At 38.8% G+C, this 57671-nt stretch carries 56 protein-coding genes (1 of these 56 running past the window's edge); 22 read left to right on the plus strand and 34 right to left on the minus strand.

Features of this window, described 5'->3' with window-relative positions; genetic code table 11:
• Window positions 1–275: hypothetical protein (locus IE867_RS01275; protein ID WP_192482974.1), on the minus strand; the 275-nt coding region annotated here is incomplete at its 3' end.
• Between the two features lie 717 nt (window positions 276–992).
• On the opposite strand from IE867_RS01275, the gene IE867_RS01280 reads away from it, so the two are divergent.
• From IE867_RS01280 to IE867_RS01295, 4 genes are read left to right on the plus strand one after another with little or no spacing between them, the layout of a single operon-like run.
• Window positions 993–2012, plus strand: coding sequence for a metal ABC transporter solute-binding protein, Zn/Mn family (locus IE867_RS01280; protein ID WP_192482975.1), 1020 nt, complete (start codon window positions 993–995; stop codon window positions 2010–2012).
• Window positions 2013–2028: 16 nt separating this feature from the next.
• Window positions 2029–2724: a metal ABC transporter ATP-binding protein gene (locus tag IE867_RS01285; RefSeq protein ID WP_192483206.1), complete on the plus strand. Its 696-nt coding sequence runs from the start codon at window positions 2029–2031 to the stop codon at window positions 2722–2724.
• A 4-nt stretch (window positions 2725–2728) separates the two neighbouring features.
• Window positions 2729–3505: a metal ABC transporter permease gene (locus IE867_RS01290; protein ID WP_192483205.1), complete on the plus strand. Its 777-nt coding sequence runs from the start codon at window positions 2729–2731 to the stop codon at window positions 3503–3505.
• Window positions 3506–3507: 2 nt separating this feature from the next.
• Window positions 3508–3987, plus strand: coding sequence for a Fur family transcriptional regulator (locus IE867_RS01295; protein ID WP_192482976.1), 480 nt, complete (start codon window positions 3508–3510; stop codon window positions 3985–3987).
• Here IE867_RS01295 and ald read toward each other — a convergent pair.
• From ald to IE867_RS01360, 13 genes are all read right to left on the minus strand, one after another.
• Entirely contained in the window at window positions 3955–5094 is a 1140-nt protein-coding gene (ald, locus tag IE867_RS01300; RefSeq protein WP_192482977.1) for an alanine dehydrogenase, read from the minus strand. The two genes, IE867_RS01295 and ald, sit on opposite strands and share 33 nt — an antisense overlap.
• 189 nt (window positions 5095–5283) lie before the next feature.
• Window positions 5284–6972 carry a peptidoglycan D,D-transpeptidase FtsI family protein gene (locus tag IE867_RS01305; RefSeq protein ID WP_225629916.1) on the minus strand — a complete coding sequence of 563 codons (1689 nt, stop codon included), beginning with the start codon at window positions 6970–6972 and terminating at the stop codon, window positions 5284–5286.
• Window positions 6965–7291, minus strand: a complete 327-nt coding sequence (gene ftsL, locus IE867_RS01310; protein ID WP_192482978.1) for a cell division protein FtsL — start codon at window positions 7289–7291, stop codon at window positions 6965–6967. The genes IE867_RS01305 and ftsL overlap by 8 nt, the downstream gene beginning before the upstream one ends.
• A 1-nt stretch (window position 7292) precedes the next feature.
• Window positions 7293–8219: a 16S rRNA (cytosine(1402)-N(4))-methyltransferase RsmH gene (gene rsmH / locus IE867_RS01315; protein WP_192482979.1), complete on the minus strand. Its 927-nt coding sequence runs from the start codon at window positions 8217–8219 to the stop codon at window positions 7293–7295.
• 14 nt (window positions 8220–8233) lie between these two features.
• Window positions 8234–8971, minus strand: coding sequence for an LPS export ABC transporter ATP-binding protein (lptB, locus tag IE867_RS01320; protein WP_192482980.1), 738 nt, complete (start codon window positions 8969–8971; stop codon window positions 8234–8236).
• A gap of 189 nt (window positions 8972–9160) precedes the next feature.
• Window positions 9161–10453 carry a glutamate-1-semialdehyde 2,1-aminomutase gene (hemL, locus tag IE867_RS01325; protein WP_192482981.1) on the minus strand — a complete coding sequence of 431 codons (1293 nt, stop codon included), beginning with the start codon at window positions 10451–10453 and terminating at the stop codon, window positions 9161–9163.
• A gap of 220 nt (window positions 10454–10673) precedes the next feature.
• A complete protein-coding gene (gene gshB, locus IE867_RS01330; protein ID WP_192482982.1) occupies window positions 10674–11630 on the minus strand; it encodes a glutathione synthase in 957 nt (318 codons plus the stop codon).
• Between the two features lie 201 nt (window positions 11631–11831).
• Window positions 11832–12305 carry a GNAT family N-acetyltransferase gene (locus IE867_RS01335; RefSeq protein ID WP_192482983.1) on the minus strand — a complete coding sequence of 158 codons (474 nt, stop codon included), beginning with the start codon at window positions 12303–12305 and terminating at the stop codon, window positions 11832–11834.
• A 423-nt stretch (window positions 12306–12728) separates the two neighbouring features.
• Window positions 12729–13073 (minus strand): iron-sulfur cluster insertion protein ErpA, encoded by a 345-nt coding sequence (gene erpA, locus IE867_RS01340; protein ID WP_192482984.1) that lies wholly within the window; start codon window positions 13071–13073, stop codon window positions 12729–12731.
• Window positions 13074–13303: 230 nt separating this feature from the next.
• Window positions 13304–15379 carry a polyribonucleotide nucleotidyltransferase gene (gene pnp / locus IE867_RS01345; RefSeq protein WP_192482985.1) on the minus strand — a complete coding sequence of 692 codons (2076 nt, stop codon included), beginning with the start codon at window positions 15377–15379 and terminating at the stop codon, window positions 13304–13306.
• Between the two features lie 47 nt (window positions 15380–15426).
• The gene (gene rpsO, locus IE867_RS01350) at window positions 15427–15693 is read right to left on the minus strand and encodes a 30S ribosomal protein S15 (protein WP_192482986.1); all 267 of its coding nucleotides are present in this window, start codon (window positions 15691–15693) and stop codon (window positions 15427–15429) included.
• Between the two features lie 141 nt (window positions 15694–15834).
• Window positions 15835–16488: an orotate phosphoribosyltransferase gene (gene pyrE / locus IE867_RS01355; protein WP_192482987.1), complete on the minus strand. Its 654-nt coding sequence runs from the start codon at window positions 16486–16488 to the stop codon at window positions 15835–15837.
• 403 nt (window positions 16489–16891) lie between these two features.
• Complete coding sequence (locus tag IE867_RS01360) at window positions 16892–18238, minus strand: dihydroorotase (protein ID WP_192482988.1); 1347 nt, start codon at window positions 18236–18238, stop codon at window positions 16892–16894.
• A gap of 264 nt (window positions 18239–18502) precedes the next feature.
• Here IE867_RS01360 and IE867_RS01365 point away from each other — a divergent pair, with 264 nt between their 5' ends.
• The 4 genes from IE867_RS01365 to alr are packed head-to-tail and all read left to right on the plus strand — an operon-like array spanning window position 18503 to window position 23565.
• Window positions 18503–19984 carry a class I adenylate-forming enzyme family protein gene (locus IE867_RS01365; protein ID WP_192482989.1) on the plus strand — a complete coding sequence of 494 codons (1482 nt, stop codon included), beginning with the start codon at window positions 18503–18505 and terminating at the stop codon, window positions 19982–19984.
• The gene (gene pabB, locus IE867_RS01370) at window positions 19977–21800 is read left to right on the plus strand and encodes an aminodeoxychorismate synthase component I (RefSeq protein ID WP_192482990.1); all 1824 of its coding nucleotides are present in this window, start codon (window positions 19977–19979) and stop codon (window positions 21798–21800) included. Before IE867_RS01365 ends, pabB begins: the two co-directional genes overlap by 8 nt.
• An 8-nt stretch (window positions 21801–21808) precedes the next feature.
• Window positions 21809–22408 carry an anthranilate synthase component II gene (locus tag IE867_RS01375; protein WP_192482991.1) on the plus strand — a complete coding sequence of 200 codons (600 nt, stop codon included), beginning with the start codon at window positions 21809–21811 and terminating at the stop codon, window positions 22406–22408.
• Between the two features lie 38 nt (window positions 22409–22446).
• Window positions 22447–23565: an alanine racemase gene (alr, locus tag IE867_RS01380; protein WP_192482992.1), complete on the plus strand. Its 1119-nt coding sequence runs from the start codon at window positions 22447–22449 to the stop codon at window positions 23563–23565.
• Here the strand turns inward: alr and elbB are convergent.
• Window positions 23532–24230 (minus strand): isoprenoid biosynthesis glyoxalase ElbB, encoded by a 699-nt coding sequence (gene elbB, locus IE867_RS01385; protein ID WP_225629917.1) that lies wholly within the window; start codon window positions 24228–24230, stop codon window positions 23532–23534. The two genes, alr and elbB, sit on opposite strands and share 34 nt — an antisense overlap.
• Before the next feature lie 138 nt (window positions 24231–24368).
• On the opposite strand from elbB, the gene IE867_RS01390 reads away from it, so the two are divergent.
• Window positions 24369–24746, plus strand: coding sequence for a YidH family protein (locus IE867_RS01390; protein ID WP_192482993.1), 378 nt, complete (start codon window positions 24369–24371; stop codon window positions 24744–24746).
• A 4-nt stretch (window positions 24747–24750) separates the two neighbouring features.
• On the opposite strand, the gene IE867_RS01395 is transcribed toward IE867_RS01390, so the two are convergent.
• The 10 genes from IE867_RS01395 to rlmD form a co-directional block, all read right to left on the minus strand.
• Window positions 24751–25074, minus strand: coding sequence for a hypothetical protein (locus tag IE867_RS01395; protein WP_192482994.1), 324 nt, complete (start codon window positions 25072–25074; stop codon window positions 24751–24753).
• Between the two features lie 95 nt (window positions 25075–25169).
• Window positions 25170–25445 (minus strand): HPr family phosphocarrier protein, encoded by a 276-nt coding sequence (locus IE867_RS01400; protein ID WP_192482995.1) that lies wholly within the window; start codon window positions 25443–25445, stop codon window positions 25170–25172.
• Window positions 25432–25857: a PTS sugar transporter subunit IIA gene (locus IE867_RS01405; RefSeq protein ID WP_192482996.1), complete on the minus strand. Its 426-nt coding sequence runs from the start codon at window positions 25855–25857 to the stop codon at window positions 25432–25434. Before IE867_RS01405 ends, IE867_RS01400 begins: the two co-directional genes overlap by 14 nt.
• Window positions 25854–26720, minus strand: coding sequence for an RNase adapter RapZ (gene rapZ, locus IE867_RS01410; RefSeq protein ID WP_192482997.1), 867 nt, complete (start codon window positions 26718–26720; stop codon window positions 25854–25856). Before rapZ ends, IE867_RS01405 begins: the two co-directional genes overlap by 4 nt.
• A gap of 57 nt (window positions 26721–26777) precedes the next feature.
• A complete protein-coding gene (locus tag IE867_RS01415) occupies window positions 26778–27191 on the minus strand; it encodes a phosphoenolpyruvate carboxykinase (ATP) (protein WP_192482998.1) in 414 nt (137 codons plus the stop codon).
• A gap of 29 nt (window positions 27192–27220) precedes the next feature.
• Window positions 27221–27664, minus strand: a complete 444-nt coding sequence (locus IE867_RS01420) for a PTS sugar transporter subunit IIA (protein WP_192482999.1) — start codon at window positions 27662–27664, stop codon at window positions 27221–27223.
• A gap of 52 nt (window positions 27665–27716) precedes the next feature.
• A complete protein-coding gene (hpf, locus tag IE867_RS01425; protein ID WP_117002939.1) occupies window positions 27717–28073 on the minus strand; it encodes a ribosome hibernation-promoting factor, HPF/YfiA family in 357 nt (118 codons plus the stop codon).
• 115 nt (window positions 28074–28188) lie between these two features.
• Window positions 28189–28692, minus strand: a complete 504-nt coding sequence (locus tag IE867_RS01430; RefSeq protein WP_192483000.1) for a hypothetical protein — start codon at window positions 28690–28692, stop codon at window positions 28189–28191.
• A 406-nt stretch (window positions 28693–29098) separates the two neighbouring features.
• Window positions 29099–30046, minus strand: a complete 948-nt coding sequence (gene trpD, locus IE867_RS01435; protein ID WP_192483001.1) for an anthranilate phosphoribosyltransferase — start codon at window positions 30044–30046, stop codon at window positions 29099–29101.
• 119 nt (window positions 30047–30165) lie between these two features.
• Window positions 30166–31512: a 23S rRNA (uracil(1939)-C(5))-methyltransferase RlmD gene (rlmD, locus tag IE867_RS01440; protein ID WP_192483002.1), complete on the minus strand. Its 1347-nt coding sequence runs from the start codon at window positions 31510–31512 to the stop codon at window positions 30166–30168.
• A 176-nt stretch (window positions 31513–31688) separates the two neighbouring features.
• Between rlmD and IE867_RS01445 the strand changes: the two genes are divergently transcribed.
• The 8 genes from IE867_RS01445 to glnE all read left to right on the plus strand — a co-directional run bounded on the left by IE867_RS01445 (window position 31689) and on the right by glnE (window position 41530).
• Entirely contained in the window at window positions 31689–32180 is a 492-nt protein-coding gene (locus tag IE867_RS01445; protein WP_192483003.1) for an FKBP-type peptidyl-prolyl cis-trans isomerase N-terminal domain-containing protein, read from the plus strand.
• Between the two features lie 161 nt (window positions 32181–32341).
• The gene (locus IE867_RS01450; RefSeq protein ID WP_192483004.1) at window positions 32342–33346 is read left to right on the plus strand and encodes a thioredoxin domain-containing protein; all 1005 of its coding nucleotides are present in this window, start codon (window positions 32342–32344) and stop codon (window positions 33344–33346) included.
• A 211-nt stretch (window positions 33347–33557) separates the two neighbouring features.
• Window positions 33558–34913: a tRNA (N6-isopentenyl adenosine(37)-C2)-methylthiotransferase MiaB gene (gene miaB / locus IE867_RS01455; protein ID WP_192483005.1), complete on the plus strand. Its 1356-nt coding sequence runs from the start codon at window positions 33558–33560 to the stop codon at window positions 34911–34913.
• Between the two features lie 4 nt (window positions 34914–34917).
• Entirely contained in the window at window positions 34918–35898 is a 981-nt protein-coding gene (locus IE867_RS01460) for a PhoH family protein (RefSeq protein ID WP_192483006.1), read from the plus strand.
• A complete protein-coding gene (gene ybeY / locus IE867_RS01465) occupies window positions 35898–36371 on the plus strand; it encodes an rRNA maturation RNase YbeY (protein WP_225629918.1) in 474 nt (157 codons plus the stop codon). The genes IE867_RS01460 and ybeY overlap by 1 nt, the downstream gene beginning before the upstream one ends.
• A 6-nt stretch (window positions 36372–36377) precedes the next feature.
• Window positions 36378–37226: an HlyC/CorC family transporter gene (locus tag IE867_RS01470; protein ID WP_192483007.1), complete on the plus strand. Its 849-nt coding sequence runs from the start codon at window positions 36378–36380 to the stop codon at window positions 37224–37226.
• 15 nt (window positions 37227–37241) lie between these two features.
• Window positions 37242–38729, plus strand: coding sequence for an apolipoprotein N-acyltransferase (lnt, locus tag IE867_RS01475; protein ID WP_192483008.1), 1488 nt, complete (start codon window positions 37242–37244; stop codon window positions 38727–38729).
• A gap of 74 nt (window positions 38730–38803) precedes the next feature.
• On the plus strand, window positions 38804–41530 hold the full coding sequence (glnE, locus tag IE867_RS01480; RefSeq protein ID WP_192483009.1) for a bifunctional [glutamate--ammonia ligase]-adenylyl-L-tyrosine phosphorylase/[glutamate--ammonia-ligase] adenylyltransferase: 2727 nt from the start codon (window positions 38804–38806) through the stop codon (window positions 41528–41530).
• Window positions 41531–41545: 15 nt separating this feature from the next.
• On the opposite strand, the gene IE867_RS01485 is transcribed toward glnE, so the two are convergent.
• The 3 genes from IE867_RS01485 to trmL all read right to left on the minus strand — a co-directional run bounded on the left by IE867_RS01485 (window position 41546) and on the right by trmL (window position 43939).
• Window positions 41546–41824, minus strand: coding sequence for a peptidylprolyl isomerase (locus tag IE867_RS01485; RefSeq protein ID WP_192483010.1), 279 nt, complete (start codon window positions 41822–41824; stop codon window positions 41546–41548).
• A gap of 259 nt (window positions 41825–42083) precedes the next feature.
• Entirely contained in the window at window positions 42084–43481 is a 1398-nt protein-coding gene (locus IE867_RS01490) for an MFS transporter (protein WP_192483011.1), read from the minus strand.
• Window positions 43478–43939, minus strand: a complete 462-nt coding sequence (gene trmL / locus IE867_RS01495; protein WP_192483012.1) for a tRNA (uridine(34)/cytosine(34)/5-carboxymethylaminomethyluridine(34)-2'-O)-methyltransferase TrmL — start codon at window positions 43937–43939, stop codon at window positions 43478–43480. The genes IE867_RS01490 and trmL overlap by 4 nt, the downstream gene beginning before the upstream one ends.
• Before the next feature lie 147 nt (window positions 43940–44086).
• On the opposite strand from trmL, the gene rbsK reads away from it, so the two are divergent.
• The 5 genes from rbsK to IE867_RS14595 all read left to right on the plus strand — a co-directional run bounded on the left by rbsK (window position 44087) and on the right by IE867_RS14595 (window position 49376).
• Window positions 44087–44998 (plus strand): ribokinase, encoded by a 912-nt coding sequence (rbsK, locus tag IE867_RS01500; protein WP_192483013.1) that lies wholly within the window; start codon window positions 44087–44089, stop codon window positions 44996–44998.
• Window positions 44995–45747 carry a Nif3-like dinuclear metal center hexameric protein gene (locus IE867_RS01505; RefSeq protein WP_225629919.1) on the plus strand — a complete coding sequence of 251 codons (753 nt, stop codon included), beginning with the start codon at window positions 44995–44997 and terminating at the stop codon, window positions 45745–45747. The genes rbsK and IE867_RS01505 overlap by 4 nt, the downstream gene beginning before the upstream one ends.
• 100 nt (window positions 45748–45847) lie before the next feature.
• Window positions 45848–47719: an APC family permease gene (locus IE867_RS01510; RefSeq protein ID WP_192483014.1), complete on the plus strand. Its 1872-nt coding sequence runs from the start codon at window positions 45848–45850 to the stop codon at window positions 47717–47719.
• Between the two features lie 88 nt (window positions 47720–47807).
• A complete protein-coding gene (locus tag IE867_RS15080; RefSeq protein WP_192483015.1) occupies window positions 47808–48404 on the plus strand; it encodes an AAA family ATPase in 597 nt (198 codons plus the stop codon).
• Window positions 48405–49061: 657 nt separating this feature from the next.
• Window positions 49062–49376, plus strand: coding sequence for a PD-(D/E)XK nuclease domain-containing protein (locus tag IE867_RS14595; protein ID WP_318779302.1), 315 nt, complete (start codon window positions 49062–49064; stop codon window positions 49374–49376).
• An 11-nt stretch (window positions 49377–49387) separates the two neighbouring features.
• On the opposite strand, the gene IE867_RS01530 is transcribed toward IE867_RS14595, so the two are convergent.
• The 6 genes from IE867_RS01530 to IE867_RS01555 form a co-directional block, all read right to left on the minus strand.
• Window positions 49388–50617 (minus strand): polymorphic toxin-type HINT domain-containing protein, encoded by a 1230-nt coding sequence (locus tag IE867_RS01530; protein WP_192483017.1) that lies wholly within the window; start codon window positions 50615–50617, stop codon window positions 49388–49390.
• Between the two features lie 48 nt (window positions 50618–50665).
• Window positions 50666–51115: a hypothetical protein gene (locus tag IE867_RS01535; protein WP_192483018.1), complete on the minus strand. Its 450-nt coding sequence runs from the start codon at window positions 51113–51115 to the stop codon at window positions 50666–50668.
• A 110-nt stretch (window positions 51116–51225) separates the two neighbouring features.
• Complete coding sequence (locus IE867_RS01540; protein WP_192483019.1) at window positions 51226–51432, minus strand: hypothetical protein; 207 nt, start codon at window positions 51430–51432, stop codon at window positions 51226–51228.
• 226 nt (window positions 51433–51658) lie between these two features.
• The gene (locus IE867_RS01545; protein WP_192483020.1) at window positions 51659–52903 is read right to left on the minus strand and encodes a polymorphic toxin-type HINT domain-containing protein; all 1245 of its coding nucleotides are present in this window, start codon (window positions 52901–52903) and stop codon (window positions 51659–51661) included.
• A 66-nt stretch (window positions 52904–52969) separates the two neighbouring features.
• Window positions 52970–54097 carry a polymorphic toxin-type HINT domain-containing protein gene (locus IE867_RS01550; RefSeq protein ID WP_192483021.1) on the minus strand — a complete coding sequence of 376 codons (1128 nt, stop codon included), beginning with the start codon at window positions 54095–54097 and terminating at the stop codon, window positions 52970–52972.
• Window positions 54097–57671 carry the 3' portion of an RHS repeat-associated core domain-containing protein gene (locus IE867_RS01555; protein ID WP_192483022.1) on the minus strand. The gene runs 1594 nt beyond the window's last position, so 3575 of the gene's 5169 nt are visible here — the last part of the coding sequence; its start codon lies off the right edge, out of view — the gene reads right to left on this strand; it ends in the stop codon at window positions 54097–54099. The genes IE867_RS01550 and IE867_RS01555 overlap by 1 nt, the downstream gene beginning before the upstream one ends.

A 57671-nucleotide genomic window follows, 5' to 3' on the forward strand; every position in this document is an offset into this window, starting at 1 on the left:
TTACAGGATTTATCTGGAGATAGCACTTGTCGTATAAAGAGTACGAGAGTGACAAATGGCGTATAAAGACGCGATCTAAAGTCTCGGCAATTATTGATGATGGTTTGAAATTTATCAGAGGATAGAAAACTCTTGATACTTAAATCTTGATCACCTACTGAAGACGATGAGCATGCACTCAATACCAAGCCGATTGATGTCACCAGACATAAAGTACACAACCCACTTGTGCTTCTTCTTTGTTGATTTTTTTGATTTTGTTGATTATGCCCCATTATTTCCCCCTGTTTATATTATAAAAATATGTAATCGCAAATGATCACTTAATGTAAATATAGCCACTGTCAGGTATGTTATTAAAAGACAAATGACCTGCCCCAGATGACTATCTAATTTCTTTCTTTGTAGAAAAACCCCATAGTAGTAATAATAATGAACAGATAAGTTATGCTACTTCTATCTAAATCCTCACATAACAAATCGTATAACATAAGCACAAAGATGAAAGATGATTGAACTTATTTTTCATTTATTACATAGCAATTATAGAAATTCAGGCAACAAAGCGCGTTACTTTAAAGTAAATATATACAAAATAATGTAATCATTGATATGGGAAACACCCATCGTAAATCTGTAAAGGATCGAGGTAAACTTGGATGCAAGAGAAATTAAATATATATACCGCCTGCAAACCATTCTATAGAATTTAAAGTTAAGGTTACTTTAGATGCAATAAAAGGAGATTTAATGATAAATCATATGACACCAAAACAGTTTGAAGATAGTATGGAATCCGAAAATCAAACGTGTCCCAAATTGACGAGGGTAGATCAAGCCCATAAAAGCCATAAAAACCAATAGCTGCCATATTGATAAACTATTGTTTAGACACTTAATTTAAGCATTGCCAAAAATGAAAAATGATATAATATAACGTTTTACAGGATAACGTTAACAATGAAACATTTACCATCTTAAGGAACGATTGTATGTCTACCCTCTACAGAAATAGCAAACGAATCGCATTAGCTGCTACAGGCTTTCTTACACTCATTAGCAGTTCATACGCTGATATCAAAGTCGTAGCTGCTGAAAACTTCTATGCCAATGTCGCAAACCTAATTGGCGGGGATTATGTGAAAACCAACAGCATTATCAACAATCCTGATGCCGATCCACATTTATTTACTACCTCTGCTAACACAGCTGTCGCTATTAATAATGCGCAAGTCATTATTTATAATGGTGCGGATTACGACCCTTGGATGAAGCAGTTATTAAACGCACAATCAAACAACAATAAAGTGGCCATTATTGATGTGGCAACATTAATGAATGCTAAAAGTGGTGACAACCCACATCTATGGTACAATCCCAACACTTTCCCAACACTTGCTAAAAAACTTACGGAAGTATTTAGCCAAATCGAACCTGACCATAAAAAGACCTTTGAATTAAACTACCAAACCTTTGATAAACGTTATCAAACTGTTTATAGTCAAATCAATGATATCAAAGCACGCTTTGCTGGCACCAAGGTAACTGCCACAGAGCCCGTCTTTGGCTATATGGCGGATGCACTAGGACTAACCATGCTTGGACAAAAATTCCAATGGACGGTAATGAACGATGCTGAAGCTTCACCAAAAATGCTCGCTGACTATCAAAACTTATTTAAAAAGCGCACCGTCAAAGTACTTTTTTATAACCAGCAAGTACATGACAATGTCACTGAAAACATCCTAAATCTTGCCAAAGAGAATAACATTCCTTACGTTGGCGTTAGCGAAACTATGCCACAAAATAATAATGTAATCACTTGGCTTAAAGCCAATCTTAGTGATACACAAAAAGCACTGGAGAAAGCAACTGCCACTGAACATAACAGCAGCAAAACATCTACTGTGAAAGCAACGCCTCAAATAAGTAGCGATACAACAAAGGCAAGCGCCAAAGAGGCCAAAGAAATAGCTAAAGAAGACAACCCTTTAACAAACCTTCATCAATAATATGCATAATACAACTATCATCCAATGCAAAGATCTTGTCATTGGCCATTCCGCTCAAGCACCTTTATGCAAACCTTTTGATCTGACGATTTATCAAAACCAGTGGCTAGGTATCGTTGGTGAGAATGGTACAGGAAAATCCACGTTTCTTAAAACTATTCTAGGTTTTGAACCAACTATTGCCGGCAGACTAACACTCTTCTCTCAGGCAATAGGCAAAAATAATCGATTGATTAGTTATATCCCGCAAGAACGCGAGCTTAACCTTAACCCAAATATCTCAGCTTTAACATTGATCAAATCTAGTTTCAATGCTGATAAACTTGGATTACCTGCCTTTGGTAAAGGTATTGAGCAAAAAGCACACGCCATTTTAGAACTTGTCGGCGCTTTGCACTATGCGAAGAAGCCCTTTGAAACCCTTTCAGGTGGTCAGAAAAAACGCATTTACCTTGCGCAAGCCTTAATTAACAATCCTAAATTATTACTACTTGATGAGCCTTTATCGGATCTTGATCCTCAAGCCAAACAAGACTTTATCCAAGCACTTAAAACCATTCATGCCAAACAAAATATAACCCTTTTGATCATCTCACATGATATGCATGAGATTGCACATGAGCTTGATAACTTTATTCATTTCAAAAACCAACTCGTACATCTTTGCCAAAAACTGCCATGCTTAAAGGAGGATCGCAGTGTTATCTTATAGCTTTATGCAAAACGCTTTTATCGCTGGCACTTTAATTGCCATCATCTGTGGCATCGTGAGTTTCTTTGTTGTGCTACGTAAAGCTGCTTTTGCCGCGCATGGTTTGGGGCATATCAGCCTCACAGGAGCAGCCGGCGCTGTATTAATTGGCATCTCAGCGATGAATGGGCAACTGATTGCTAATATTATTGCCGCAAGCATCATGGGTGCGATGGGTGACAAAATCAAAAAGAATGATCTTGCCGTTGGCATTGTACTCACCTTCTTCTTAGGTCTTGGTGCTTATTTCCTGTATCTCTATCAAACAGGTTACTCAGGCTCGATTATGTCGATCTTGTTTGGTAATATCTTAACGGTATCAATCGAGCAAATCATCACGCTGATCATCATGGCATTTATTATTATTGCCATATTACTCTTTATCTCAAGAGCACTATTCTTTACCTCGATTGACCCCCTTCTAGCGCGTGCTAAAAACATCCCCAACAAACTTCTTTCTGTAATCTTCTTTATCATTCTGGCATTAACCGTGACCATGGCATGCCAAATTGTTGGTGTACTATTAGTATTTGCATTACTCATCGGTCCTGCTGCTTGTGCATTTCAGTGGAGTGATGGTTTTTATCAAGGTATGCTACTTAGCATTATGATCTCTCTTGGCAGTGTTTGGGGTGCACTTTGTCTTGCCTTTTACGCTAACTTGCCCGCAAGTTTCTGTATTACCATGATCATTTGTGCAGTTTATGCCATTGGTCTTATCAAACAGTTAATGGTGAGATAATCATGAGCTCAACCAAGAATGCTTTAGCTAAAATTGAAAAATTTTGCCTACAACACAATATTAAGCTTACGCGCTTACGCAAAGAAGTGCTTACTATTTTTATTGATCAATCATCTCCAATTAGTGCTTATGAGCTGCTTGATCTAATAAACAAAGCACAGATAGTTGAGAGAGCGATGACAGAAGATAAGGCAATTAAGCGCTATAATATTATGTCAATTTATCGCGTTTTGGACTTCCTGCAACAATCGGCACTCATTCATAAATTGCACACCAGTAATCGCTACAGTTTATGCTGCCATCCTGAGAAAAAAATGTGTCAGCTTTTGATTTGCACTACGTGCGGTCAGAAAACTGAGCTGCATCATGAGTTGCTTGATAAAACATTAGAAGAATTGGCACAAGAAAGCGGCTTTCAGATTGCCGCTCACACCATTGAGATAACAGGCTTATGCCGTGACTGCGTTGGCACTCTTAGCTAATGCTTCTTTTGGCGAAACATAGGCAATGTTAAGCGCTTCAGCCACCGGCAATGAAGTGAGCATGCCATTATGCACACTTAGTCCATGCTCAAGATGTATATTATCAGTAACCGCTTTTTGATAGCCTTTATTTGCCAACTCTAAAGCAAAGGTCAAGGTCGCATTATTTAACGCCACCGTTGACGTTCTAGCAACCGCTCCTGGCATATTTGCGACACAATAATGCACCACACCATCAACGACATACGTTGGATCTTGATGTGTCGTCGGCTTAGAGGTTTCAAAGCAGCCACCTTGATCAATGGCAACATCGACAACAACAGAGCCTTTTTTCATCGACTTAATCATCTCTTTAGTCACAAGCTTAGGTGCCGCAGCCCCTGGTACAAGGACCGCACCGATGACTAAATCAGCTTCCTGTACATATTTTTGCAAATTATCTTTGGTTGCATAAATACAGTTTAACTTAGGTCCAAAATAATCATCTAGCTCACGCAAACGATCTAAAGACTTATCAAGTATAGTCACATGCGCCTCCATACCAATCGCCATACGAATCGCATTTAAACCAACGACACCACCGCCAATAACAACAACATTCGCCGCAGGAACACCTGGCACGCCACCAAGTAACAACCCACTACCGCCTTGCGCTTTCTCTAAGCAATGTGCACCAGCTTGCACTGATAGACGACCTGCCACCTCACTCATCGGTGTTAATAATGGCAAACGCCCATTTTTGTCAGTCACCATCTCATAAGCAATCGCTGTACACTTAGATTCTAAAAGTAGTTGCGTTTGCAATGGGTCTGGCGCTAGATGCAAATAAGTAAATAACAACTGCCCTTGGCGCAACATCTTGCACTCATTTGGTTGTGGCTCTTTGACTTTAATAATCATATCTGCTTGTGCAAAAATCTCTGCTGGTGTTTGAATAATTGTCGCACCTGCTTCAACATAATCTTCATTGGTAAAACCAATCGCTTCCCCTGCGTGATGCTCAACAAGCACCGTATGTCCATGATGAACAAATTCAGCAACATTGCCTGGTGTCAGACCAACACGGTATTCATGATTTTTAATCTCTTTAGGGATTCCCACGATCATTGGCTATTTCCTCCACGATTATTTTTTAGTTTTACTCGTTTTACTTGCATTTTAAATTCTTCAGTTTTTGGTTTTTTCAGCTGCTTTTTGTAACATCTAAAAATAATTCAGGCGGAATATAACAAGCAAGACAACAAAAACCAAACATTAACTAGCAATTTTGGATAATTTTTACAACTAATTTAATAATCATGCTTTTTTGAGTTTATCGGCAGGTACACCCATCACTCTTAAAACATGCTCTGTAATTTGTGCAAAAATTGGTGCTGCTGCCGAGCCCCCGCCATATGCTTCCCCTTTTGGGTCATCAATCACCACCACAGTGACAATGCGTGGATTCGATGATGGTGCAATACCAACAAATGTTGCCATATAACTATCGGATGCGTAGCCTCCTGCTATTGCTTTGCGCACCGTTCCCGTTTTACCGGCAACATGATAGCGTGGTACACGTGCTTTAGAAGCCGTCCCACCTAATCCTTCAACCACAGAAGTTAACATATCAACTACTTTTCCCGCAATGCCACTATTAATAATCTGGAAGGCTTCTACATCTTCTTTTTTATTGCGTTTTAATAAAGTCGGCGGAATTAACTTACCCCCATTAGCAATGGCACTATAAGCTGTCGCAATTTGTAAAGCTGTGGCATTCATACCATAACCAAAGGATAAAGTAGCCAATGGGAAGTCTCCCCACTTGCGTGGACTGGGCACATAGCCTGAGCGCTCACCTGGAAAGCCAATTTTAGTCACTTGCCCAAAACGAAATTTACGCAAGGTATCACCCAAAGCATTGGCATCAATTGATAAAATAATGCGAGAAACACCGACATTTGATGATTTCATTAAAATATGACGCAAATCCATCTCACCATAATTACGAAAATCTCTGACCGTACGCCCATTGAGTTTGTAATAGCCAGGTGAAGTATCGACGATCGTATCAACATCATATTGCCCTGACTCCATCCCTGCAATAGCCGCAAATGGTTTGATCACTGAGCCTGGTTCATAGACATCTGTTAATACACGGTTGCGACGTTTCTCCGGTGTCGCATCTTGCATATTATTCGGATTATATGAAGGGTAATTGACCATTGCTAAGACTTCACCCGTTTTAACATCCATCACTATTGCAGATCCGGCTTCCGCATGATTATTAATCACACCCTCTTTTATATACTTATAAGCGATATACTGCAACTTGCGATCAATGCTTAAACTAATATCAGCCCCATGCTTTACTTCTTTATCATCATCGTTTTTACGTGCAACACCACCTTTCAAATCTTTATGAATTGAACGGGTACCATCCTTACCTGTGAGGTATTTATTGTATTCCAGCTCAATGCCTTCTTGTCCTTGATCATCGATATTAGTAAACCCAACAACATGTGCCATCACTTCAGCATCAGGATAAAAACGCTTAAACTCACGTTCAATATTCATACCTTTGACATCTAGGCTTTTAATTTGTTGCGCGATAAATGGTGACGCTTGACGTTTGAGATAAACAAAACCATGGCGTCCTTCACGCGCTTTAATGCGTGCAATAATTGTTGCTTGTTGTGCTTTATCTAGTTCCAGCATATTAAGAATTTTACGCAAACGCGGATCATCGCTTGCAATGTAATACGGATTGACCCAAATCGAATCCACAGGTGTGCTAATCGCCAGTGGCTTACCATTGCGATCACTGATCATACCGCGATATGCCGTTGTCGTTAAGGTACGCTCTGAGCGATTATCCCCTTCTTTTTTAAGCTTGGCATGCTCTACCGTTTGCATATGGGCAAGCTTATAAATCAATAAACCTAACACACAAACAATGACTAATATAATAAAATAGTATCGCCAACTTAGCTTAATCTTACGCATTACTCTGAATCACTTTTGTTTCTTTGACACTGGGTAGGCGCATATCATTTTTCTTGGCAACCTCCTCGACATGTGAGGGAGATGCCAAGGTACTATGCTCAATCAAAATCTGCGTCCATTGGTCGCGCAAATCCTCTTGCTGATACATCAGCTTCTGCTCTTTATCCAATGCCACTTTATAATGATATTTCACGATTACCACCATAAATGCCGAGATAATAAGCGTCACACACAGTAAAAAAGCAATAAGCACACGTGCATTCAAGGTACTTTTGACAAAAGATGTAAATAGTTTGCTACGCACTTCAGATCGTGTCATATCACAACCTCTCAACAGCACGCAATATCGCACTACGTGAGCGCACATTTTCTTCGAGCTCTTTGGTAGAGGCTTTGCCTTGCTTAACACACCACTTTGCTTTAGGCACAAACGCTTCCAAGATTGGCATGCCACGCGGCAATTGCTTATCCTCACCCTTGATCAGTTTGGTCATAAACTGCTTAACGATTCTATCTTCTAATGAATGAAAGCTAATCACAACCAAATGCCCCGATGGTTTAAGTGTTGCAAAAGCATCATTCAATGTTGTGGTCACTTCATCAAGCTCGGCATTAACACAGATCCTAAGAGCTTGAAAACAACGTGTTGCAGGATGTTTTTTTTCCTTTTTACCAATTGTTTTTTCAATCAATGAGGCAAGCTTTAAAGTGCGATCAAGAACCTCTCCTTTCGCAAGTGTGGCTTTTATCGCTTGAGCGATACGCCAAGCATGCTTTTCCTCGCCATATTCACGAAAAATACGGGCTAATTCTTCAGCATCATAACTTATCAAAATATCTTCTGCAGAGAGTCCTTTGGTTTGATCCATACGCATATCTAATGGACCATCTTTCATAAAGCTAAAGCCACGTTCCGCGATATCTAATTGCGGTGATGAGACGCCTAAGTCTAATAGTACACCATCGACTTCACCTGCAAATCCAAGCTCGGTTAACGCATGAGCCATGGTTGAAAATGAGGCATGCACAAGCATCAGTTTGCCACTTTCAATCTCAGCCTTAAAATGTACTTTAGCATACTCTATTGCTTCAAGATCGCGATCAAATGCAATTAATTTACCGGTTGTTAAACGTGACAAAATTTGACGTGAATGCCCACCGCGACCGAATGTGCCATCAACATAGATACCACCCGCATTAATCGCAAGTGCGGCAATCGATTCATTAAGTAATACGGAATAGTGCATTAATTTGTTTCCATTTACATTCTAAATTGTTCACCAAGATAGACTTTGCGCACCTGTTCATTACTCAAGATGTCACGTGGTTTGCCTGAAGCAATCATCTTACCGGCATTAACAATATAAGCACGCTCACAAATATCCAAGGTTTCACGCACATTATGATCGGTGATCAGTACACCAATACCACGGTTTTTCAAATGCGTAATAATCTTCTTAATATCAATCACTGAAATCGGATCAACACCGGCAAAAGGCTCATCCAACAAGATAAAGCGCGGCGACATCGCCAAAGCACGTGCAATCTCAACACGACGACGCTCACCACCGGACAAACTCATCCCCAGACTATTGCGAATATGCTGAATACTAAATTCATCTAACAATGATTCCAGTTCATCTTGGCGCTGTTCTTTGGAAAGCTCTCGTCTTGTCTCCAAGATCGCCATGATATTTTTCTCAACGCTTAGCTTTCTAAAAACCGAGGCCTCTTGCGGCAAATAACCAATGCCCTGACGTGCACGCCAGTGAATCGGCAGCTTAGTAATGTCCTGACCATCCAAAATAACTGTACCACGATTAGGTCGAACCAATCCGACAATCATATAGAATGACGTTGTTTTGCCAGCGCCATTTGGTCCCAAAAGCCCAACAATTTCGCCAGTATTGACCTCCATTGAAACATCAGCAACAACCCAACGTGAGCGATATGCTTTGCCCAGATGTGTTGCCACCAACTTATGTTTTTGCTCTGTCATATTACTTTCTTAACTTGTGATGATTAGGTTATATGAGGCCACTTTAAAACGAGATTATTTTAATAAGCCTACAATCTGCTAGACATCCTAATCACATAGGTCTTTATATTCAAGTTTTTTTACCAGTGCCCGATAAGAAAGCATGGTGAGATCCATCAGGGATGATCATATTAAAATTTCAGTGGACACTTAGTCGACTACAGCTTCTTTTTGTAGAAACTCTGCAAACAAAGCTATCGTTTTATCAATATCTTGATCACTATGCGCAATTGACATAAAGCCCGCTTCAAATGCGGATGGCGCGAAATAAACACCATGCTCAAGCATAAAATGGAAAAAACGATTAAAGCGTGCTAAATCACACGCCTTAACATCATCAAAACTTAGAATATCTTGTGCATCAGTGAAAAACACGCCAAACATGCTACCCAAGGATTTTGCTAAAAATGGAAAGTCTTGTGCTTGAGCTGCTTGATTTAGCCCATCAACAAGCCTTTGTGTTTTGGTTGTTAATGCTTCATAAAATCCCTCTTGAGAGATCTTATCTAATGTGACCAATCCTGCGATCATTGCCACAGGATTGCCTGATAATGTCCCTGCTTGATAAACACCACCTAATGGTGCGATAAGCTCCATAATTGCTCTTTTGCCACCAAAGGCACCCACAGGCATGCCGCCACCAATCACTTTACCGAATGTTGTTAAATCAGGGGTGATTTGATATAAACCTTGCGCGCCCTTAAGACCAACCCGAAATCCCGTCATCACTTCATCAAAGATAAGTAAAGCCCCATGCTCATCACATAATTGACGTAAGCCTTGTAAGAATGATTTTGTAGGTTCAATCAAGTTCATATTGCCAGCAATCGGTTCTAAAATAATACAAGCAACTTGCTCGGGATATGTTTTAAATAAATTAGCAACACTCTCTAGATCATTAAATGATGGCGTTAGCGTGTCTTTGACTGTGTCTTTTGGCACACCTGGGGAATTTGGCACACCAAGCGTTAACGCACCAGATCCTGCCGCCACTAAAAACTGATCAGCGTGACCGTGATAGCATCCAGCGAATTTAATCACCTTGTCACGTTTGGTGTACCCTCGCGCTAAGCGCACAGCACTCATTGTTGCTTCAGTTCCTGAGCTAACAAATCGCACCATATCAATGCTATCAATCACATCACAAATCTTCTTGGCAAGTTTTACTTCAAGCTCGCATGGCGCACCATAACTTAAGCCAAGTGCTGCCTGATCTTGCACTGCTTTAATCACATCATCATCAGCGTGCCCCAAGATCATCGGCCCCCAAGAGCCAACATAATCAATATATTCATTGGCATCGACATCATAAACATAAGCACCCTTTGCCTTGGCAATAAACTTAGGCGTGCCACCAACACCTTTAAAAGCACGCACGGGTGAGTTAACACCACCTGGAATATATTGCTTTGCTTCATTAAACAAATTTTCTGATTTTGTCATCTTACTTATTCCTATCTGTTTCTATTTCTTATTACTTACTGGAGTTACGAACTTTTGCTATTTCAACACCGCACCTTGCAAGCTTAAGCACTGCTCTCACAAAGAGGTAAGTACAAAATCAACGCTGCCTAATTCCCTTCTTTTCAAGAGGGGTGGCAGCCGTAGGCTGACGGGGTGTTTGTAAAATCATAGTTTTCCTAACGTGTGAAACTTTAGTTATTTACCTTCGATTGATCACTCGATCTTCAACAACATCCATCAACATATCTGTCGCATTGACACCACTTTCATTAAAAATTTGTTGTGTCATCGTTGGGCTGGTTATATTAATCTCAGTCAAACAATTACCAATAACATCAATGCCAGCAAATAACACACCACTTTGTTTAAGATCTCTGCCAACAATACTGGCTATCTCATACTCTTCAGCCGTAAGCTTCCTTACCACCGTTGATGCGCCACGCGCTAAGTTGCCACGACTATCATCACCACTTGGAATACGTGCCACCAAATACTCTAATGGCTCACCATCTACGATTAAGATACGCTTATCGCCATCTTTAATCGCGGGTTGATATTGCTGCACCATAATAAATTGTGATTCATATTTTGTGATTGTCTCTAGAATGACATTTTTATTAGGATCGTTTGGTTGGATACGGAATATTGACTCGCCGCCCATGCCATCGAGTGGTTTGACCACCACATCCTGATAATCATCAATAAAACGCTTAATATGTTTAAATGAACGACCCACCATTGTTTTTGGTGCTAAATCAGGATAACGCGTAATTGAAAACTTCTCATTGGCATCCCTTAAGGTTTGCGGCTTATTGATAATTAACGCACCCTGCTTTTCAGCCAACTCCAAAATATACGTCGCATAGACAAATTCCATATTAAACGGTGGGTCTTTACGCATAAAGATCACATCAAAATCACCTAGCTTTACTTTATTCATTGGGTTTAGGTGATACCACTTGTTATGCTCTTTACTTGCAGTAAGTGTTAGCTCATAGCCCTCACCATAAGCAATCCCTTCTTCAACAAAAATATCCTCAAGCTCAAAAACGTACTGCTGCCAATCTTTCTTAGCAACCGATAACATCATCATATAAGCGGTGTCTTTTTTGATATTAAAAGTGTGTAATGGGTCAATAATAAAGGCGACTTTCATATGCTTCCTTAAGTCAACACGATAAACTTATGCTAATTCTAACATCATTGTACCGCTCGTAAATCATTTTGCGGTGTTTAATTTCAACGCATTTTGTAAAAATTTTAATAAGCTGAATTGCAGGTAATAGCTATGACTATTCTCAAAATTCAACTTATTAAAATTACATAAAAGGCAAAGGAAGAAATACTGTAAAATGGTTTATGATCGGTACCAATACTGATCATAGAACTGATTGTGCACTTTTATTGATTTTGGTTCTGTGCCATAAGTCTCAAAACCAAGCTGCTGGTATAATGCCAATGCCGCAGTATTTTCAGTCACGCAATGTAAATGTAGTTGCGTCACATAGTCAGCGGCATGTTTGATAACTTGATGCATCAATTGCTTAGCAACGCCCTTACCACGAGAAGCTACTGACGTATACATACCCCAAATCATGCCTCGATGCGCAGTTTTAGTGCTCTTCAAAGATGAAAAGCCAACGCAACCAATAATCTTACCACCATCAAAAGCTGCAAAAATATCATTTTTCTCAAGCATCTCTTTGAAATATTCATCATTACAAAGCAAGGTCTCCTCATAGGATGAACCAAAGCTCTGAGGTGAATCTTTTAGCGCTTGTAAGCGTATTGCTTTCCAAATTTGCCAATCGGCAGATGTAAGCAGTCTCATACAAATATTAGCCACTAATTAAACTCCATTATTAAGTAAATTATTGCAAGACATTACCCTCGCCCCGGTGCCATATAACCGTAGGGGCGTATTGCATACGTCCGGTATTATACATACGTATTAAGCGTAGGGGCGTATCGCATACGTCCGGTGTTATACATACGCATTAAATGTAGGGTGTATTGCATACGCCCTACATTTAAAATAGCTATTAAAATCACCCCTCACCCGTGCAACCTAAGTTGCACGACCTCTCCCGCAAGGGGAGAGTTGACAAATGGTGCAACTTGTTTATATATACCGCTCAACGACGACTCTTTGGTAATAATAGATATTCAGGCTCAGCTCAAAAATCCGAATACATCCGATAATATCTTCGTCATTACTTATATTCCATATTGAATGATATTAAGATAAAGAAATCTAAACAGAAAAAGAAGAGCCACAACCACAGGTGGTTTTAGCATTTGGGTTACGAATAATAAAGTGAGCACCTTCGACATCTTCTTTATAGTCGATATCAGCACCGACAAGATACTGGAAACTCATCGCATCTACCAATAAATAAACACCATGATTTTCAAAGATCATATCATCTTCTTTTTGCGCTTCATCGAAGGTAAAGCCATATTGAAAACCCGAACAACCACCACCGGTGATATATACTCGTAGCTTCAAATCATTGTTGTCTTCTTCTGAGATTAGCTCTTTTACTTTCAAAGCAGCTGCATCAGTAAAATTAAGCGGTTGTGCCTGTTGGACGCTCATTTTGCTTTCTTTTGCTCCCTTATTTTACTTGTTATTAAAAAATTCAGTTGCGTTTAAACTACCCCCCTCACCCGTGCAGTCTAAGCTGCACGACCTCTCCCGCAAGGGGAGAGGTAATAAAGGGAATACAAGTTAAATCTCAATCATCCCTCACCATACAGCTTATACTACGCAAGCTATCCCACAGTGGGAGATAATGGGAAATGCAACTCATTTTCCATTATTACTAGCTATTGAACTGGCACAAGCTTAATTTTGCCCATGCGATCAATATTTTGCACCATAACATTCATGCTTTTGCCTTCTGCCATCGTATTTGGATTAACGCCAATGCTCTCAAGCTCAGCAAATGGCAATAGACCATCTTTACCAGGTAGAATATTAATAAACGCACCAAAATCTAGGACTTTAACGACTTTACCGCTATAGGTTTGACCAATTTCAGCACTGGCTGTTAATGCTAACACTTCTTCAATGGCAGCATTTAATGCATTACGACTCTTGGCAAAAATTTTCACCTCACCATTATCAGAGGTGTCGATGGATGCACCTGTTTTCTCAGTAATACCTTTAACCGTCGCACCACCCTTACCAATCACGTCACGAATTTTGCTTGGATCAATTGTAATGACTTCAACTTGTGGTGCATTATCAGAGGTTTCTGTTTTATATTCAGAAATAACCTCATTCATAATGCCCAAAATATGTAAACGACCTTCGCGGGCTTGCTCAAGGGCTGCATGCATGATCTCACGCGTAATACCCTTGATCTTGATATCCATCTGCAAAGCTGTTACACCATAGCGTGTACCTGCGACTTTAAAGTCCATATCACCTAGGTGATCCTCGTCACCCAAGATATCTGATAATACAGCGTATTTATCACCATCTTTAATCAATCCCATTGCAATACCTGCAACAGGTGCGGCTAATGGCACACCGGCATCCATCATTGACAGTGATGAACCACAAACCGTTGCCATTGAACTTGAACCATTTGATTCCGTAATTTCAGAAACCACACGGATAACATAAGGATAAGCATCTTCATTTGGGAATACTGCTTGTGTTGCACGTTTCGCCAAATTAGCATGACCAATTTCACGGCGCTTAGGAGTGCCAATCATCCCCGTTTCACCAACTGAATATGGCGGGAAATTATAATGCAACATATAGCGGTTTTTCTTATCGCCACCTAAAGTCTCAACTAACTGTGCATCACGATCATTGCCCAAAGTTGTCACCACTAAGGCTTGAGTTTCACCACGCGTGAACAACGCTGAGCCATGTGCTTTAGGTAAAACACCCGTACGCACATTAATTGGACGCACTGTACGTGTATCGCGACCATCGATACGTGGCAAGCCACTTAAAATATTTTTACGAACGACTTCTTTTTCGATGTCGTGGAAAATTGTTTTAATCTCTTCTACAGAAACTTCTTCTAACTCAGTTTCATCTGCAATAATAGCTTCAACTACTGTTTTACGTAATTGGTTGATTGCTTCAACACGCTTTTGTTTTTCAGTTTCTTGATAAACTGCTTTAATCTCACTGTAAAAACGTGATTTAATTTGTTCTTTTAATGCTTTATTTTCCGCTTGTGGCATAAATTCCCAACGCGGCTTAGCGGCATATTTCGCTAAGTGATTAATCGCTTCAATGATCACCTGCATTTCTTTGTGACCATATAAAACAGCGCCAAGCATGACATCTTCTGGCAAGCTTTTTGCTTCTGACTCAACCATCAACACGGCATCTTTCGTACCGGCGACAACTAAATCCAACTCTGAAATATCTAGTTTGGCAAATGATGGGTTTAAAACATATTGCCCATCAATGAAGCCGACACGCACACCAGCAACAGGACCCTCAAATGGCACCCCAGATAATACCAACGAAGCCGAAGCACCGATCAGCGCTGGAATATCCGGTGGCACCTCAGGATCATACGATAATACGGTTGCTACAACTTGAACTTCATTATAAAAACCCTCTGGAAACAACGGACGCAATGGACGGTCAATCAAACGAGCCGTTAAGGTCTCGTTTTCACTTGGTCGCCCTTCACGACGTGGAAACCCGCCTGGAATTTTACCTGCTGCGTATGCTTTTTCTTGGTAGTTGACTGTCAATGGGAAGAAATCTATACCTTCTTTAGCCTCTTTTCGCGCTGCAGTCGTTACCAATACAACGGTGTCGCCCATAGTAACCAAAACCGAACCAGCCGCCTGACGCGCCATTGATCCAGTTTCTAACGTTACTTGATGTTGTCCTAACTGAAAGACTTCTTTAAATATTTTCACGTGTGTACCTTATTATCATTGTTTTGCGGTGTGTCGTATCTTTGATCTTATCTACGTAAACCTAAACGCCCGATCAATGCGCGATAGCGCTCGATATCTTTGCTCTTCAAATAGTCAAGAAGCTTACGACGCTGACTGACTAAACGCAACAAACCACGTCTTGAGTGGAAATCTTGTTTATGTGATGCAAAATGCCCTTGCAACCCGGTAATGCGAGCTGTCAATAATGCAACTTGTACTTCTGGTGAGCCCGTATCGCCTTCTGAACGTTGATATTCAGAAACGATCGATTGTTTTTGCTCGGTGCTTAACATAGTGTTTTCTCCTAAGATTTATTTCTTTTGTTAAACTTCCCATGTGACATTTCATATATTTAACCATAAAAAATATCGTGACAGTTTAGCAACGGTCGCATGATACATGCTTTTGAGAGAAACAACAAGCAAAGCCAAAGCTTATTTTTGCGCTACTGAGTACTTTTGCTGATAGCTTTTCATACGCTCAATCAACTCATGCTCAATCTGCCCTTTTTCTTTAAGATAGTCAATTAAGTCATTTAAATTGCCAATCGCATAGACAGGGAATTGATAAGCCGTCTCAACCATTTTAACGGCTGATATGTCCTCGTTAGGAGCAACCTCTTGACGATCCAACGCAACGCAAACGCCTTCAATGGTTCCGCCATGACTTTTAATGATCTCAATGGCTTCTTTAATCGCCGTGCCTGCAGTAATCACATCATCAATAATTAATACTTTTTTGTCCTTGATATCAGCACCAACAAGCATACCACCTTCGCCATGATCTTTCTGCTCTTTACGGTTGTAACAAAAACCAACATTTTCACCATAACGACTATATAAAATAGAGGCAACAAGTGCCGCCAAAGAGATACCCTTATAAGCAGGACCAAACAACACATCAAATTGCGCCTTGCTCTCTATTAATTTAGCCGCGTAACACTCTGCTAATTGATGCAAGGTCTTGCCATGATTAAACAGCCCTGCATTAAAGAAATAGGGGCTAATACGCCCTGATTTTAATGTAAACTCACCAAACTTAAGTGCCGATGCCTCAATGGCAACATCAAAAAAATTATAGTTATTCATACTTACTTATTCACTTACCTCATCATAGAGTATGGCTAATATATATTAGTTTTATGCCACTCGTAACTGATTTTGCTTAATTGCTTAAAATAACCCTTACCAAGATGTATCAAGATTAATACATTAGGTTACACCTTTGAAACTGCATCCAATAATACCAGAACATATAATACACTCATACCAAACAAATAACAGCCTAAAGAAACTTATGATTTTTTATATGATGCACTGGTTAGCAAATGATGAAGCACGAAAATATGCCAATACACAAACTAATAATAAGTAATAGGAGAGCATGATGAATCACTATGGTTTTTACTGGATGACAGTTGAGAAACACCTTTTAGAAGCAAGTAATCAACAAAATAAAGCACAAAAGAATAGTCATAGAATTAAGGATTAATTAAAACCCTGCAAAATCTAGACTCACACCTAAATCATCTGCAACAATACGCCCATGATCATATTTCAAAACACCATTAATAAATGTTTTATTAATCGTTGATGAAAAAGTTAAGCCGCTAAACGGTGACCAACCACATTTTGATTTTGCCGCAACATCACTCATATGCTGTTGTGCATTAAGATCAACTAATACCAAATCAGCCCAATACCCTTCACGGATAAAGCCGCGCTCTTCAACCTGATAGATTATTGCTGGCGCATGTGAAGTTTTTTGAACAACTTTTTCCAATGAAAGAACACCTTGATGGTAATGTTCAAGCAATGACAATAACGCATGCTGTACCAATGGCAAACCAGAGGGTGCCTTGAAGTAACTTTGATGTTTTTCAGCCCACGTATGCGGTGCGTGATCCGTGGCAATGACATCTAATACATTATCATTAACAGCTTGCAATAACGCCAAACGATCTTCTTCTTCTTTGATTGCAGGATTACATTTAATTAAAGCGCCTCGTGTATGATAGTCCTTGCGTGAAAAGAATAAATGATGTGCACAAACCTCAGCAGTAATACGCTTGTCAGCAAGTGACATATTTTTGTTCTTAGCAAACAATTGCAACTCATCTTTAGTGGTAATATGCAGCACATTAAGCTTAGTATTAAACTTTTTAGCCAGACTAACTGCCAAGGTAGATGATTTAATACAAGCTTCTCTGCTTCTAATTAAAGGATGCAAATCAAACGGCACATCTTCACCATATTGCGCACGATATGCCGCTTCATTTTGCGCAATCATTGGTGTGTCTTCACAATGTGTGGCAATAAGAATCGGCGAATTAGCAAAGAAGCTTTCTAAGGTTTTAACATTATCAACCAACATATTACCGGTTGATGCACCCATAAAGATTTTAACGCCACAGGCATCCCCTGGGCTTAAACGTTTAAGCTCATCAACATTATCATTCGTTGCCCCTAAGTAAAAAGCATAGTTAGCATGTGATTTGGTTGCGGCTAGTGCTTTTTTAGCATGAAGTCGCTCAATCGTCACCGTTGCAGGGTTACAATTAGGCATCTCCATATAGGAGGTAATACCTCCAGCAACTGCCGCTTTTGACTCACTCTCAATATCCGCCTTGTGTGTCAATCCAGGCTCACGAAAATGCACTTGATCATCGATCATGCCAGGCAACAAGTGTAACCCTTCAGCATCGATTACTTTCACATCAGAGGTGGTAGAAATATCTTGAGCAATCTTGGCAATTCTACCGTCTTTTACTAATATATCAGCGACAAAAACTTTGCCCTCATTGACAATCGTTGGTGACTTGATTAAATAATTTGACATTGCTTTATCATCCTTTTAGCTTACTTTGCAATGCCATCATTCTATATCAGCATACTTCACTTTTATAGTAATGAATCAAGAATAAGTTACGTTTTAATTCCCCCTCACCCGTTCACTCTAAGCTGAACGACCTCTCCCACTAGAGGAAAGGTGTAGCTGATGCAACTTATTTTGATGGCAAAGCATGCACTAAAGATTCAATTGTTTTAAGTTACTCTTTACCCTAAAATATTATTTTATTGACAATAGGTAGTAAGAGCCAGTATGTTAACATCCGCTGACATTCAAACAGTTGATCACTTTCTAGCGCATCTAAAACGCTTAGATGATACGCCAATGTTTATCTATCAAAATCAAGTATTTAGCTATGCGAACATGTATGATTACACTTTTATCATTGCCCACTGGTTAAAAGAAAACAACGCAACTAAAGTCATGTTTGCAATAAATAACTCACCTTTTTCTGTTGGGCTTTTTTTTGCAAGTTGGTATCAAAGAATCAACTGTATACCAGTTAACCCACGCTTTATTGCCAATGAGTTACTTGAGCTTGTTAAAAGGGCCAAGCCAGATCTATTAATAATTGAACCAAAGCAGCACTCTGACGCACTTAATCATTATTGCCAAACTCAGCAGATTACACTTGTTATTATTGATAATGCTTTAGATTATTTAAAGCGCTTAAAGAAAGCCTCCAGCACTGAGACTACCGATTTACCTCAAGCCCAAAATGAAGGTACCACCTATCATATAAGCTCCGGTACGGGTGGGCATTATAACTTTCATGGACATTACACGCAGCAAATTCTAGCTTATGCCTATGCCCGTCAATTTGATTATGGTCTTAATAAAGGTGATATATCCCTTGTGCATCTTTCATTTAATCATGCCTATGCCTTTTCATATCAGTTATTACCCAACATAGCTCTTGGCAATTGCATGGTGTTAGCGCCCAGCTTTGACGCAATCGCCTCACTCAAACTGATTGATCAACATAAAGTCACGGCATTGGCACTTTTACCAACAATGTATTACCAGTTAGCACTTGAAGCCCCAAAAACACCAATAACCCATAAACTTAGGCACTTAAGCGTTGCAGGTGATCAGCCAAGTGAATCTTTAATACATTTGATCAAAAAAACTTTTAACACACCGTTACTAAATGGTTTGGGTATGACAGAAGTTTATGGCTACGCGCAAAATCTTACAGCATCTAGCGTTTACAATAAGATCAAGGTTTTTGATGATGTCGAAATAAAAATTGAAGCGATTGAACACGATCACCTTAAGCATGTTAACAATGATCATGAACACATTGGCGAGCTATATATCAAAGCGCCAATGCAGCCAATCTCTCACCAAGGAAAGTGGCTAGCCACAGGCGACTATGGCTATATTGATGATACACATCACTTATACTTTCTCGGACGCATTAAAGATATCATTGTCAAAGGTGGTTCTAAAATTGCACCCTTGGAGCTTGAGCATTATCTTTATCAAATGCCTGAAATTGAGCAAGTTGCAGTTATTGGCAAGAAAGATGATATTTGGGGCGAACGTGTCTGTTCCTGTGTTGTTATCAAAGACAATAAAGCATTAACCTTAGAAACTATTAATACTTTTTTAACACCCCTATTGGCAAGCTATAAACATATCGATCAGCTCTATTTATACCCAAAACTACCACTTAATATCACCGGTAAGATTGACCGCTTTCGCTTAAAAACAGAGATCAACAATGCCTAACAATCATCTACCTCCATTTGCTTATCTTGAAAATACTTTAGACAGCAGTGACAAGAGCTTTTATTTCAGCAAACCACATAGCGAAGTCCTATGCACTGATCCCAAGATGCTAAAATCTGCATTTGCAAAATTAGCAGAATTACAACAACAAGGCTTATATCTTGTTGGTTTTATCAGCTATGAAGCAGCTTATTATTTAAACCCTGATTTTACTTCCTTGAAAACAGCATCTCAAAGGCTCAACACGCCACTTTTACATTTTATTGCCTTTGAGCAATGTTCACCAGATCTACTTCAAACTCAGATAACCACTACTACTAATAGCACTGCAATAGACCTGATTTATGACCCACTCTCTCAATTGCAATATGCCAGAGACTTCAAGCGTGTACAACAAGCATTAACCGATGGTGAAAGTTATCAGATTAACTATACCAAGCGCATTAAGTTGCGATCAAGCTTAGATGCTTATGCGCTTTACACGCAACTGAAAGCGCAACAACCGGTAAGCTATAGCGCTTTTTTACCATTTAAGCCCATGACTGTTTTATCGTTTTCACCTGAGCTGTTTTTTAAAAAGCAAGGTGACACCATCACAGTAAAGCCAATGAAAGGCACTAGCAAACGCTCTGATGATCCCAATGACGATTTAAAATCCTATGAGTTTTTACGAACAGACCCAAAAAACAAAGCCGAGAATTTAATTATCGTCGATCTATTGCGTAATGACCTTGCTCGCATTTGCGATAGAGGCTCAATTAAGGTCAGCAAGCCCTTTGCGATTGAAACCTATAAAAGCGTTTATCAAATGACTTCAACGATTTCCGGCAAAGTAGATAGTAATATTCCTTTTGCCGATATTATTGAGCATTTGTTTCCTTGTGGTTCGATCACTGGTGCACCCAAGAAACGCACGATCGAAATTATCCAACAGCTTGAACCTCCGCGAGGTTTATACACAGGTTGTATCGGCTATATTATGCCAAATAATGATATGTGCTTTAGTGTTGCTATTCGCACATTAACACAACAAAATAATGAGCTATGGCATTGCGGTGTTGGTGGCGGTTTTACCATTCAGTCTACACAAGATGATGAGTGGCAAGAAATGACGACCAAAGTTCAATTTATCAAACGCTTGTATCACCCTCAATTTCAACTGATTGAAAGCATGCTTTACGATAAAAATGGACTTACATCGTGTGATTTACATCTTAAGCGTTTATGCAATTCCGCGTCTGTTTTACACTTTGCTTTGGATATAGCAAAGTTAAGACATGCATTATTGCAATATTGTGAAACACTCATCACGGCAAACAGTGAACAATATAAACTTCGAGTTGCTGTGGATTATCACGGGCTTTTTACGATTACGCATCAACAACTTGAGCAATCACACACGACTTATCACATTGAACTGTTTATCTGTCCTGAGAAAATAGACTCTAATAATCCATTGTGGCAACATAAAACAGATGATCATAGTACACGTGGCTTTTATACACAGAAGCACAGCCAATATATTGCAGATAAGCCAAATTGCGAGCTTATTTTCTTCAATGAACAACATCACCTGACTGAAGCACGTTTTTATAATATTATCATTGAAATCGATGGTATCTTATATACACCACCTGTTAATGATGGCTTATTACCTGGCATTGCGCGCGCTAAACTACTTCAATCTGAGCAGATTCATGAGCGCTCAATCTCTATAAAAGAACTAAAATCAAGCAAAAACATTTACCTTATTAATGATCTTCGAGGTAAAATACCGTGCTTTTTAAGCACATCAACAACCATGCAAGAAGTATAAAAATTAAGATGTTACTGTTTATTGACCATTATGATTCATTTGCCCATATTTTAATGGATTATTTTGCCCAATTGGGTGAGAAAATTATCTCATTCAAATCAGATCAACTTGATCAATCGATTGATTACACCCAATTTAGTGCTGTCATTATAGGGCCAGGCCCTGGACACCCTGATGAATTAAGGCATTTATACCCTGAAATTAAACGCATCATTGACAGTAACGTACCCATTTTAGGCATTTGCCTTGGTCATCAGTTATTAGCACAATACTTTGGCGCCAAAGTCATTCATGCAGCCAACATTATGCATGGACAATGCAGTTTAATTCATTTTACCAACCACTCACTCTACCAAGGGCTACAATCGCCTTTGACAGTGACACGCTATCACTCACTGATTGTTGACATCACGAGCTTACCAGATGACTTACAACCAATCGCACTGACGATGAACAATGAGCTCATGGCATTTGCACATAAGCATTTTGCTATTTATGGCATCCAATATCACCCTGAGGCCTATTTGACAGAATCAGGATTAAAAACATTACAAAACTTTCTTTTAGCGAATAAGCGCTTGTGCTTAGAGCAAAAGGCGTTATCCTAGTCCAATCCATTGATTTAATAGCCTTTGACGTTATCACCATGACAGCAATACATCACAATTTACGTGCCTTTGCGAATATTAATATTTCTCATCTATTGGCAAATCTTGCCAATATCCGTGCATTGCACGCAAATAAATCGATGATTATTATGCTCAAAGCAAACGCCTATGGTCATGGTGCGGTTGAGATTGCTAAGGCATTAGATGGTTTATGCGATTATTTTGGCGTTGCTAGTGTTGAGGAAGGTATTGAGCTTATTTTGGCAGGAGTTGAGAAAACCAAAGTCATTGTTTTTTCAGGATTTTTCTCCAAAGACATGGTGCAAACACTTATTGACTACAGACTTATTCCGATTATCCATAGCGCCTATCAATACGAGTTACTTGATCAGTATTTTCAAAGTAAACACGCTGAGATATGGCTTAAAATCAACACAGGAATGAACCGCTTGGGGTTATCAGAAGACGAGTTTGAAGCGCTTTACACTCAAGCACAATCATATCATAAACCTATCAACGCATTAACCCATTTAGCCGAATCAGAATCTTGTGATCAATCTTTTACATTAAAGCAATTACAACGCTTTCAAGCATTAATCAAAGATAAATCATTTATTCATATCAGTGCCTTTAACTCAGCGGCCTCTCTCTTAAATAATAATGATTTTAACACCAACACCATTCGCATTGGTTTAGCGCTTTATGGTGCATGTGCTGCCGCACATCCATTATTAAGGTGCACTCTTAAGCCTGTTATGACGTTACATAGTCATGTTGTAGCAATTCAATCCATTGATGTGGGGGATTCCGTGGGTTATAACCGCCAATATATTGCCAAATCAAAAACCCAAATCGCCATTGTGACAATTGGTTATGGTGATGGTTATCCGCAAGCTACTCCTAACGGTACCATGGTGCTAATCAATGGCAAGCTTTATCCCACTGCAGGCAAAGTCTCAATGGATCTGATGGCAATTGATATTGGCATGAATAAAGACATTCATATTGGTGATAATGTCACTTTATTTGGCACTTCTGATTTGTTGGTTGATGATGTTGCCACACACATAGGCACTTCAAGTTATGCCATGCTTACCGCAATTAATCCACGTGTTAAGCGATTTTATTTAACTTCTGCAGATTTGGCGACAACATGATCTACACTCAAAGATACAACTGCTTCAACTAAGTGATCTATTCCTGATGCCACTTCCGCAATACTTTGCCCGATCATATACGCCGGCGTGCTTGCCACTTTATTTATTTGATCAACACAAACCTCGGTAACACATTTGTTAACGTGCTTAGCGCCTTTATGCTCAATAATACCAGCCGTTGCTTGATCATTACCAATCGTTAACGCCACATTGGGATAAATCGCTGCGGCGATAACAGGGGCAATACAGATAAAGCCAACAGGCTTTTGTGCATTTTTAAACTTGTTAATAAATGCTAAAACAATTGGTTCGACAACAAAACTGCTATCTTGCTTAAAGGCAAAATCACATAGGTTTTTAGCCGCACCAAAGCCACCTGGGATAATCAACGCTGCATAATCATCTGCATTGACTAAGGATAGATCCTTTATTTCACCGCGCGCAATGCGTGCTGATTCAACCAATACATTGCGTGATTGCGGCTCTTCATCGCCCGTTAGATGATTAACCACATGATGCTGCATAATATTTGGTGCAACCACCTCATATTCAATACCACGTTTTGATAAAGATAATAATGTCAACACAGCCTCATGAATTTCACTACCATCATAAACACCACATCCTGCCAATAACACGGCTACTTTCTTTGATTTATGCATCATAACTTCCTATATTCTTGTCACTAACAGTCACCAATCATAAATTGTCAGACAAGTAATGCAATAAATATCAGGGAAAACAACAATAATATCGTCTAGACTCAGACTAAGTTGAATATAAGAAATAAGCTAAGGATTCATATGATAGAACATTTCAATGATCACGCAGCAAATGAGCGTACGTATCTATCTTGGGTAAGGACTGCCATTGCACTGATGGCGTTTGGTTTTTTAATTGAGAAATTTGATATTTTCTTACGCATTATGGCCAAAGGGGTTGGTGTAAGAACAAGTAACATGATGTCACAATCAGCCGAAATCATCGGCATTTTAATTATGCTTATCGCGGTTATCATCATCATTATTTCATCAGTACGCTTTGCGATAAATCGACGAAATATTACCGCACCTGAAACAATCAGCTACAAAACGCGCGTTCCTGACATTTTCCTTGGGCTACTATTACTAGTGATCACCATCTTTATGGTAACTTATGCGTGGTATATGTTACTTTACTAAGTTATCAAACATTTGTTGTAATCAATACAAGCTTACGCTTTTTAGCACCCCAGCAGCGGCTTAGTACATTGTATTTATTTAAGCCTTGTTGTTTAAACATCTTCATAAAGCTATCACGCTTAACTGTTTTCTCAACGACGCCAGATTTTAACTTAATATCGAAGCGGTTTGCCCATTTACGAATCGTACCATGCTTAAAGCCAAGCATCTTTTCAGCATCTTGATAAGTCATTCCCTCATCAGCACAACGCTCTAATACTTCCCGTGCGCTGCAGTTATATTTCTGTTGAATAATGTGTTCAAAACTTCCTGTGTACTGATTTGCCATGACTTGTTCCTCTTTTGTCTAGGTTTATAAAACTCAATGATGTGGGTCATTCTAAAAATGTAAACTTAAGTCAAGCTTAAGATTTCTATTAATTTTCAACTTTCTTCACCAAATCGATCCTGAATAAGGACTCTAATGGCATCAAGTGCTTCTTCTTGATCATCACCTTCTGCACTTAAACGAATAGATGTGCCACAACTTGCGCCAAGCATCATCAATCCCATAATACTTTTGCAGTTCGCCTTAATACCAGTTTTCACAACTTCCACCTCAATTTCACTACCAAAACGAAGGGCTAAATTAACCAACTTAGACGCAGCTCGTGCATGTAATCCTAATTGATTAATTAATACTAAATCAATCTCTTTCATTTGCATTTCTTTCACTTATCATCTTCTCTTCTAATACGATACATGCCTTTGATGTATCATAAACCCTTTCTGCAAGCTCATCCAAAGATAGCGCCTGCTTATGATATGTCAATGCCTTTAAAAGCATTGGCATATTAAGCCCTGTAATAACTGCTAGATGATAAGCACCACGCATAAATGATTGTGTCACATTCGTTGGTGTTGCGCCAAAAAGATCTGTTAACACTAAGAAACCATCACAATCAGGCATGCTTTTAAATGCATTCTCAACACGCAGTAATAATTCTGGCTGATCATATGAGCAGGATGAAACCACCTGGATATAGTCTTTTTGGATCTCAACCAGACGCGTCGCTACTTCAAGCATTGATTGGCCAATGCGACCATGCGTAATCAGTACAATTCCAATCATCCTTTTAACTCCCTATGACCGACAATCACATTATTAAAGTCTGTTTTTAATCGCTCTGCCATCTGCTCAACAATATATACTGATCGATGTTGTCCGCCTGTGCAACCAATGGCAATATCAATATAGCTTTTGCCTTGCTGCTGCTGTAATTCACACCACTTCAAAACAAACTTGCTGATATCATCTATCATCTCTATTACTTGCGGCTGTTTTTGCAAATATTCAATCACATCAAGATCAAGTCCCGTTTGCAAACGTAAACGTTTATCCCAATAGGGATTAGGCAAGCTCCGAACATCAAAAAGGTAATCAGCCTTTTGCGGCATCCCATATTTAAAGCCAAATGAAAAAACCTTAATCTGAGTGGATAATTTATCCTGCCCTAAGAGTTTCTGACAGACGATTTCTCTGAGCTCTTGCAAACTTAGATTGGTTGTATCCAACGTATAATCTGCAATACTCGCATAGCTTTCCAAAACAGTAAATTCCGCATCAATCGCATGCTCTAAGGTTATTTTATTATCTGAGAAAGGATGACGTCTACGGGTTTCATCATAACGCTTGATCAGTACATTTCTACTGGCCTCAATATACCAACAAGTAATATTCATCTGATACTTACCTTGCAAATGTTTAACATGACAGCTTTCATTTGCTAAAAATGAGTGTGGAGCCAATGAAATAACAATATTTTGCTTGTATTGAGAATTACTCAAAACATACGCAAGCGTTTCTTCCAATAAAAATAAAGGTAAATTTTCAATACAGAAAAAACCTTGGTCTTCCAATATACTCAAAACCGTTGACTTGCCAGCACCAGAAACACCAGCTAAAAGCACAACCGATTTGGATGTACTATTCACGCAATTTACACCATTTCCACTCATCATAATTTGCTCAGTTTACCAAAGCTTTTGTATTTACCCTAATCTATTTTGCAACTGCTTAGCACATGCATGCCAAGCTTTATCAAAGACATCAATTTCAATCAAAGGTAAAGCTAAAGTTTGTGCTTTGTTAATATATTTTGGATCTTTTACTTGCCTATATAGGTAGACAACATGGCTAATAACTGATTGATCTACTGCTTTTTCAACTTGAATAAAGTCTTTTTCTTTATGATGCATAACCGCAAAGTATTGACTATTACATAAAGAGCCTTGATATACATTATTGATTTGAGCAATACCCACCAAATCATCAGCGACTAAATAAAAGCCCAAATACTTAATCAAGTGATAACAAAATTCTGTTTTACCAACATTTGGCGCGCCAATCACTAACAATCCAGTATCGATGTTATTTGTTACAAGGCTTGCATGCCAGTATCTCATCGGATCTTCTCTTAAATCTATGTAGAGAATTAAGTGTTACCTAAAAAAAGCTGATAAAGTGCCTCATTTGAATTGGCCGCTTTGATTTTATCAAGCACGCCTTCCTGCTTTAGAAACTTCACTAATTCGGCCATGAACTTAATATGCACATCATTGACGTTTTGCGGAAAGATTGCAGCAATGACAATGCTCACTTTACGATCTTCCTCACCATATTCAATGCTCTCTTCCAAGGTTAATACAGCCAAACGTGTCATCGTTAAGCCCTCAATTCGGCAGTGGGGTACGGCAACCTCTTTACCAATAGCAGTATTGCCAATGCGTTCACGCTCAAAAAGCTTCTGATAAATCGTATCCGCAGTGATATCGATATCATCATCTTTTAATAACTGGCTTAATACCTCGAAAACGCGCTTTTGACTTTGCAATGCTGCTTTATTAATAACGCGTTGCGGAGAAATAAATGAAGACAAAAAGTTCATAAGATTTATGATGAATTATTCAACGAAGTGGTAGGTTATTCTATCAACGTTCCTCATCAATATCCACTACTTCGTCATCAGCCATTAATGCTTCGGCTTCAGGGCGCTCAGCACGATGATCTTTTAGTTTCTGCTTATGTTTTCTTACTTGAGCATCTAGCTTATCTTGCAACATATCAATAGTTGCATACATATCTTGTGAATCTGACTTAGCCACAAACTCAGTCCCTGGCACATTAATCACGGCTTCAGCCATTTGCTTGCCTTTTTCAACCGACAAAATAACGCGTGCAGCAATAATATGATCAAAGTGATTGTCAAGCTTACTCAACTTTTCATCGACATATTGCTTTAATGCAGGGGTAACTTCTAAATGACGACCTGTAATTTGAATTTGCATAGTGCAGTCCTCCATTGTATAGCCACGAGTATCGTGGGGGTTTGTAAGTCAACTTTGAATAATTCAAAGATAGCGCCAACACGCATGAATTGCCAGCAAGTTCAGCATAATTTTATCAATTATTTTCTTGTGATTGTGCTTGATTTTTTGAATTTATTGGCTCTTGAGTTTTACTCTTATCATTTTCATTTGCATTAAAATAGTTATCTATTTTTTCAGCGCCTTTTTGTGCAGCCTCTTTGGTATTTTGCCAGCCCTCAGCTGCTAATTTTTTAGTTTTAGCCCAAGCATCATTACTAGCATCTTTAGTATTTTGCCATCCCTCAGCGGTTGCTGATTTTGTTTTATCCCAACCTTGCTGTGCATAATCACTCGCTTTATTGGCAGCATCTTTAGCTACTTGCGTCCCTGAACTTGCTGTATCTGATACATTTTGCTTAAACAGCTCCCAGTTGCTACCAAAATTGCAATCACTGGTTTTTGCTGAGCAGCTTTGTGTCGCCGGATTTTCTTCTACTTTAGCTTGATCATTTGCTTTAGCAGTAGTGTCTGCAATACTCAAGCCTGTAGTCAACAAAACAAAAATCGGAATCGTAAGATATTTTTTAATTGTCTGCATAATTTATCACGTATTTTTAAAACTTAAGTACATTATCTTTTAGCAAAGCACTCGCTAGAAAGCAAATGCAGATCATGCTTCTTTGCTCTTTTTCAGTACGAGCAATTTTTTTTAAAATTATTTTAATATCTTAAGCTTATCTTAATATTGACTTGTGATACTGACATCACTCAAGGGGATCACGATCACAGAGCAAACTTTTTTCTCTCTCCCTTCTCTTTCAGTATGTCCTGTGATCGTCACCTTGAGACCACGAAATTACCTTGCAGTATACTCCCTCCCTTCTCATCATCTATGTACTGCAAGGTGATCTCTTTTTATCATTATTATTTTAGACAACGCGATCTAGTTATTATGCAATGCCAACTTACTAATTTCAGCTTCACTCATAAAATCACGATATTAACTAGGGAATTAAATGTGAGAACTTTCCTTGTGATAGCGCATCTTTAATCAACTTAACTTGTCCTGATAAAGTATCAACAAACCCACTAGCAACATGCATAGCAGCAGCCGCATTTAATATCAGTGTATCTTGCTTAGCGCCTAACATTTCATTATTTAATAACGATTTTGATTCCGTCAAATTCTGATACAAATCGCCTGCTTCTAAGTAATCTAGTCTGCCGCGCACAAACCCTAGTTGCTCTGGATGTAAGCTAAACTCAGTAACTTCGTCATGCTCAAGTTTAATCACTTTATTGGCACCACAAACTGAAAACTCATCCATCCCATCACCATACACAATATAGGCATGCGTGACACCTAGGTTTTTAAGTGCATAAAGATACGGCTTAAGTAAACGTTCATCATAAACTCCTGCAACGATTCTTTTAACCTGCATCGGATTTAACAATGGTCCCAATACATTAAAAAAGGTGCGCTTACCCTCTTTAGCAAAGCGCTGACGCACATTAACCACTTTGGCAAAAATCGGATGAAAAAATGGCGCAAACAAAAATACCAGTCCTTGTTCTTTTAGCAAGCTCAATGCCGTTTCTGGGTTATCAGGAATTTCAACATTAAGTTTTTGCAAGAAATCAAAACTACCACACTTTGACGTTGCCGAACGATTACCATGTTTAGCAACCTTAGCACCTAATTCATGCACCATTAATGCGCTTAGCGTTGAATAATTCAAGGTCCGACAACCATCACCACCCGTACCGACAATATCCACTGTTTCAGCAAAAGGGTTTTCCATTCTAATACTGTAATTTAGAAATGTCCGCGCTAGCTCAAAAAGTGTTTGCTCTTCATATAGCTCAGCATCTATCTGCTGAATGATTTGATACTGCTGATCTTCACTTGTTTCATCACTTAGCAGCTGATTGACTAATGATTCAATCTCCACAATCTCACCTTCTTTTATTTTTTATTCTTTAACACTCTATTCTAAAGCTTTAAATTTGTTTCGTCTGCTTTTGAGGCGTATACAATACGCCCCTACACTTTCAATATATCGCTATGCTTTTATTTTTCAAAAACAGCGATAGACTCAACATGTGTCGTATGTGGAAACATATCCATTACACCCGCTGAAAGCAGTTTATAACCCTTTTCATTAACTAAAATGCCAGCATCACGCGCCAATGTTGCCGGATCGCAAGATACATAGACAATACGCTCTGGGTTAATTTTTTCAATTTGTTTACATACCATCTCAGCCCCTGCTCTGGGTGGGTCCAATAGTAACTTATTAAATTCATTTTTCACAATCCATTCATGTTTTGAAATATCTTCAAATAAATTCACAGGATAAAAAGCAACATTATCTATGCTATTGCGCTTAGCATTCTCCATAGCGCGCATCGTCATTGCTTCATCGCCCTCAACACCCACAACAAATTTGGCTTTTGTTGCCAACGGCAAACTAAAGTTGCCTAAACCACAAAACAAATCAAGCACGATATCATTATTTGACACTTCTAATAACGCTATCGCCTGTTTTAACATTTTACGATTAATGTCATGATTAACTTGTGTGAAGTCATTTGGCTCAAAATAAATAGTTACACCATAATCTGTCAAATGATAGGACAGCGACTGTGGTTTTTTCTTTAACTCTGGGTATAAGCGTGTTATCGTATCAGGTCCCTTAGCCTGCAAATATATCCAAAACTGCTGCGCTTTAGCAAAGTCAGTTAACTTAGCTAAATCTTCATCAGTAAATGCACTTAAGTGACGGATAATCAATGCAGTTACCTGATCATCTACAGCCACTTCAATTTGTGGAATCTCTTTGTAATTTGATAGACTAAACACTAAATCCTGTAACAAAGTTAGATTTTTGCCAACACTCGGATGCAGTACTTCACAGTGATTAATGTCAGCAAGAAAACGCCCATCACGCTCTCTAAAACCAACAAGCACTTTGCCTTTTTTGTGCACATAGCGCACACCTAATCGTGCTTTAGTACGATACCCCTCGTGTGAGCTCGAGCGTAAAGGCGCTATACGCGCAAGAGGCTCAAGACCTTGTCCAAAGTGCTTGAAATGATTCAGCAATGTTTCTTCTTTAAATGCAATCTGCGCATCAGGTGCGACATGTTGAAAAGAACAACCACCACACATCTCAAAATACTCACATGGCGGAGCGACACGCTTGACACTTGATTTTAGAACTTGTACCAGTTTACCTTCATCATAATTTGATTTTGATAAAGTATATTCAAACGTGACTTCTTCTGCTTCTAAAGCGAATGGGATAAAGGTTGTTTTACCGTCAATTTTAGCGATTCCACGTCCTTCATGTGACAGGTTGGAAATAGTGGTATTGAATACACCGCTAGGAAAGTTTTTCTTAATTCGTCTTGGCATTCGGCTGCAATAAGCATAATTTTAAATGTGCGTTAGTTTAGCAACTGCATATAAAATGTCATTGTTTTTTGATCTTTTTAATGCTTTTCACTGTAAAACGCTTGTTCTTTGCTAAGGTGCTGTTTAAGCTAATGAGGTTCGATTTAACACATTAATCATTAAAATATGGAGTAAATATGAAGAAGTTAACCACCATTGCATTATCACTTTTAGCCGGCAGCGCATTAGTTTCTGGCGCTTTTGCTGACGCAGCTAAAGCGGCACCTGCTAATGCTCAACCAGCCAACACAGCTGCAACAGCACAAAACAATGCAGCAGATGCAAGCTATACCATTGGTTATTCTATTGGCAAAAACATGACTGAACAATTAAAGCAACAACAAGTCAGCCTAAATACTGATGATCTTCAACAAGGTTTTGTGGCAGGCATTGAAGGTAGCAAGCCTAAACTAAGCCAAGAGCAAATGGAGCAGTCAATGCAAGCTTTCCAAAAAGAAATGGAAGCTAAAATGAAAGCCCATGAAGAAGCAGCACAAGCCGAAGCTGCCGAAGCAAAGGCCAAGCTTGATGCAGCAAAAGCAGAAACTGCAACAACTGCTGAAACAGCAAAAGCACCTGCTGATAGCGCTAAAAAGACAGTTGACGCAACAAGTGCTGCAGCTAATTAATATATCAAAACATCAATAGATATCTACAAGCCCCACTATTGGGGCTTTTTTATGGAAGAAATTTACTATTTGAGCATGAACCTTTTTGCTTTTAGCAACAACTTTGTTATAGTTCGAAAAGATTATTTTTATTAACTGAAAAACATGGAGCTTTATTCATAATGCGTATGTCAAAAAAAATCATCGTAAGCACCCTTGGCGCTGCACTTTTTGCCACTGTTTTAGCGGGTTGTTCACAATCTGACTCAAAGGACTCAGCAAAAGCGACTCCTGAAGCAACGAAAACTGTTGCAACACAGCCAACAGCGGCTGAGACAGCAAAACCAACAACTGCTGACACTAAACAAAGTGAAGCAACCCTACTTAACAATGTAAGTTATACATTGGGCTACAGTGTCGCAGGAAACGTCAGTGCACAATTAAAAGCACAAGGTGCCACACTTGATAATGCACAAGTTCTAGCTGGCTTTAAAGCAGGGATTTCCAACGAAAAAGGTAAATTCTCGCAAGAACAAATGCAAACCATTATGCAAACATTCCAAAAAGACTTAATGGCAGCACAAGAGAAAAAACAAGTAACTTCTGTTCTAGAGAATGCCAAAGCACTTCTTTCAAATGAGCAAACACCTACCATTGGACCAAAAGATGCTAAAATTGCTGTGATTGAATTTTTTGATTACCAATGTGTATTCTGCCACAAAGTAGCGCCAATCATGGAAAAAGTGATGGACGCCAATCCAAATGTAAAATATATCTTCAAAGAATTCCCAATCTTTGGTCAACGTTGGGAAGCATCACAATATGCTGCTGAAATGGGCATTGCTGCTTATATGCTAAATGGCGCTGAAGGCTACTTGAAATATCATAACGCCGTTTTTGCTAGTGGTATTGACGAAGGCAAATTAACTGTTAAAGATGTTAATGATGCTGCGAAAAAAGTAGGTGTTGATGTTGCAAAAGCTGAAAGCCTAATCAAAGAGAAAAAAGTCACTGACAATATTGCAGCGGATATGAAGCTTGGCTTTGATAAGTTAGGCATTCAAGGTACACCAGCCATTATCGTTATGCCGCTATCCGGTGCGACTGCTGCTAATACAACAGTTATCCCTGGCTTTGCACAACAGGATGCAATTCAGGCAGCAATTAATAAAGCGCAAGGGAAATAACTCCACTGGGCGTAGACAATACGCCTCTTAAATTTTTCAATTATTTTCTCATGACTTGTTTTGTATCAACTCTGATATTTCACTAGCCTTTTTACACAAAAAACGCTACCCTATTTTGACTTTTTGCTAGGCTAATAAACGATCTATTACAAATCAAACATGCTTAGCAATAAACGCAAATCATACAATGAATAAAATCAGGTAACTAAAAATGACAGACATCGCGATTGAGAATCCCGTAAAACAACATAAAAAAGTATACATTAAAACACTTGGCTGCCAGATGAATGAATATGATTCATCCCGCATGAATGAAGTTTTAGGCGAGCATTTTAATACCAGTAAAACCGAAGATTATAGCGAGGCAGATATTATTCTTATCAATACTTGCTCCATTCGCGAAAAAGCACAAGAGAAAGTCTTTCACGAATTGGGACGTTGGAAAAACCTTAAGAACAAGAACCCTGAGCTTGTCATCGGTGTTGGTGGCTGTGTCGCGTCACAAGAAGGTGAGAACATTATTAAACGCGCACCTTTCGTGGATATCGTTTTTGGCCCACAAACCATTCACCGTTTACCTGATTTGATTAAACAAAAACAAACAACTGATATTTCTCAAGTTGACATTTCCTTCCCTGAAGTAGAAAAATTTGACCACCTGCCTGCACCAAAAGCTGAAGGCGCTAAAGCATTTGTTTCGATTATGGAAGGCTGTGATAAATACTGCTCTTATTGCGTCGTGCCATATACCCGTGGTCCTGAGGTTAACCGCCCATTTGAAGATGTGTTAGCAGAATGCGCTATTTTGGCTGAGCAAGGCGTTAAAGAAATTACACTTCTAGGTCAAAACGTTAATCACTATCTTGGCAAAATGGCTTCTGGTGACACAGCTGATCTTGCGTTACTTATTCATTTTATTGCAGCGATTGATGGCGTTGAGCGTATTCGCTTTACTACTTCTCACCCAGTTGAGTTTTCAGATAATCTCATTAATGCTTATGCTGAAGTGCCACAATTAGCAAATCACTTACATTTACCGGTGCAACATGGCTCAGATCGCATATTAACAGCCATGAAGCGTAATCACACAATTTTAGAATTTAAACAAAAAATTCGTAAACTTCGCAAAGTTCGTCCAGATATTACCATTTCTTCTGACTTTATCGTTGGCTTTCCAGGTGAAACTGAAGAAGATTTTGAGAAATTAATGGACCTTGTGAAAGACGTTCAATTTGATCAATCTTTTAGTTTCATCTATAGCAAACGCCCTGGAACGCCTGCGGCAAACTTAGCGGATGACACACCTGTTGAAGTTAAAAAAGAGCGTCTAAAGCGCCTGCAAGATCAGCTTAATCATAATGCAATGATTATTAGCCGCCAAATGGTTGACTCAACGCAGCGCATTTTAGTGGAAGGCGTTTCCAAGAAAGATGATAAGGTGCTTGCAGGACGCACAGAAAATAATCGCATCGTTAACTTTGCTGGTGATTCTAGTTTAATTGGTCAATTAATTGATGTTAAAATCATTGAAGCTTTACCACATTCACTACGCGGAGAAATTATTTAGCTTCATGAAATCAGTACAGTTTTATCTTGAACCAGATAGTGCACAAATGCTTGCTAAGCTTTGTGGCAATTTAAATGAGAATTTACACTTAATCGAAAAATATTTAGCCGTTGAAATCATTCAACGCGGTAATAATTTCCGTATTGTGGGCCCTAAAACAGCTATTAAGGATGCACAAGAATTTCTAGAAGAACTTTATGAAAAACTTGTCAATGATGTCCAGTTTGAGCTTAATAACAAAGAGCTTAATATCGCGCTTAACACCCTTGCTAAAAGAGAACAAGCGGATAAAAAAGAAAAATTCATTCCTAAATTTCAAGTGATGATTGGTTCACGCCCTATTAACCCGCGCACGGTTAACCAAGAACGTTATTTAAAGCGTATCCAAGAAAATGATATTAACTTTGGCATAGGTCCCGCAGGTACTGGTAAGACTTATCTAGCAATGGCATGTGCTGTTGCTGCTTTTGAAAAAGGTCTTGTTAAACGCTTGGTACTTGTGCGCCCTGCGGTTGAAGCAGGTGAAAAGTTAGGCTTCCTACCTGGTGATTTAGCGCAGAAAGTTGACCCTTATTTACGTCCAATGTACGACGCATTATATGATCTGATGGGTGTTGAGCGTGTTGGCAAGTTAATTGAGAAACAAATCATTGAGATTGCACCCTTAGCCTATATGCGAGGGCGCACGATTAATGATTCATTTATTATTCTTGATGAAAGTCAAAACACAACCAAAGAACAAATGAAAATGTTCTTAACGCGTATTGGTTTTAATTCAACAGCAATTGTCACCGGTGATATTACTCAAGTTGACTTACCCAAAGGTGTTACTCCAGGGCTTCGCCATGCCATTGAAGTGCTTGCCGGCGTTGAAGGAATCAGCATGACATTCTTTGAAACGATTGATGTCGTACGCCACCCGATTGTTCAACGAGTTGTTGCTGCTTATGATGTCTATGAGCAACATCATAGTCAGGATTATTAATGACAATGCTTGAGATTGATATTAACAATCCTCGTGCGCTTTATCTTCCTGATGAGGATAAACTCAATACTTGGGCAGAATACACTTTAAAATTCCTTAACAAAGCTCAAGCGATTATCAGTATTGAAGTTGTTAATTCTGATGAGATGCAACATTACAATAATAACTATCGTGCCAAAGATAAGCCAACCAACATCCTCTCTTTTCCATTTGAAGCGCCGCCTGGACTACCCAAAGACAATGAAACTGAACATTTTCTAGGGGATTTAATAATCTGCCCTGAAGTTTTGCAAAAAGAAGCAAAAGAGCAGCATAAATTGCTCGATGCTCACTGGTGCCACATTCTAATCCATGGCATACTGCATTTAGTTGGCTATGACCATATCGATGAAGAGGATGCCCTTGAGATGGAGAGCATAGAAATCGCTTTATTGGCAGAGCTTGGTGTTGATAACCCTTATGTTGAGAAATAATAAACAATGGACGAAAAACAGACGAAAAACGATAACGCTGAACATTCTCAAACTTGGCTTGAAAAAATAGCTGCAACCATTTTAATGCCGCACAGCCCTTCTGACTTTTTAGTTCTTGTTAATCTTGCTGTCAAAAAAGGTACGATCGATAGCGAATCGCGCGACATGATCAAAGGGGTGTTAAATGTCGCCTCATCATCCGTTGGTGATATCATGATTCCACGCACGCAAATGGCGACGATCCATGCAGGCATGACCAGCAAGGAAATCATTCAAACGATTGTTAATTCTAGTCATACACGTTTACCTTTATTCTCTGAAAATCGTGATGACATTCTTGGGATACTTCATACCAAAGACTTATTAAAAGTGGTACTTGAACACAAAGATTTCAGTGTTGAACATCTAAAACCCATCTTACGCAATGCAATTTTTGTGCCTGAAAGTAAAAAACTTGATGCCTTATTACGTGATTTTAAAACCAGTCACAATCATCTTGCCATTGTTGTTGATGAATATGGTGTCATCTCAGGACTTGTCACGATTGAGGATATTCTAGAAGAAATCGTTGGTGACATTGAAGATGAGTTCGACCAAGAGGCCACACAAATTATCAAAATAAATGAACATGAATTTAGCATCGATGCATTGACTGAAATTGAAGACTTCAATGATTTCTTTGATGCTAATATTGATGACAGTGAATTTGACACCATTGGTGGGCTTATTATCAATAAATTAGAGCACTTGCCTGAAGTAGGTGAGGAAGCAACTATTGGGCAGTTTACCTTTAAAGTAACAGCAGCTGACAAGCGTCGCGTGCGTGCACTGCATGTGATTATCAATCAAGAATAAACTCACTGTTATACTATGTCTTTCATTATAAATACACTTTTAGCATTCATTGCTGGTGCACTTTTAACCCTATCATTTTCACCGATTGGCTTTAGTATTTTTGCCTTTATTTCGCTGATACTTTTCATACAGATTCTGCAAAGACAACCGCGCATGCGTCAAGGCCTTTGGCTTGGATATTGTTATGGCATAGGTTTTTTTGGTTCAAGTATTTCGTGGATTTATGTCAGCATACATGCCTTTAGTCAATCAGTGCTTTTAGGTGTTACACTGACCATTGTTTTTATCTTATTCTTAAGTCTATTCTTTTTAGCATTTGGTTATGCTTATGCCAAACTTAAGCATCGCCACTTCATTTATAGAGTTTTGTTATTACCCGTTGTATGGTTGATACTAGAGCTCTTACGTACTCACCTTTTTACCGGCTTTCCATGGGTGTTACTTGGTTATTCACAAACACATACTTTCTTAGCAAGTTTCGCCCCCATTGGCAGCGTTTTTCTGGTGGGTTTTATCATATGCTTTATCTCAATATGCATAAGTGAGATGATCAATCATATTCGCCAACCTAAGATTGTGATCTCAATGATTATTAGCATTATTGTCACCTTGGTTATTGCTTGGTCTTTGCAGCAAATCAAGTGGACGAAAAGTGACGGCATTGAAAAAAGTGTCAGTATCCTCCAAGGTAACTTTATTCAGGATCAAAAATGGGATCCTAGCATGCTGCAAACGATTATTAATTATTACTACACCACCACCAGAGACAATCCAGCTGATTTGGTTTTTTGGCCTGAGAATTCCATTCCAACCTTTAAAACATTTATAGAACCCTTTTTACGTCAAGTAGATGACTTAGGTGACACACAGCACAGCGCCATTTTGGTGGGCACCGTTGCATTAAATGCGAAAGAACAATACTTCAATTCAGCCTTTGTCTATGGCTTAGGCTCTGGTCACTATTACAAGCATCATTTAGTACCATTTGGTGAATACTACCCTTTTGCTTATTTCCTTGAGCCATTTATGGCGTATTTTAATATTCCGATGTCAAGCTTTACCAAAGGAAATGAGGTACAACCTTTACTCAAAATGAACGGTTTAAGTGTTGCTTTATTTATCTGCTATGAAATTGCATATCCATCTGAGGTGCGTGCACAACTACAAAATGCCGATCTTATTGCCGTTATTAGTGATGATGCGTGGTTTGGTGACTCCCTTGCGCCTTGGCAACACGAAGAAATATCACAAATGCGTGCAATTGAAACTGGACGCTATGTCATTCAAGCAACCAATAATGGTGTCACCTCAATTATTAATCCTGAAGGTCAAACCATTGCAAGTCTACCGCGCAATGAACAAGCTGTATTAAAAGGTAATATCTACGGTATGAAAGGAAAAACACCTTGGATGGTTTATGGATTATTACCCGTTACACTATTATCTTTAGTTTTTATCCTGATTGCACTTATTACTTACCTACACCAAAGAAAGCGTAGTTAACAGCAAAAATTCTATTAAACTTTTTCATACTAATATAGACTTAGTATCATTGATTGGTAAAGTTTCTATTCCTGATGAACCAACAACAATTTTGTGATCAGTTTCAGTTATATGATCTTCAACCTGATCTTTTAAACAAACTTTGTATCACCTTTAATAGCAGCACTTTTTTCGCGCGTTTTCTTAGCCAAAACCCTAAGTATTTTATTAATATTAACTGGCTTGAAGTCGACACTTTAGAAGATCTCACCCATGAAATTACTGCCTTATTTTCAGCATGTGAGATAAATAAGACAAATGAATCATTACCCAAAGCTTTACGTCTTTTACGTCAATGCGTACATGCTAAGCTTGTTTTCCAGCAGCAGCATCAATACATTCAATTTACACAAATTGCCAAGATTATTTCATTGACTGCCAAAGAAATTCTGCGTCAAACTGAGCGATATTTACGACAACAAATCACTCTCGAGCGCACACTTCACCAAACGCCAGATAGTTTGGCAATTATCACCATGGGGAAGTTAGGCGGCAATGAGCTTAACTTCTCGTCTGATATTGACCTTGTGTTTATTCAAACAAGCAACTTGCCACTATTAAGACAATCTGGCAGCGAATATAGTCCTATGCGTTTTTATACCGAGCTTGGGCAACGTTTGATTGCATTACTTAATGATATCACGATTGATGGCTTTGTTTATCGCATTGATATGCGTTTACGCCCCTTTGGTGATGGCGCCCCCTTAGTTACTGAGTTTGAAAGCTTTAAGCATTACCTTATCCATCATGCACGTGATTGGGAGCGCTATGCTTATATCAAAGCAGATATTTTACACCCCGACACTCAATTCACACATGATCTAAAGCATAATATTCATCAGTTTGTATATCGCCACTATCACGATTATCGCATGCTCAATGCCATTCGTGATATGAAGCACAAGATAGTCACTGAGATGAAATCTAGTACACTAAAAAATAATATCAAACTAGGACGTGGAGGCATTCGTGAGATTGAGTTTATTTGTCAGTGTTATCAGCTTGTTTATGGTGGTCAGAATATTACTTTACAAACCAATCAGTTGGCAACAGCGCTAGATGCTTTACAAAAAGCAGATATTTTACCTGCGACTCAAACAACTGAATTATATGCACACTATGTATTTTTGCGTGATGTTGAGAACGCATTACAAATGTTTGATGATCAACAAACACACCAGCTACCAGATACAGAGTTTACACAAAAAAATGTTGCCAACTTAGTTGGTTATGATTCTTGGCAAACATTAACGTACAAAATAGAATCAATACGTGCAAATGTAAGTACATTATTCGATGAGTTAACACGCTTTAATACATTAGCCTCAAATAACAACGACATTATGACCATCGCAAATCTTGAGAAAACAGCTAATATAACAGTCAAGATTAATGAGGATAACGCTACGCAAATTGAAATAGATCAATTCTTTTTGCAATATCAAAACCACATATCAGAAGATGTGCTACCAGCCATCAAACACTTATTACAACTATGCTTACACACCCATCCTCATCTTATTAAGCATATATTGGTACTTCTTAACAATTTAAGTAAACGCCAAACTTACTTGTTTCTGCTATTAGAGCATCAAGCACGTCACTTAGATTTCTTAGAGCTTCTCAACAAAGGACAGCTAATTATAGAAATGCTCACTGAACATCCTTTTTTATTAGAGCGCGCATTGATTTATAAGACGCATGATGATGTTTACTTAGATATTGATTATTTGCGCAATCACTTACGTATTTATTTACAAGCAATCGACATTCAAGATATCGAAGCTTTTTTAGAAAGTTTACGGCGCTTTCGCTTAGAGCAAGTATTTAATATTATTGTCAGCGAATCGCGCGGGCATATTTCATTGATGGAATCTAGTGATCTTTTCAGCCATCTAGCCACTGTCATCATTGAAGCCGTGCTTGATGGCGCGTGGCGCGAAGTGTTTCAATATAGTGATATCACTGAAAATTTACAAACCTTATATAAACAATCTTTGGGCGTTATTGCTTATGGCAAACTCGGGGGACTTGAGCTTAGTGTTGCCTCTGACTTAGATTTAGTTTTTGTTCACAATCGTATGAGTACTGAGCTATCACCACGCTTATTTGTGCGCGCGGTGCAGAAATTTGTCCATTTCATGCAAATTAAAACCTATCATGGCACCTTATATGAGATCGATTTACGACTGCGCCCTCAAGGTGACAATGGCTTTATTGTGCCAAGTTTTGAGTCTTACCGCCAATACTTAAAAACCTCGGCATGGACATGGGAGCACCAAGCTTTAACGCGCGCACGTATGATTTATGCATCTGACGATTTAACACATAAATTCAATGCACTTAGATCCAACGTAATTTATCAAAAACGTGATCTAGAACAACTCAAAAAAGATATTGTTGATATGCGTCACAAAATGCGTGAGCATCTACTCAAAGTTAATGCGCAAGAGTTTGACCTTAAACAAAGTATTGGCGGCATGATTGATATTGAGTTTATTGCTCAGTTTTTTGCACTTTTTTATAGTCATGAAGTGCCTTTCGTCTGCTATTACAGCGATAGTATCCGCATTATCCAAACCATGGAAAGTGCGCGTTTAATCGATATTAAAACCGCTAATACATTAATTAAGCATTACTGTTATTTTCGCGATTTAGGATTTAAACGCTATCTTGATAAACAATCAAGTATTGTGCCACTTAAAAGCTGTCAACAACAAGCAGATGAAGTCAAGAAAATCTGGTTAAAGCTGTTTTCTTAATAAAATAAACAAAGATTATGAGCGTGAAGTAATTTCTACTAAGTGATAACCAAATTGCGTTTTAACTGGACCGTGTACTTTACCAACTTCTTCAGAGAAAACTACTTTATCAAATTCAGGAACCATCTGACCTGGTCCGAATGAACCTAATTCACCACCGTTTCTGCCTGATGGGCATAGTGACTTATCAGCAGCCGCTTTTGCAAAGTCTGTACCTGCTTCAATTTCTTTCTTTAAAGCTTCACATTCTGCTTCTGTTTGAACGAGGATGTGACGTGCTGATGCTTGTTTCATATTGTTCTCCATATTGGTTTATACTAAATTAATACGCCTTGGAGTGTACCGAATCACTCATGAAAAAACAATGAAAAAGCGTGCAAGTTGTTTATACCTATCACAAATCATTTTGCAATGTTTAGTTGCAAAGTAGTTTTCGAGGGTTTAGCCCAGCTCAATTGCAGGTAATAGCCGGCCCTATTGCCCAAATTCAACTTGGTAAAAGCATGGGAAATGCAAAGCAAGAAATTTTGTACAATGATTTGTGATGGGTATATCACGTTAATTGAATAGCACTTAAGCGATGTGTTTGCTGACAGAAAAACCAATAAATAGCTGTCATAAACATGCCTAGCGCACAAAAAATCATGACATAACTAAACGCATGCAGCGTAATCGTAGAGTGAGCACTGAGCTCAAACACATTTGAAAACGTTGCTAACAAGGTTGCCACCCATGCAACCGCAAAAGCACTTGATAGCTGAATAACCGCACTCATAATGACACTACTAACACCAATTTCGCTATCATTAACCGTACTATAAATACTCGAATTAGTGACCATCGTAAAACAACCAAATGAAGCACCAATAACTGCTAGCAAACCTAAATAAAGTACGAAATCAAAATGACTAAACAACCATGCTAACCCGAGATAGCTTAAACATATAAGACCAATGATAATAAGCATATAACGATATAGTCCAAGCGCTTTCAAAATCGGCTTGACCACACGTTTAACAAGCCATGCAGGGACCATAAACGCCATAAAAGCAAGTCCTGCCTCAAAAGCACTAAAGCCATGATGAATCTGCAAATACAATGGCAGCATAAACATCAGCCCCATCGTTGATAAGCGCACCATAACACTTGCTAACACTAAGGCATTAAAGCTTTGATGACGAAAAATATTAAGGTTCACAATCGCGCCTTGCTGTTTATATCGCGCATAGATCAAATACAACAGCAATAACACAATAGCAAAGATTAAAATGACGCCTTTCAGGCTATTTGAAATCGAATGATCGATAACGGTATCTAACACAAACATAAAAAATGCGATAGATATACCAAGCAAGATAAATCCTAGATAATCAAAACCAAAGTCTTGTTTTTTGCCATCTATTTTAGGAACAAATCGCCAAGCCAATGCTAATGCAAATAAGCCAATAGGCACATTGATAAAGAAAATATAGCGCCAATTAAGGTAAGTTGTAATCCCACCACCAATCAAAGGTCCAAGCATAGGTCCTATGGTTAAAATACTCCCCACAATCGTCATTGCATATAGCAGATTTTTCTTATATACACGCACCAGTATCATCCGTGCTACCGGCATCGTAAATGCACCAAAAAAACCTTGTAATGCGCGAGATGCTACAAGCATTAGTAAATTGGTCGATAAGCCACAAAGTACAGACGATAGAATAAATCCTATCGCTGAGATGAGTAATATTTTCTTTGTACCAAAGCGCTCAGCCACCCATGTTGATGCTGGTACAAACAACCCTAAAGTTAATAAGTAAACGGTAATAGCAACTTTTAAACTAATCGGGTTAACATCAAATGACGTCGCCATTTGTGGTAAGGAGGTATTTAACGCACTGCCATCAACAAGCTCCATGAGCATAACAATAGCAACTGCATACGCCACAAAAGGCTTTTGATCGCTCATAGTGCGCCTTCAAATCCTAATTGTCGCCATGCCTCAAACAGCATAATTGCCGTAGCATTAGATAGGTTTAAACTGCGACTATTTGCTAGCATCGGCAATTTTATTTGCGTTTGATGCAACTGATCTCTAACCTCTTGTGGCAATCCTCGACTTTCAGGTCCCAAAAGTAAGACATCATCTTTTTGAAACTCAACTTGATGGTAGTATTGATTGGCTTTTGTTGTACATGCCCATATTCGCTTATCAGCATGTGCCTCAACAAAACGTTGAAAGTTTTTATATCTAAGCACTGCAGCAAACTCATGGTAATCCAATCCAGCGCGACGCAACTTTTTATCATCCAGATCAAAACCCAACGGCTCAATCAAATGCAGCTTTGCCCCAGTATTGGCACACAAACGAATAATATTTCCAGTATTAGGCGGAATCTCAGGCTCATATAGTGCAATATGAATCATATTATCAAAACTCTATAAATGTATTGCGGATTATTGTATACCAGACACAAGACTTTTGCAGGCTTTACATGCACTATACTGCTTCTATATGATACGATAGCCTAACTTTATATATATTTATAAGACTAAAAGTTAAGGATAGTGATTATGACAATAATGGTCATTGGTAGTGCCAATATGGATCTGATTATACAGGTTGAACATATTCCAAGCCCAGGAGAGACAATTTTGGGTGGGCAATTTTTAACAGCCTCAGGTGGCAAGGGCGCTAATCAAGCAGTTGCAAGTGCGCGCCTAGGTAGTGATGTGTGCTTTGTTTCCTGTGTCGGTGAGGATAGTTTTGGTGAAACACTTATCAATAATTACCGCAAAGATAATATTAATATCAAACATATCAAGCGCAGCACTGAGCCTTCTGGTGTTGCGATGATTTATGTTGCCAAAAATGGTGAAAACTCGATTGCAGTAGCCCCTGGTGCTAACGCTTTATTAATACCCCAAGATTTAGATAAACTCACCGCGCAATTTGCGCATAGTCAAATTGTCCTGACACAGCTAGAAACACCTATTGAAACCATTATCCGTGCTGGAGAATTAGCCAAAAGTAATCAGTGCTTATTTGTACTTAATCCAGCACCTGCGCAAAGCTTGCCTGATACGCTTTACCCACTGATTGACATCATCACACCCAATGAAACAGAAGCCGCACTCTTGACGGGCATTGAGGTTACAGATGAATCATCAGCGCTTATGGCTGCTAAAGTGCTCTTTAATCGTGGTGTTAGTAACGTTATTATCACCATGGGCGCACAAGGTGCTTTCTTCTATGATGGCAATATTGCAAAGCTTATTCCCACACACAAAGTAGCTGCTATTGATACCACGGCAGCAGGGGATACTTTTAATGGCGCCTTGGTCAGTGCACTTGCTCAAGATAATACCTTGCTAGAAGCTATTGCATTTGCTAACAAAGCAGCAGCGCTCTCCGTCACCAAACTAGGTGCGCAAAGCTCTATTCCCTATCTTGATGAAATCACACACTCAACGAGTCACATATGATTGATCAAAAAGAACTTAAAGCATATCTCAATCAACTATTAAATGTTGATACGATCAAGGATTATTGCCCTAATGGCCTACAAGTTGAGGGCATGAAAAGTATTCACACCATTGTTACAGGTGTTAGTGCCAGCCTTGAGCTAATAGAAGCCGCTATTTTAAAGAAAGCAGATGCCATTCTTGTGCATCATGGCTATTTTTGGAAAGGCGAGAACCAAACTATTACCGGTATAAAATACCAACGCATCAAAGCATTGATCAAGCATGATATCAATTTGTTTGCGTATCATTTGCCGCTTGATATTCATCCAACACTGGGCAATAACGCACAATTAGCTCAACTTCTAGGTCTTAATGTGAGTGCTGAATTTGATACAGGAACCACACCAAATTATGGGATTATCTGTGATCATCATACGACATTAACAGATCTTACACAGCTTATTACCGACAAATTGAAACGTACTCCTCTGATTGTTGGTAAGATGAATGAAGACATTCAAAAAATTGCCATTTGCACAGGGGGAGCGCAAGATTTTATTGAGCACGCCTATCATGCTGGTGCCGATGTTTATATCTCAGGTGAAATCTCTGAACGCACCACTTTAATCGCTCGTGAGTTAGGTATTACTTATATCGCAGCAGGACACCATGCCACTGAACGCTATGGCATTAAAACCCTTGGTCAGCATCTTGCTAAGCACTTTGACTTAACACACCACTTTATTGATATTGATAACCCAGTTTAAGTTCATTTGCTTCTTTAAATATTCTGCCAACATTGCCTAAAAAATAAAAATGGTGTAAATTCGCCGACTTAACCGATGAGAAACACGATGGATTTCACTTATGAAGTTAGGACGCATTTTTTTTGGCGACCCTATCCCTAAAACACAAGCTGAAGAGCATGCTTTATCAAAGAAACACGCATTAGCTATTTTTTCTTCCGACGCACTCTCCTCGGTAGCATATGCAACTGGTGAGATTTTAACTGTCCTTATCTTAGCGGGCACTGCAGCCCTAGCAATGTCGATGCATATTGCTATTTTTATTGCCATTTTGATCGTTGTTGTTGGTATATCCTACAAACAAGCTATTGATGCTTATCCAGAAGGCGGTGGCGCATACATTGTGGCACGCGAGAATTTAGGCACCTTTATGGGGCTTCTTGCTGCGGGTGCACTTATGCTTGATTATATCTTAACAGTGGCGGTAAGTGTCTCGGCAGGCATCTTAGCGATTACTTCGGCTTTTCCTGAAGTACAAGCACATGCTGAGCTTATGGCCGTTATTGCAATTATTTTTATCATGTGGATGAACCTGCGAGGTATGAAAGAATCTGCTTCTGCCTTTATGTGGCCTACTTATGCTTTCGTTGTTGTTATATTATCTATGATTGGCATTGGACTTTATCGCTATCTATCTGGTAATTTACCTCCTGTTGATTACTCACATGCCACAGACCTTATGGCGCCATTAACAGGAGTCTTAACCTTAACACTCATTCTACGCGCTTTTTCTTCAGGGTGTTCAGCAATGACAGGGATTGAAGCGGTTGCTAATGGTGTCATGTCATTTAAAAAGCCACGCGCTAAAAATGCATCAATCACCTTGATGGTTTTAATCGTACTCTTGATTTCTATGTTTTTAGGCATCTCTTTTCTGGCATCTAAACTTGAGTTACAACCACTCACAGATCAAAGCTTATTATCACAAATCGGACACAATATTTTTGGTGGAGGGGTATTTTATTATCTATTACAAACGGTTACTTGTTTGATTTTATTACTCGCAGCCAATACCTCTTTTGCGGGCTTCCCACTCTTAACCTCAATGATTAGTAAAGATGGTTACTTACCAAGACAACTACAAAACGTTGGTGATCGCTTAGCCTTTAGTAATGGCATTTTAGCACTTGCTGTTTTTGCTTGTGTGTTAATTATTATCTTTCAAGCCAATACCAGCGCCCTTATTCCACTGTATTCCATTGGCGTATTTTTAGCATTTACTTTGTGTCAAGCCGGTCTTGTACGTGTGTGGTATAACCGTCGTCGTGAGGTCAAAAGCTGGTGGATCAAAGCAAGCATTAATAGCTTTGGGTGTCTATGTACTTTTATTGCCGTCATTGTTGTTATCGAGTCTAAATTTTTTGAAGGCGCGTGGATTATCATCATCGCTTTGCCACTGTTAATTTTAATATTTTATCGCATTGCTCACCATTATCGTTTGGCAGATCAAGAATTATCATTAAGTGCAGATACCGGTTTGATTGAGACTTCATTGCAAAAAGACACACAATTAAAAGTGATTGTCCCTGTATCAAAATTACATAAAGGCACGATTGCAGCGCTTAGTTTTGCGCGCAAAATATCGCCTGATATCACACCTGTGACCATCAACATAAACCCTGAAAAAACCGCACGCTTACAAAAGCAATGGAATGAATTAAACTTCCCTGAAGAGTTAGTTGTTCTGGATTCGCAATATCAATCACTCTCAAGACCGCTTATTAAGTTTATTCGCCGCACCGATTTAACTGAGCCTGAGCGAGGATTGGCTGTCTTGGTTCTTCCTAAAGCAGAAACGACCAAGCTATGGCATACTTTCTTACATAATCAAAAAACTGCTCTTTTGCGTTGGGGTTTAAAAAGTGTTAGTAAAACCGAGACCAAAGGTCAGGCACGGATTATTGTTGAGGTCCCTTATCAATTAACTGTTTAATTAATTGCCACTGAAGAAAATACTTCACCTTTATAAAGGGCAGCTGCTACACTAATCAATAAGCTCCAAGCACATGATACTATATCTCATGACCAGACCTTATAAACAATTGCCTATTGGCTATTCAACGCTCCAAGAAATTAGAGAGAATAATGCGATCTACATTGATAAAACAAAGCATATTGCCAACTTAGTAAGCTCTGGAAAATATTACTTTTTATCGCGTCCACGCCGCTTTGGCAAAAGCCTAACGATTAATACCTTGAAAGCGCTTTTTGAAGGAAATAAATCACTGTTTAACGGACTTTATATTGAAGACAAATGGGACTGGCAAAACAAACATCCTATCATTCATTTAAGCTTTGGTAGCTCACAATCAGTCAATGCTGAACAAACATTATTACAAATCATTGAGCAAACACTACATAACACCGCAAAACACCATCATATTGAACTGCCATCACTTACCCTAAATCTACAGTTTGATGCGTTGATTAAAGCGCTCTCTGAGAAATGTCAACAACGTGTTGTGCTACTGATTGATGAGTATGACAAGCCCATTTTGGATGTCATTGATCAACCAGAAAAAGCCATACGTAATCGTGAAATACTCAAAGGCGTCTATAGCACCATCAAAGACAATGATGCACATTTGCGATTTGTCTTTTTAACAGGTGTTTCCTAGTTTTCAAAGGTCAGTTTATTCAGCGGTTTAAATAATCTTGAGGATATCTCACTTCACCATAAATATGCCGATATTTGCGGCTATACACAGGCTGAGCTTGAAGATAGTTTCCGTGATGATCTACATAATACCGATCTTGCTAAGCTTAAAGCCTGGTATAACGGCTACAACTTCGCAGGCACTGAAACACAAAAGGTCTATAACCCTTTTGATATTCTCCTTTTCTTAAGCAATGGGCAACAATATAAAAACTATTGGTTTGAAACAGGCACACCTAGCTTCCTAGTAAAGCTCATTGCTGCTCGTCGTGAGATTGTGCCAACTCTTGAAAACTATGAAGCAAATTTAGACTTCATTAACTCCATTGATGTTAATAACATCCCAATCCCTGCACTTATGTTATAGGCTGGCTACTTAACGATTAAAGACACCTTTCACTATGGCGAAGAGCTATGGTATCGCCTAGGTTATCCAAACTTTGAAGTCAAAACTTCATTAAACCGACATCTGGCGACAATTGGTACAGCCACTGAGGATGCTAATAGCAATCAGGTACAGTTAAATAAGGCATTACTCAATGATGACTGGCGACACTTTAAATTAGCGATTCAAAGCTTTTTTAACACCATTCCTTATCATTTTTACAGCAATGCGCCAATACACAATTATGAAGCTTATTACTGCGCTATTGTCTATAGCTACTTTATGGCTTTGGGTTACAAAGTGACACTTGAAGATACCACCTCACAAGGTCGCATTGATATGTCAATACATATGCCACAAAACAAAGTGATCTTATTTGAATTTAAAGTTGCTGACGATAAAGACTTAAGTCAGGAAGCACTCGCACAGATTATTGACAAAAACTATGCACAAAAATTTGTACATCTTAATTTGCCGATCTACCAAATTGGTGTCTCCTTTGATCGCAATACGCGCTCAGTTAATGGGTTTGTGGTGCAGGAATACTAAATTGTGAGCAATTACCGAACATAGCTAGCACCTGTTAGTATTGCAGCACAGTGTGGACATGGTGGTTTAATCATACCCACACGACCTGCTTGAGTAATATCGTAGGTTGCAACTAACATATCACTAAACTGTGCCGATGGTCTGCGTATGAAAAGCTCATTAACCGCACTCACTTCAGCATGGGAACCTGAACCAAGTGAAAACCCATAATTATTGTTTAATTCAACTAGGCTATACACTTGCCCGCCATCTTCTATCAAATCAAGCCGCCCTAATATTTGTGAGGAAGTTTTATTACTTGGCGCACCAAACGGGTCATTATAATACCATTGACTTACGTGACCTGTTTTTTTATCAACTGCTCTTGCCAATACAGGTCCCAATGCCTTTCTTGAACCGAGCTCATATGATCTGGTTTTAGTATTAAATGTCTTCCCCATGCCAAATTTCTTAATGGCCTGATTTAAATCCTCTTTTGTAGCCATTACATTCTGATAGTTTTGTAATAACGTATCATCTAAAGAATTTGAACGTGGTCGACCATATGGGTTATGAACCAAAAAACCATTTTCCCCAACATAATAAACATGATCTAAATGTACTTCAAAATTATACACAATAATTGGCTTATCACCTTGATAGTAGGATCTGCCACAACTTGATATTTGCTCGCCACTACATATTAATTGCAAAATCTTCCCTGATTGACTAATTAAATTATCATTTATAGTAATGTCATCTATCGCAACATACGCCTGTTGATTAACCACATAAAAAGGGTGATTTGGTGTTGCATTAATCTGTTCAATATTTCCTTTGTCATCTATAAAAGTATAGGTTCGAACATCTTGTGCATAACGCTTAAATGTGCCAATCACTGTTTTTGTTTTTTCTTTACGCCAATCATCAGCTTTTGTGTCTACTTTGGTATCCGCTATATCAGTAACTGTTACTTCCACCTGATCAACGCCAAACTCGGGCAATGAAAAAATGAATCTTTTGCCCACTTGATCAATACCATTTTCTTTGAGCCATTTGATGGGGCGTAATAGCTTTATTTCTGCTGGATAGGACTGTCCATCAATCAAATCTGTATAGTTAAGTGTCACTTGCTGCCATGTTTTAGGTGTGATTGACATCAAATCATAATTTGTGACTTGAGCAGATGCTGCCAAACTTAAGCGCGAGACCAACAGTCCAAACAGCAGCAAACTGCAAAATAATTTAGGGTAGTAATACATGATAATTTCCTATTTACACTAAGCGATTGAGTCTATCAATCTGATAAATTAATTTAAGTTGCGTACACATGCGGCATAACCACTTGGATTATAAGTGATATAACTTGAAGTTTCTCTATTACCGACAAAATCATAAAAGTATACTTTAGACCCCATAATCGTTGAAGAAACGTAATATTGACTTGCCGGCCATTGTAATGGGTAAGTACTAATAGGGTAGTTCGCTTTGGCAAAATCTGATAACTCGTATTTACTTGGTAAACGCCAATCGCTATAACCCATATACCAGAGGTTGTCACAAAAATATTTTGCTCTTTGATATTGAAAAACAGCAACATTCATTTTAGTCCCGTACTTATCGCTAAATGTACTATCAGGATAAAAGCCAGCTTTCATGGCCTCATCTGCGCTAAAGGGCGCAAGCCATGTTAACCCCTTATTATCAACCGATTGTATATAACGATTATGTGTCATTTCACTTTTTGTACTTTTTAACACTCTGTTACCTTTTGACACTTCAGAATTTTCTGAAGCAATAACATTCGTGCATAACAAAGCTGAAGATATAAAAATTAAACCTCTCAAACTAGACTCCTTCATTTTCATAATTACCCAAAATGAACCTCAGTACCTAATGCAAATAAATCAATGTGATACTGGGTGTTAATTAACAGTCCAAGTCCTAGATGCAATGTTCCTGTTTTGCTAACACTACTATCAACCATCTCATTGTACAGGTGATTACCCGATAGTAAGCTCAATTGATCGTTATAAGAAATGCCAACCTCATTAATCACACGATACCGTGACTCCATCAGCAGTAACTGCTTTAGAAATTGCACAGCCGGATGATTGCCATTAGCAAAGTCACTAATATTGATGATTTCACCTTTTTTTGATGATTTAACAAAAAGATCAGCTTAGCTTGGGAGTAAGCTGACGGCTTATTTAATAACGTAGGCATGCTAATGTATAGACTGAATATGTAAACTATAATTAACAACATTCCTGCGACTGTAGAACCTCTGTCCAACAAAATAATTATGCTCTGCTATTTACAACCGTAACAACTGAAACTCGGTTTATTCCAATAGGAGCTTTTACATGAACTTCATCCCAACCAAAAGAGTAAGAGCCTTCAAAAATATTTTCCTTTAAAACACGATTAAATAAATTCGTATGCTCTACAGTTTCATTAAGAGAAGCGACTGTTAACCCTCTAACATTTATTCTATAAACAGTAAATCTTCCTGATATTTCTTCTAGTCCAAACTTATAAGCTCCTGCCGCCGTTCTACTACCAACCAATGTATCAACTCCATTATCTAACATTGATCCATCTGCAAAAACACGAGAACCACCAAACCCACCTGAACTTCTAATTTTGTCAAAACTTCTTGCGTCTGCCCTATAGATATAATCCATTGTTTCTCTCTGAATGAATCCTTTTGAATTTAAGGTATAACCTCTTGCAATATCAATATCAGCAAAGTCAATATAGCTTGGCTCCGCATTAATTAAAGCTTGAGCTCCATCACTAGCACCAATTTTTTTATAACCACTGGTAATGCTAGAGCTACTTGAACCAGTATACACATTATGAGTTAATACTCCTTTACCAACATAATAAACATGATCCCTATAGACCTCTAAATTATAAACAACAACAGGCTTGCCATTTTTATTATACCGCTCACCACAACTGCTATTTTTATCTACAGGACAAACGAGCTTAACTGCTTTCCCTAACTGGCTCACTAATTCATCACTAACAGTAAGCTCATCAATCGCGACATACGCCTGTTTATTAACCACATAAAAAGGGTGATTTGATGTAGCATTAATCTGTTCAATATTTCCATTTTCATCCTTAAAGCCATAGGTTCTCACATCTTTAGCATAGCGCTTAAATGTACCAGTCACTGTCTTTGTTTTTTCTTTACGCCAATCAATATCTTTTGTATCTACTCTGGTATCCGTTATATTAGTAACCGTTACCTCCACCTGATCAATGCCAAACTCTGGCAATGAAAAAATCGATCTTTTGCCCACTTGATCAATATTATTTTCTTCAAGCCACTTAGAGGGGCGAAGTAACTTTATTTCTGCTAGATAGGATCGCCCGTCAATCAGATCTACATAATTAAGTGTGACTTGTTGCCATGTTTTAGGTGTGATTGATATCAAGTCATAACTTGGGGCTTGGGCAGATGCTATAAAACTTAAGCTAGATATAAAAAGCCCAAGCAAAAAAGTATTTCTCAAAGATTTAGTATAAATATACATTGCAACTCCCTATTCTACATAAAATTATTAACAAGAATGATCTAAATTCCATCATTTACATATAGACTATTTAAACAAGCATTTAAACCAGCCTGTAAAGCAATTACTCTGTACAACTTGATCACCCTCACTAAATTCAAATTCACGTGGAACACGTTCTAAAGTCGCCCTGTAACGTGTATTAATACGCTTCCCATGTGTAACGTTCTTTCTATATAAAGGGCGACGAATAACACTTGATGAAATTTCATCTTCCACACCATAAGTACCCACAGCATTAGGCCATGGTGTTGGATCTGGTTGAATTGATTCACTAAGTAATCGATCCACTTCGCCATCACTTCCTTTAAGGGTTCCTTTGGCACCAGGCCACTTCCCTTCGACTAGGTCGACTCTTGGTTCAGAGAGGATGCTGTCTTGCCCATATTTTGATGCACCAATACTTGGAGGAATAGGTTTACCGTTAGGAGGATAACTTAGTCCTCGCGGGGTACTTGCACTCGCCCATTTTTTAGCCCCACTTCCATATACATTATGGGTTAAAACAGAGCTTAACCCCACCTGATAAACATGCTCTTGATAAACTTCAATATTATATACAATAGTTGGGGATTGAGTTTGGCTATAAGGTTTACCACAGCTTAGCATTTTTCCTTTTACGCAAACTAATTTTACGATATTTCCCGATTGACTAATTAAATTATCATTTATAGTAATATCATCAATTGCAACATACGCCTGTTGATTAACCACATAAAAAGGGTGATTTGGCGTTGCGTTAATCTGTTCAATATTTCCCTTCTCATCCTTAAAGGCATAAGTTCTCACATCTTTAGCATAGCGCTTAAATGTACCAGTCACTGTCTTTGTTTTTTCTTTACGCCGATCAGTATCTTTTGTGTCTACTTTGATATCGTTTATATCAGTAACCGTTACTTGCACCTGATCAATACCAAACTCCGGTAATGAAAAAACCGACCTTCTCCCCACTTGATCAATACCACTTTCTTTGAGCCATTGAGAATGACGGAGTAACTTGATTTCTGCTGGATAGGATCTCCCATCAATCATATCTGTATAATTAAGTGTCACTTGCTGCCATAATCTAGGCGTAATATTAACAGCATCATAATTATGCGCTGATGAGATTAAAGGCAGCGTCAAAAATAGGATCGATATAAAATACTTTCTCATTAAGCTGCTTCCTCTATCTCAGTCTCAGCTGATAATATCACAACATTATCGTCATATTCATTATCAGACTGATCTACTTGAGAAGATTCAGTATAACCAGACCATTCAATAACTGGTGCGTTAATATCAATATCTGCATCAATAGCTGTCACCACCTGATCACCTAACTCAATTTCTTGAATCTCTTTATATGATTTCTCACCTGACTCACTAATACCGGTTAATACCAAGGTGCCTGCAGCAAAGCACATGCGTTTTGGTGTTAGCGCTTTACTTACCGATGATCTAAAGTTATTTACCGCCTGTGTAATTGGACGAGTTACACGCCCTACCGCACTACCAATAGCCTTACCTGCTGATGTTGCAGCAGCGCGACCCACTGCGGCTCCAGCTCCTTTCATAATACCAAAAGTAGCCATACCTACCGCAAAGCCAACACCTGCTGTTATTGCGGCATCTTTAACACTACTGCCTGAGGCAAGATCCACAGCAAAACCTGCCGCACTGCCTGCTAGCGTTGATAATGCTGCAACCCCAACAACGGCTGCTGCTGACATACTGCTTGGATCAGTCATAGCCCCCGCGACAAAGCCCGCGGCTGCACCAGAGATCGCATTTTTCCACACACCACTATAGTCACCGGTAATTGCTCCTTGAATAACACCTGTCACCGCACCAACAACTGCGCCAACAACGGCACCAATAGCTCCAGCAATCCATCCCCAAAAATGTCCTGTTGGATCAGAGTAGGCAATTGGATTATTGGGGTAAATATACCCATTAATACCGCCTTTATCAAAAGGGGACATATTATCATATGACATAAAGCGCTTAAGCATAGGGTTATACGCGCGATAACCATTACCCAAGTGTTGGTATTCTGTCACTTCTTCCGTACGTTGCCCATTATAACCGATGGCAAATTGATCTATTAACGCCTCTGTGCCACTGCTATCTATTGACATTAAATCACTAGCAATACCATAAGGCGTATAAACTTTCTGACTTGCTATGCTCAGTTTGTTATTACTTTTTTCGATGTCATACAGCACGCTACCTGCATAGTCATAAATGTAATAACGTATATCCATAACCGCTTTGGCATTGTCTTGCTTAATACGCCCATGCATACTATTGCCCGCCAGATAACTAAGCCATTGACCATCTTGTGACTCGTGACTCAATACGCCACCAATATAATATAAAGACAACATTTCCTGATTAAGCACCTTTTGCCAAATCTGCTCGCCCTGAGCATTATAACCATAGCGAATCTCTTCTCCGGATCTGGCGCCTTTTGCCGTAAAGGATATCATGCGTCCTAATTTATCATAAGCTAAGCTATTGCCTTGCTCATCACTAATAATACTGCCTGCAATATCATATTTAATCGTTTGACTGTTGCCATATATGCTTTGACTATTGGTATATTTCTCCAACTTAGCAGGGTTATTTTGATCATAGAAATACGTCGTTGTATTAACACCATTGACTAAGGTATTTTTATCAACATACGTTTGCTTAACATTACCGATATTATTAAATGCATCAAAGGTATATTCTTCTCTTAATACCGTGTTACCTAGCTGATCTTTAGGACATAAGTTACCTTTGCATTGATAGTCGTCAAGATTATTCATTAGATCATAAAAATAACTTTCAATTGACTTTTGATTGGCTTTATCTACCCTTGTTTTCTTAGCGATATTGCCCGTGTAGAATTCGTGAGTTTGACCGTCAATATTGCGCTTAATGGTTGTAAACTCATACTCAAGTGTATTGATAGGTGTTGTGTCATTTTCAGAAAGCTTATCTACCTGAGAAATTAAAAAGCCTGTCTTATTGGCTTTATCATCATAACCAAACGTTGTTGTGATGCCATCAATCGTTTTTTTCTGTAAGCGACCCAGATCATCATAATGATACGTCATATAGTCTTTGATAAAAGACTCTTTGCCTGCGTATTTATAGTCAACTGCAATTACTTTGCCCATATTATCATAGTGATATTGGCTCACATTGCCAATATAGTCTTTAAAGCTTATAACATTACCAGCACGACTATAGCGATACTCTGCCGTTACCTCATTTTGATTTTTCGGCTTATACGTCTCTTTTTGCAGACGACCTTCGGCGGTATATGAATAGCTTTTAACACCGGTTTTATCAGTGAGTGTGAGCAGCTGTCCTGTGACCTTATCATAAGCATACACCACATCATAATCACTATCTCCCACTACATAGCTCTTGACTGGTAATTGCAGCACACGATCCATTTCAGTCTCAACAACATGACCATAACGATTGATCATTTTAATCGGATTGCCCATTTTGTCGTATTGATACGTCTCTTTAACACCCTCGGTATTCTCTTCCCAAAGCAACAAACCACGATCATCAAAGTAGCGTTTACCCAGTATTTTTTTAGTTTGGTCTTTGGGTTTGACACCAATTTCAATGACATTACCAAGCATATCATAGTTTTTATGCGTTTGATCCCCCGTTGGCAAGGTGACATAAGCGATCTCACCTATCTCATTATAATGTGTCACGGTACGATTGCCACTGACATCTTCAGATTCAATTAAACGTCCAAATCCATCATAAAAATAACGTACTTCGCTTAAAATCTTACTGTCATCAGCGCTAATAACGCGTTCAATGATAGGATTGTTCACCTGATCAAACACCGTTTCAGTCATCCGCGATTTTTGATTACCCTTTTCAAGCCATTGACGCTTAGTATTATTAACATCATCATACAGCACATGTGCTTGACTGCCGTCAGGGTTGATTGTTGTGATGTTTCGACCTAAAGCATCATAAATATAACTCACTTTATGCTCAACAATACCTCCTGAAACATCTGTATCATAAGCAATCACTTCAGTCACTTGCCCTTGCGCGTTATAGCTTGTTTTTGATAGTTGGACAAACTGCCCCGTAAGCAAATGACCACTAGCATCAACTTTTTGTTTATATTTAGCAATTTCACGCCCTAAACCATCCATTTGCACCTTCATCTGGAAACCATTGGCATCCGTTGTTATTAATGCTAGTTCAGTATTCTTATGATATACATATTGGTTAGTCGCACTCGCCTCATATTCTGTGCCTTTTGCAATAACTTGCTTTGTTAAGCGCCCTAATAGGTCATAGCTCATCTGAACTTGATTGCCCAAGTCATCCTCAGCACGTAATGTCTGCCCAGTATAGCCATCTAATATACGCGTTGAACTGACGGATTGATCCGCTCCTTCAGCCGATTTACTCACCAGAGTGCTTATCTGCTTTAGTTGCCCGTTAGATTCTTTCGCATAGCTATAGGTTTTGTTAATTTCTTTAAGCTTATTGCTTGAATTATGCATAAGATCCTTGGTTTTTTCTGCATGCAACATACCAAAAAAATCAGACTTAAGATCATCATTATATTCAAATGTTTTCTCTGAAATATAGTTGATATTATCCTCTTTGAGATAACCAGATTTGATGACATCGGCAACAATCAAATTACGCTGATCATTTAAGCGCTTATATTGATAGGCTTTTACTTGTGGATACTCATGATTACCTA

The organism is Cysteiniphilum marinum (genome assembly GCF_014857925.1).
In the GTDB taxonomy this organism is placed as follows: Bacteria; Pseudomonadota; Gammaproteobacteria; order Francisellales; family Francisellaceae; genus Caedibacter; species Caedibacter marinus.

What these genes read in the sequence shown, in the direction of transcription:
- pabB (WP_192482990.1), top strand. Translation starts at nt 19,977, where the DNA reads ATGCCTAACAATCATCTACCTCCATTTGCTTATCTTGAAAATACTTTA.
- IE867_RS01375 (WP_192482991.1), top strand. Translation starts at nt 21,809, where the DNA reads ATGTTACTGTTTATTGACCATTATGATTCATTTGCCCATATTTTAATG.
- trmL (WP_192483012.1), bottom strand. Translation starts at nt 43,939, where the DNA reads ATGATTCATATTGCACTATATGAGCCTGAGATTCCGCCTAATACTGGA.
- IE867_RS01445 (WP_192483003.1), top strand. Translation starts at nt 31,689, where the DNA reads ATGAAGAAGTTAACCACCATTGCATTATCACTTTTAGCCGGCAGCGCA.
- ybeY (WP_225629918.1), top strand. Translation starts at nt 35,898, where the DNA reads ATGACAATGCTTGAGATTGATATTAACAATCCTCGTGCGCTTTATCTT.
- alr (WP_192482992.1), top strand. Translation starts at nt 22,447, where the DNA reads ATGACAGCAATACATCACAATTTACGTGCCTTTGCGAATATTAATATT.
- IE867_RS01530 (WP_192483017.1), bottom strand. Translation starts at nt 50,617, where the DNA reads ATGTATTACTACCCTAAATTATTTTGCAGTTTGCTGCTGTTTGGACTG.
- IE867_RS01505 (WP_225629919.1), top strand. Translation starts at nt 44,995, where the DNA reads ATGATTGATCAAAAAGAACTTAAAGCATATCTCAATCAACTATTAAAT.
- IE867_RS01540 (WP_192483019.1), bottom strand. Translation starts at nt 51,432, where the DNA reads ATGGAGTCACGGTATCGTGTGATTAATGAGGTTGGCATTTCTTATAAC.
- IE867_RS01295 (WP_192482976.1), top strand. Translation starts at nt 3,508, where the DNA reads ATGAGCTCAACCAAGAATGCTTTAGCTAAAATTGAAAAATTTTGCCTA.
- IE867_RS01485 (WP_192483010.1), bottom strand. Translation starts at nt 41,824, where the DNA reads ATGAAACAAGCATCAGCACGTCACATCCTCGTTCAAACAGAAGCAGAA.
- glnE (WP_192483009.1), top strand. Translation starts at nt 38,804, where the DNA reads ATGAACCAACAACAATTTTGTGATCAGTTTCAGTTATATGATCTTCAA.
- IE867_RS15080 (WP_192483015.1), top strand. Translation starts at nt 47,808, where the DNA reads ATGACCAGACCTTATAAACAATTGCCTATTGGCTATTCAACGCTCCAA.
- IE867_RS01550 (WP_192483021.1), bottom strand. Translation starts at nt 54,097, where the DNA reads ATGAGAAAGTATTTTATATCGATCCTATTTTTGACGCTGCCTTTAATC.
- IE867_RS01400 (WP_192482995.1), bottom strand. Translation starts at nt 25,445, where the DNA reads ATGAAAGAGATTGATTTAGTATTAATTAATCAATTAGGATTACATGCA.
- IE867_RS01280 (WP_192482975.1), top strand. Translation starts at nt 993, where the DNA reads ATGTCTACCCTCTACAGAAATAGCAAACGAATCGCATTAGCTGCTACA.
- IE867_RS01430 (WP_192483000.1), bottom strand. Translation starts at nt 28,692, where the DNA reads ATGCAGACAATTAAAAAATATCTTACGATTCCGATTTTTGTTTTGTTG.
- IE867_RS01510 (WP_192483014.1), top strand. Translation starts at nt 45,848, where the DNA reads ATGAAGTTAGGACGCATTTTTTTTGGCGACCCTATCCCTAAAACACAA.
- IE867_RS01470 (WP_192483007.1), top strand. Translation starts at nt 36,378, where the DNA reads ATGGACGAAAAACAGACGAAAAACGATAACGCTGAACATTCTCAAACT.
- IE867_RS01490 (WP_192483011.1), bottom strand. Translation starts at nt 43,481, where the DNA reads ATGAGCGATCAAAAGCCTTTTGTGGCGTATGCAGTTGCTATTGTTATG.
- ald (WP_192482977.1), bottom strand. Translation starts at nt 5,094, where the DNA reads ATGATCGTGGGAATCCCTAAAGAGATTAAAAATCATGAATACCGTGTT.
- IE867_RS01365 (WP_192482989.1), top strand. Translation starts at nt 18,503, where the DNA reads ATGTTAACATCCGCTGACATTCAAACAGTTGATCACTTTCTAGCGCAT.
- elbB (WP_225629917.1), bottom strand. Translation starts at nt 24,230, where the DNA reads ATGATGCATAAATCAAAGAAAGTAGCCGTGTTATTGGCAGGATGTGGT.
- hemL (WP_192482981.1), bottom strand. Translation starts at nt 10,453, where the DNA reads ATGACAAAATCAGAAAATTTGTTTAATGAAGCAAAGCAATATATTCCA.
- IE867_RS01360 (WP_192482988.1), bottom strand. Translation starts at nt 18,238, where the DNA reads ATGTCAAATTATTTAATCAAGTCACCAACGATTGTCAATGAGGGCAAA.
- IE867_RS01335 (WP_192482983.1), bottom strand. Translation starts at nt 12,305, where the DNA reads ATGAGACTGCTTACATCTGCCGATTGGCAAATTTGGAAAGCAATACGC.
- rsmH (WP_192482979.1), bottom strand. Translation starts at nt 8,219, where the DNA reads ATGCACTATTCCGTATTACTTAATGAATCGATTGCCGCACTTGCGATT.
- lptB (WP_192482980.1), bottom strand. Translation starts at nt 8,971, where the DNA reads ATGACAGAGCAAAAACATAAGTTGGTGGCAACACATCTGGGCAAAGCA.
- pyrE (WP_192482987.1), bottom strand. Translation starts at nt 16,488, where the DNA reads ATGAATAACTATAATTTTTTTGATGTTGCCATTGAGGCATCGGCACTT.
- IE867_RS01305 (WP_225629916.1), bottom strand. Translation starts at nt 6,972, where the DNA reads ATGCGTAAGATTAAGCTAAGTTGGCGATACTATTTTATTATATTAGTC.
- gshB (WP_192482982.1), bottom strand. Translation starts at nt 11,630, where the DNA reads ATGAAAGTCGCCTTTATTATTGACCCATTACACACTTTTAATATCAAA.
- IE867_RS01290 (WP_192483205.1), top strand. Translation starts at nt 2,729, where the DNA reads ATGCAAAACGCTTTTATCGCTGGCACTTTAATTGCCATCATCTGTGGC.
- IE867_RS01450 (WP_192483004.1), top strand. Translation starts at nt 32,342, where the DNA reads ATGCGTATGTCAAAAAAAATCATCGTAAGCACCCTTGGCGCTGCACTT.
- hpf (WP_117002939.1), bottom strand. Translation starts at nt 28,073, where the DNA reads ATGCAAATTCAAATTACAGGTCGTCATTTAGAAGTTACCCCTGCATTA.
- erpA (WP_192482984.1), bottom strand. Translation starts at nt 13,073, where the DNA reads ATGAGCGTCCAACAGGCACAACCGCTTAATTTTACTGATGCAGCTGCT.
- IE867_RS01395 (WP_192482994.1), bottom strand. Translation starts at nt 25,074, where the DNA reads ATGGCAAATCAGTACACAGGAAGTTTTGAACACATTATTCAACAGAAA.
- IE867_RS01460 (WP_192483006.1), top strand. Translation starts at nt 34,918, where the DNA reads ATGAAATCAGTACAGTTTTATCTTGAACCAGATAGTGCACAAATGCTT.
- IE867_RS01415 (WP_192482998.1), bottom strand. Translation starts at nt 27,191, where the DNA reads ATGAGATACTGGCATGCAAGCCTTGTAACAAATAACATCGATACTGGA.
- ftsL (WP_192482978.1), bottom strand. Translation starts at nt 7,291, where the DNA reads ATGACACGATCTGAAGTGCGTAGCAAACTATTTACATCTTTTGTCAAA.
- IE867_RS01405 (WP_192482996.1), bottom strand. Translation starts at nt 25,857, where the DNA reads ATGATTGGAATTGTACTGATTACGCATGGTCGCATTGGCCAATCAATG.
- miaB (WP_192483005.1), top strand. Translation starts at nt 33,558, where the DNA reads ATGACAGACATCGCGATTGAGAATCCCGTAAAACAACATAAAAAAGTA.
- IE867_RS01390 (WP_192482993.1), top strand. Translation starts at nt 24,369, where the DNA reads ATGATAGAACATTTCAATGATCACGCAGCAAATGAGCGTACGTATCTA.
- rlmD (WP_192483002.1), bottom strand. Translation starts at nt 31,512, where the DNA reads ATGCCAAGACGAATTAAGAAAAACTTTCCTAGCGGTGTATTCAATACC.
- rbsK (WP_192483013.1), top strand. Translation starts at nt 44,087, where the DNA reads ATGACAATAATGGTCATTGGTAGTGCCAATATGGATCTGATTATACAG.
- rpsO (WP_192482986.1), bottom strand. Translation starts at nt 15,693, where the DNA reads ATGTTAAGCACCGAGCAAAAACAATCGATCGTTTCTGAATATCAACGT.
- IE867_RS01545 (WP_192483020.1), bottom strand. Translation starts at nt 52,903, where the DNA reads ATGTATATTTATACTAAATCTTTGAGAAATACTTTTTTGCTTGGGCTT.
- lnt (WP_192483008.1), top strand. Translation starts at nt 37,242, where the DNA reads ATGTCTTTCATTATAAATACACTTTTAGCATTCATTGCTGGTGCACTT.